A 56,897-nucleotide genomic window follows, 5' to 3' on the forward strand; every position below is an offset into this window, starting at 1 on the left:
GGACGATTCACGCGGGGTTCGACGGCACCCATGGCGGCCCGCACGTCACCGCTGAGCTGCGCCACGGCGGTGTGTGCATCAATTCAAGCGGCACTTCATCGCACCCGGGCCGAACCGGCGCTACGTCGGCATGCCTCGCCTGACCTTGGCCGCGTCCTGATGTGACAGGGAATGCGAGTTGGGTGACGTATTCGCAGTTCAGGAGTGTGACGGCGGGGCGGCGTCGATTCCCGCCCTCCTCGTTCGACGCGTCAGCGAGGCCGGGTGAGACCGGCGGACCGAGTACGGCGACGGAGCCCCGTCGCAGCAGAGAGGAAGCAATCATGACCGCCGTCCAGTCCGGCACCGTCACCCCCGTCACCCCCGCGACGCGCACCCTGCTCGCCTGCTCCGTCGCCGCCGCGGCCCTCTTCACGGTCGTGTCGCTGGCCCAGGCCTTCACCCGCGAGGGCTTCGACCTGACGCGTCACCCCCTGAGCATGCTGAGCACCGGCGACCTGGGCTGGCTGCAGATCGCCAACTTCCTGGTCAGCGGCGCTCTGACGATCGCCGGCGCGATCGGCCTACGCCGCGTGCTGCACGGCACGCCCGGCGGCACCTGGGCGCCCAGGCTGATCCTGGTCAACGGCGTCGCGACGGCCGCCGCCGGGGTGTTCGTCATGGACCCGGGCGACGGCTTCCCGGCCGGCACCCCGCTGGGCCAGACGGGTACGTTGAGCGGGAGCGCCCTCATGCACCTGGTCGCCGGATCCATCGCGTTCACCGCGCTCATCGCCGCCTGCTTCGTGCTGGGCCGCCACTTCTCCCGCGCCGGCCGCCCCGGCTTCGCCGCCGCCTCGCGGCTCAGCGGTCTGGTCTTCGCCCTCGCCGACGTCTGGGCGATGTCGGGCGGGCAGGCAGGATCGCTGACCCTGGCCGTCGGTGCGATCACCGCGATGGTGTGGGCCGCCGTGGTGGCGGCGGACCAGCGGGCCGCGCTCCGGTAGGGACGCTCCACGGGCCGTGTCCCCTCGCGGTGCGAGGGGACACGGCCCGTTCTGTTCCGTGGGACCTGCCGATCGGGCCTCGGCGATCGCGGGGCGGCCGCGCGAAAGGGCGCGGAGGCCGACCGTCGTTTCACGGCGGACCGGTCTCGGGGCCGACGCCGGCCGCCGTCAGCCGTACGGGCCGAGCAGCCGGGCGCTCTCGCGTACTCCCTCGATCATCAGGTCGCGGTGCGCGCGGAAGTAGTCGAGCGGGGCCGAGGCGGCGACGGCGCCGACCACGCTCGCCGAGGCGTCGAGGACGGGAACGGCGACGCAGGCGAGGTCGGGACGAAACTCCTCGACCTCCTGGGCCACCCCCGTCGCCCTGACCCGGTCCAGCTCCTCCTCGAAGTCCTCCAGCCGGGTGATCGTGCTGTCGGTGAGGCGGCGCAGCCCGAACTCGGCGAGGTAGGTCCGGCGGGCGGGCAGGTGCGCGAGCAGCACCTTTCCGAACGCCGTCGCGTGCGCCGCCTCGTGGAAGCCCACGTCCAGCGGCTGCACGCGTGGTGTCTCGGGCGAGTCGACCACCTCCGCGACCACGAGGTGGGCGTCCCGCAGCACGCTGTAGTAGACGGCGGTGCCGCTGATCCGGTGGGCGTGCTGGAGCGCCTCCGACACCAGCGGCGTGCTGCCGAGCTGGTCACGGAGGCGCTGGTTCAGCGACGTGAGCTTGTAGCCCAGGCCGTAGCCCCGGGAGTTGGGCAGCCGGACCAGGTAGCCCTCGTGAATGAGCGTGTTCAGCAGGTGGTACGTCGTGGACAGCTTGAAACCGCAGCGTCGTGCCACGGCCTTGGCGGTGACGCCGTCACCGGCCGACGCCACCACCTCCAGCACGTGCAGCGCGCGCTGGACGGACGAGAGAAGTCCCTGGCTCTCAGCCGGTTGCGACACGGAGGACCTTCATGAACTCGCGCATCCACGCCGGGTGGTCGGGCCAGGCCCGCCCGGTCACCAGGTTTCCGTCCACATGGGCCTCGCTGTCGACCCAGGTCGCGCCCGCCACCTCGACGTCCGGGGCGCAGGCCGGGTAGGCGCTGCTCTCCCGGCCCTTCAGCACGCCCGCCGCCGCCAGCAGGATCGGCCCGTGGCACAGCGCCGCGATCGGCTTGCCGGCCCCGGCGAAGTGCCTGACGATCTCCAGGCAGTCGCGGTCGTTGCGGATGTACTCCGGCGCCCGGCCGCCGGGAATGACCAGCGCCGCGTACCGCTCCGGGACGACGTCGGCGAACGCGAGGTCGGAGGGCCAGGTGTGCCCGGGCTTCTCGGTGTAGGTGTCGAAGCCGTCGACGAAGTCGTGCACCACGAACTGGAGCTTCTTGGCGCTCGGCGCGGCGATGTCCACCTCGTACCCCTCCTCGAGCAGCCGCTGGTAGGGATACATCACCTCCAGGTCCTCCGCCGCGTCACCTGTGACGATCAGCACCTTGGCCATCGCGTAACACCTCCGTAATCAGTCTCCCCCGATCCTCACCATGCGCGGGTGCAGGGTCAACGGCGGAGATTCCACGGGTCGGAAAAACGGACATTACCTGGTCCACTCGCCCCGCGAGGGCGGCGCGGACATCGGGTCAGACCTTGATCTGGCGAGTGATGGACGGGTCGGTGATCGCGGTGTCGTCGGCCAGCAGGAACGCCTTGGAGATGATGACCGAGAGCATGCCGCCCTCCTCCTCGAACGGCAGGAAGACCTGGTCGGACCCGACGCGGGGGACGATGCAGAGATAGGCGTCGTTGGGCTCCATCAGGATGTTGCCCGATCCCAGGTGGATCCGGTAGGTGCGCAGGTCACCGCGGACCCGCAGGAAGCGGTCGGTGAGTTCGGCCCGGTCGGCGATGCGCAGGCGGGGGAGCAGCCGGGTCAGGGCGTCGCGGCGGATCTCGGCGGTCTCGGTGAGGTCGCCGAAGTTGTAGGAGTGCCAGTAGTCGCCCTGCCCTTCGGGGTCAAGACCGACGGAGGAGACGCCGACGGCGAGGTCGGCGTCACGCATGACCTCCGACAGCACCAGCGACGGCACCTCGGTCAGCGGTGCCGGTCCGTGGAACTCCTCCTGCGACGACTCCTCGTCGGTGCGGTGGAACCGGATCGGGCCGCTGAGGCAGAACGCGGCGGTGCCGCCGCCGTCGGTCTCCCAGGACTCCCAGGGCAGGTGCATGTCCCAGCGAGCCTGCCAGCCGAGGATGTCCTTGACGGCCTCGCCCTGCTCCGAGCCGCCCGCCGCGTCCCAGTGACCGAGCGAGAGACCGGTCCAGCCACGTTCGGACAGTAACGCCTTGGCCTGGCCGTATCGCAGTCGATGTCCGGCGAAGCGGTTGGAGAGCGTCCCGGACCGCTCCTCGGCCGGGGTGAGCAGGTAGACCTCGCGAAAGGCCTGCTTGAACGGCTGCCGTGACCCGATCTCCAACAGGTGGTCGCGCCAGGCACGGACCTCCTCGACGGTCTCCCTGATGGGATGCCAGAGCTGCATCGGGGTGTCGGCGCGGGGCTGGATCCGGCGACCGAGCGGGTCGGTGAGCTCCCAGCCGTCGCCGGCCCTGACCGGTGTCCCGGCGGGGCCCTGCAGGATCTGCCAGATCAGCCGCCTGCCGTGGACGCCGGTGACGGGGTGGTCGAGGAAGAACTCCTCGACCTGACCCCAGCGCCAGACCCGGTCTTCGGCCAGCGCTCGCTCGACGCGGAACCGCTCGGCGGGCAGGGTCCCGCGGATCTCCTTGAGCGTGTTCCTGAACTCGGAGAGCAGCCCGCCGTGGCTCTCCCTGACCGCTTTCGGCGCTGATTTAACTGGTTTGCCCGCCGGGTTGAGGAAGGTCAGCAGTGGTGTGCCCGCCTCGTCCAGCGCCAGCCGGATGACGTGCTCGCCCGCCATCTCCTCCCGTACGCCGTCGGGGCCGAGTCCGAACGTCGGCGCGGTCCGGTCGAGTAACTGCTCGCGGCTGAGCCCGGCGTGGGCGGCCACCGTGTCCAGCAGCTGCGCGACCTTCGTCAGAATCGACTTCTTCCTGACCTTGGCCTGTATCCGGGCCAGCGGAGCCACCACCTCCAGACCGCCGTGCCGGCCCAGTACGAGCAGGGCGGCGTTGACCAGCATCTCGCAGCGCGAGTTGGGCCCGGACCCGCCGATTCCGGTGCCCGCCGCCAGCGCCACCTCTCCGAGCAGCGGGACCGTCCACGGCTCGTCGATCAGCTCGCAGGTCCACACCATGCCGCGCAGCAGCGTGGCGGTGCGCCCGTGGAGGTACGTGGTCGTGGTCCACGTGTGATCGCCGTTCTGGTGCCGGACGGTCGACTCCCGGTGGGCGGGCACCCGATCCAGGATCTCCCGGATGAGCACGACGGCGTCCGGCGTGAGCAGGTCGGCGGCCTGTCCGAGCCAGGCGGGGTTGGGACGCGCCGAGGTGGCGGTCATCCAGTGGCGCATCAGGGGGGATGTTCGCGGGTCGCCGAGGCGCGAGCCGTACTCGGTGGCCATCAGGACGGCGAAGCCGTCACCGCGGCCGGCCAGGCAGGTGGTGACCGTTACGGGGTCGTTCTCGGCGTGCCCGGCCAGGAAGACGTCCATGTCGCGCTTGAGCCGCGAGGAGGAGTGCCATGGGTGGGCGGTCATGATCTCCTGGATCCGGCGCATCGTGGGAAGATGGCGGCGTTGTTCCTCATGGGTGAGCTTCCTGGTGACCGCCCACGGGATGAGCAGTGGGGCCTCGTGGGCGTAACCGTGCAGGATCGGCTCGACCGCTGCCCGCCAGAGCAGCTCGATCTCGTCGCCGGTCCAGGCGAGTCTCCGTTCGGCGGCCCGCAAGGCCAGCAGCGCGGGGTCGGGGCGGTAATCGCCGTGCTCGCGGTCGCGGGGCACGCTCATCCGCAACTGCGCCCACACTCCCACCGTGCGCCACTGCGCGTCGCTGAGATCGGGCCCGAGCGCGGCGGTGACCTTCTCGGTGAACGTCGGCGCGGGCCACCGTTGCTCCGGCACGTAGAGCTCGTCGAGCCGGGCGAACATGTCAGCGCGGGTCCGGTCGAGGTCGCCGAGCCAGCCGAGCTGCTCGGCGGAGAGTTCGGTGAGCAGGCCCATGTCAGAAGTCAACGGTCGTCTCCAGCAGTAGGGGGCACCGCCATGACTACCAACCGGCTCTGACAAATCCCGGTCACGGAACAGCCGTGTCAGGGCCGCGCGTGGCCTGGATCCCGTCGGGTGAGTGGCTCAGGCCGGGTGGGGCGGGGGCCGGCGGGCCAGGGCGGCGGCCGTGCCGTCGATCAGGGCTCGGAGGCCGTGTTCGAAAGCGTCCTCGCCGGGCGAACCACCGCTCTCGCGGAGCGCCACGAGCAGGGTGGCCCCCATACCCCCGTCGAGCAGTCCGGCCAGCGCCGCGAGCCGGTCCGCGGGCGTGCCCGCGTGCTCCTGGCGTTCGGTCTGCTCCTGAAGGACGCATCCGTTGACGTAACGGGTGAGGGCCGTGATCGTGCGCAGTGCCAGGACCGGGGTGAAGCCGCGGCCGACCATGGCGGTCATCTCCTCGTCGAACATCCTGATCGTCGCCGGGCTCAGGGCGGCGGCGCCGGAGACGATGCGGGCGCCGTCGCGGTGGGCGAGCAGGGAGTCGCGGTACGCGCGGGCACGGCGGGTGAGCCAGTCCTGCCAGGACTCGCCGTCGCGGGGCGGGCCCATCCCGGCGGCCAGGACGATCGCGTCGGCCATCCCGTCGAGCAACTCCTGCTTGTTGCGCAGGTGCCAGTAGAGCGCGGGCGACTGGACGCCCAGCTCCGAGGCGAGCCGGCGCACCGTCAGCCCGTCCAGGCCGACCTCGTCGAGCAGTCGCAGTGCTGTATCGATCATCGTCTGCCGGGTCAGGCCGGCTCCCCGCTTGTTCTCGCCCATCGGTTGACACCTTAGCAGCGCTAAGGGAGCATGACGGCGACGTGACTTAGCACTGCTAAGGAACGCTCGCGCGCCGGACACCGCGCGGAGTCAGGGCCGGACCGCGAAGGCCGGTCACAGAGGGGAGAGCCATGTCCAACGTGCGAGAAAAGCGGCTGACCAGGGCGCTGCTGACCTGTGGTGCGGTAGCCGGACCGCTGTTCATCCTCGCGGTCGTGATCCAGGACTACACGCGCGTGGGTTTCGACCCCAGGCGGCAGCCGCTCAGCATGCTGAGCCTGGGCGACCTGGGATGGATCCAGATCGCCAACTTCGTCATCACCGGGCTGCTGAACATCGCGTTCGCGGTCGGGCTGTGGCGGGCGTTGCGTCCAGGCCATGGCGGGACCTGGGGGCCGCTACTCATCGGCGCGTACGGGGCCGGCCTGGTCGGCGCCGGTGTCTTCCGCTTCGAACCGGCGTGGGGCTACCCGCCCGGTGCGCCGCAGGGTCCTCCCGACGCCCCCGGCCTGAGCTACATCCTGCACGGTGCCGCCTTCGGCGCGGTGTTCGTCTCGCTGGTCGCGGCATGCTTCGTCTTCACCCGTCATTTCGCCGTACGGGGAGAGCGCGGATGGGCGCTCTACTGCGCGGCCACGGGCGTGGCGCTTCCCGCTCTCTACCTGCTGGCGGGGCTGCTGTCGGACGACGGCGAGAACTCCCGGCCCCTGAGCCTGCTCCTCCGCGCCATCGCGCTCCTGGGCTGGGGGTGGGCCGCGGTGCTCGCGGTACGGGTACGCGCATCCCACACGCCGGCCGGGCCCGGCGTCGGGTCTGGAGCCGTACGACAACAGCATCATGGTCCGTGAGTTCCACGACCACCTCAACCACGCCCTCGCCGCCTGACCGCTCACCGCCGTCGTCGGCACCCGCCGGGGTGAGCGAGGGGCTGCGGATCGCCTCAGCGGTGGCGAGGGAGCCGGCTCTGAACGGTGTGGCCTGGGTCGGCGGACTCGCCAGGGGCGCCGATCGCCTGGTCGCCTGGTGTGGCGCGTACTGGATCACACTGTGCTCTCGGGTGCGAGGAAGCAGGCTTCCAACTCCCCGCTATGGCTTATTGCACTTGCCCGATCACTTTTGGTGAGGCAGACTGGGGGTGCCGCGCCCCCGGTGGGTGTTGGAAGTGAGGCCGGGACTACCGATGGAATCGGGTGCCCGGCCTTCGCGTTTTCCTCCCTCAGTCAAGACAGATCAGGCGGATTCGGTCAGCCAGTAGTTTGAAGCCGCCGGTCTGCCCGTCCAGCCACCATGTTGTCGCTCCGGCAACGGCATCGGCGCCCCAGAGGAGCGGCTCCTGTCCTGGTTGCTCCCATGTGATCTTGATATTTCCCGAGAGGGTGCGGCCCCTGCGGATCCCCATGACCAGTAAGAGGTCAAGGTGGTCCAGCTTGGGTGAGCGACTCTCGATGGTCGCTGTGATCACCCCTTCTTGATCAAGCTCGTAGAGCAGTCTTTCAAGACAGATGCGCCGTGCTCTTTCGTAGGGAAGGCCTCTGTTGAAGATGTGGATGGTGGCGATGTTCTTCATCGGCATGGTGGCGATTGAGCCGGCGATGGCGAGTTGTCGTGCGGCAGACTCCTCTCGCCAGTGCAGACGAGGACTCTTGCCCAGTCGAAGAGATTCCAGTGTCGCGCGGATGTCGTCGTGGTCGGCGGAATCCATGATGACCGCCGCCATCGCGTAGACGCTGCAGTCGCCAGGGCGGCGACGGAGACTCTCGTCGATGTAGGCCGTAAGCACTCGGTAAAGATATCGTCACGCAAGGCGAACGTCGTGGTTTTCGTGTGGCGCCCAAAGGGAATAGATGGTTATAAGCGGCAAAATTTGTTGTATTAATCAAATGTGATATTTGTGAGACATGTCTGCCGGGTATCGGCAATGTGCCCTCCATGCCGGGCTGACAGTCTGTTCTCCTGATGTCACCATGCGCAGATGGGCATCTTCCCCACTTCACCTCCCGTTCCGCCGAAAGTACTTACCCCCAGGCAGAGGCGCGGGTTGGAGATCGCCGAACGCGAGGACGAGCTGCGCGACCAGTGGAAGAAGTTCGATCGTGAGCGCACCCGTATTCTCCAGGAGACCGGCCAAAAAGTCAGCGGCAAGGAGTCCAAGGTAAGCAAGAAAGAGAAAGCGGTACGGGCCGAGTTGCGTGCGCTGGAGGCAGAGCGGGCCGCTCTCCTCAAGCAGATCACCGATCGCGAGGTCAAGCTCCGGCCCAAGCAGGCCGAGTACGACCGGGCCCGCTCTGCGGCCAAGCAGGCGGGCAAGCGCAGGAAGGTTCCGGTCGCCGAGGCCGAGCGGAAGGTGCGGGCCGATCTCGCCAGGTTGCAGAGCGAGCGCGCCTACGTGGACGGCACCGTACACCGGGACCGCATAGAGGGCCAGAGCACCGAGGCCATCTGGAACACCTGCCATGACCCGGAGACTTTCGGTTCCGAGGATTGGTGACCCGTATACCGCGCTCTCGGGCTGGCAGCCTGGCCCCTGGTCTACGTCGTCCCGACGTCGACCGCCACCACGCTCAAGACCGAATACTGTGTCAAGCTCGCTCAGGGAGTCGGCAACCTGCCGAGCAAATGCTGGACAAGAACGGTCTGTGCACAGTCCTTCCTCAAGGAGGGGTTTGGTGACTACCGCCGGCTCAGGGCGTCTTGCCGATCGGGGAGAACCTGTTCGCCTACCTGGGACTCGCCGACTAGGAACGCAGGGGTGACCTCATGACGTCGCCTGCCCGTGTGCCCCGACGATGCGCAGGGCGAGTTCGCAGTAGTGGTCGGCGATGTCCTCGTCGCTCCACTCGCCCTCCTCGCGGTACCACCGGGAGACGTCGACGCCGAGCGACAGCAGTGCGAGCGCGCTCATCCGCGGGTTGGAGGTGTGGAACACGCCGCGGGTGACGCCGGCCTCCACGATCTGACGTATCTCCTGCCCGATGGCGCGCCGGATGGCGCTGATCTCCCGGTAGTGCTCCGGGTTGAGCTCGGCGAGCTCGTAGTTGACGACGCGTGCGCTCGTGTGGCTGCGGGCGTGGTGCATGGTGAACTCGCGGACGACCGCCAGGAGTTGCTCCACCGGGTCGTCCGAGCTCGCCGCGCCCTCTCGCACGAGCCGCAGCGTGACGTCGTGTCCCGACCGTGAGATCAGGTAGAGCAGTTCCTCCTTGGACTTGTAGTGCACGTAGAGGGCCGCGGGGCTCATCCCGGCCGCCGACGCGATGTCGCGGGTGGTCGTGCCGTGGAATCCCTTGGCGGCGAAGGACTCCACAGCGGCGGCGATCAGCCGGTCGCGGGCGCTCGTAGGGCGGGTTTCCCCCGTCGTCGGGTGGTCGTCCGGCACGTCACCACTTTCTGTGATCTGGCTCACCGGCTCCCCTCGCGGTCGGGGCGTTGACAAGGATGTCGCAATTGAGGAACGCTAAGCAAGCGCTTAGCGATAAGCAAGCGCTTAGTCAGTCTGCTCGTGCGAGGTTCTCTTGAGACGCGGTATCCACAACTCCGACCACGAGGCGTTCCGCTTGCCCGGTGGCCACGGCTACATGAACGAGTACCGCGTGGCCCGTGCCTGGCGCGATGCCCGCGTGACCAGGATCTGGGCCGGCTCCAACGAGATCATGAAGGAGCTCATCGGCCGGGACCTCGGTCTCTGACCGGCGGCAGAACGTGGAAAACAGAGGAAGATCGATGCCCGAAGCGGTCGGGGAAGCGCGGAGATGACGAAGAGGTTCGAGGGAAAGACGGCGATCGTGACCGGTGCCAGCCGCGGCATCGGTTTCGCCATCGCGGAACGGCTGGTGGCCGAGGGCGCGCGGGTCTGCGTCACCGCCCGCAAGCGGGAGGCGCTCGAGGAGGCGGTGCGGGCTCTCGGCGGCCCCGGCCACGCGATCGCGTCCGCCGGCGGGAGCGACGACGTCGAGCACCAGTCGGACACGGTCCGGCGCACCCTGGAGGCGTTCGGCAGCGTCGACATGCTGGTGAACAACACCGGCATCAACCCGGCCTACGGGCCCATGCTCGACCTCGACGTCGACGTGGCACGCAAGATCTTCGAGGTCAACTGTCTCGCCGCGCTGTCCTGGGTGCAGCAGGCGCACCGCGCCTGGATGGGCGAGCACGGCGGCTCGGTGGTCAACGTGTCCTCGGTGGCCGGTGTCAGGCCGGCGCCGGGCATCGGCTTCTACGGCGCGAGCAAGGCGATGCTGACCTACATCACCCAGGAGCTCGCGGTCGAGCTCGGTCCGGGTGTCCGCGTCAACGCGGTCGCCCCGGCGGTGGTGAAGACGAGGTTCGCGACCGCGCTGTACGAGGGCAGGGAGGAGCAGGTCGCGTCGGCCTACCCGCTCAAGCGGCTCGGCGTGCCGGAGGACATCGGCGGCGTGGTGGCCTTCCTGCTCTCGGAGGACGCGGGATGGCTCACCGGGCAGCTCATCGCGGTCGACGGAGGGTTGACCCTCACCGGAGGCGTGTGACACGGCCGCCGGAGGCCGGTCCGGCCGACCAGGCAGGTAGCCACCGGCCCCCACGGCCGTCGCGGGATCGCCGGGCGATCCACTCTCAGTGCGTCAAGACTCGGACATACCAATCAGAGGAGACCAAGTGAACGAGCAGCAGAACCGGCGGCCGGGTCGTGTCGCGATGGTCACCGGGGCCGCACGTGGCATCGGCGCCGCGGTCGCGAAACGGCTCGGCGAGGACGGATTCGCCGTGGCGGTCCTGGACCTGGACGAGGCGGCGTGCAAGCCGGTGGTGGACGAGATCGAGGCCGCCGGTGGCAGGGCGCTGGCGGTCGGTGTGGACGTGGCCGACGAGCAGGCGGTGGAGGCCGCGGTGGCCAGGGTCGCCGGGGAGCTCGGCGCTCCGACGGTGCTGGTGAACAACGCCGGCATCATCCGCGACAACCTGCTGTTCAAGATGACCGCGACCGACTGGGACGCGGTGATGGGCGTGCACCTGCGCGGGGCGTTCCTGATGAGCAGGGCCGCACAGAGGCACATGACCGAGGCGGGATGGGGGCGCGTCGTGAACCTGTCCAGCACCTCCGCGCTCGGCAACCGGGGGCAGGCCAACTACGCCGCGGCCAAGGCCGGCCTGCAGGGTTTCACCAAGACGCTGGCGATCGAGCTGGGCAGGTTCGGGGTCACCGTGAACGCGATCGCGCCGGGGTTCATCGAGACCGAGATGACCGCCGCCACCGCCGAGCGGGTCGGGGTGCCGTTCGAGCACTTCAAGGCGGCGGCGGCCAAGGAGATCCCGGTCGGCCGGGTCGGCCGGCCCGAGGACATCGCCGCGACCGTGTCGTTCTTCGTACGGGAGGAGGCCTCGTTCGTGTCCGGTCAGGTGATCTATGTCGCCGGCGGGCCCCGCGCCTGACGGCGGAGACGACGAGGAGACGCGAATGAGGACGTTCAACGGTGTCGGCACCCACCTGGGCCACCGCGACCGGCACACGATCACCGGCGTCACCCGCGGCCGGGCGACCGTCGAGCGGGAGGGCGGTGACAGGCCCGCCCGCGTCGCCGGCACCGTCCCGACGGTGGTGGCCTGACATGTCCGACCAGGAGGTGCGCGACGCCGCCCCGGGCCATGACGACCCTCCCGGGGTGGATCTGGCCCGGGTCTCGGCCTACCTTGCCGATGCCGCGCCCGGGCTGGTCGGCGGTCCGCTCCGAGCGGAGGTGATCGCCGGCGGCAAGTCGAACCTCACCTACCTGGTGAGTGACGGCACCGGTGAGTGGGTCCTGCGCCGGCCCCCGCTGGGGCACGTGCTCGCCACGGCGCACGACATGGCCCGGGAGCATCGCGTGATCACCGCGCTCGGCCCCACCGACGTCCCGGTTCCCCGGACGTACGCGCTCTGCGAGGACCCCGGCGTGATCGGTGCGCCGTTCTACCTGATGGAGAAGGTCGAGGGGACGCCGTACCGGACGGTCTCCCAGGTCGAGCCGCTGGGCCGGGACCGGACCCGGGCGATCTGTGAGCGGATGGTCGACACCCTCGCCGTTCTGCACGCCGTGGATCCGGCGGACGTCGCGCTGTCCGACTTCGGGCGGCCGGACGGGTTTCTGCAGCGGCAGGTGCGGCGCTGGAAGAGGCAGCTCGACGCGTCGTACAGCCGGGACCTCACCGGTGCGGAGGAGCTGCACCGCCGGCTCCGGCTGAGCGTGCCCGAATCGCCGGCCCCCGCGATCGTGCACGGGGACTTCCGGCTCGACAACCTGCTCGTCGACGGCTCGGGCGACGTCGTCGCGGTGCTGGACTGGGAGATGGCGACACTCGGGGACCCGTTGACCGACCTCGCCCTGCTGCTGGTCTACCAGCGTCTGGCGACGTTCGGGATCGATCACACCCTGCCCGACGTCTCGACCGCACCCGGCTACCTCGCCGACGGCGAGATCCTGGACCGCTACTCCGTCGCGAGTGGCCGGAACCTGTCGGATATGGGCTTCTACCTCGGGCTGGCCTACTTCAAGCTGGCCGTGATCCTCGAAGGCATTCACTGCCGCCACACCCGGGGGCAGACCGTCGGAGCCGGATTCGACACGGTCGGCGCCGCGGTGGAGCCCCTGATCAAGGCAGGACTCGACGCACTGAAGGAGCATCGCTGATGGATTTCACCTTCGACGCAAGGACCGAGGAACTGCGTGAACGGCTGCTCGTCTTCATGGACGAGAGCGTCCACCCCGCCGAGGCGGTGTTCGACGAGCAGCTCGCCGCGCTTGAGAACCCCTGGGCCTGGTCCACCGTCCCGGTGCTGCGGGAGCTGCGCGCAGAGGCACGGCAACGTGGACTGTGGAACCTCTTCCTCCCGGGAGAGTTCGGTGCCGGACTGACGAACCTGCAGTACGCGCCGCTGGCCGAGATCACCGGACGTAGCCTCCGGATCGCTCCCGCGGCACTCAACTGCGCCGCGCCGGACACCGGCAACATGGAGGTGCTGGCCATGTTCGGCACCGAGGAGCAGCAGAGGCGGTGGCTGCACCCGCTGCTGGCCGGTGAGATCCGGTCCTCCTTCGCGATGACCGAGCCCGACGTCGCCTCCTCCGACGCGACCAACATCAGCGCCCGCATCGAGCGGGACGGCGATTCCTACGTCGTCAACGGACACAAGTGGTGGATCACCGGCGCCATGAACCCCAATGCCGAGATCTTCATCGTGATGGGGAAAACGGACCCGGCGGCGGACCGGCACAGGCAGCAGTCGATGATCCTGGTTCCGCGCGACACCCCCGGAGTGACGGTCAGGCGCGGTATGCACGTACTGGGGTACGACGACCACGACCACGGCGGGCATGCGGAGATCACGTTCGACGACGTCCGCGTGCCCGCCGAGAACCTGATCGGCGGAGAGGGCGACGGGTTCGCGATCGCGCAGGCGCGCCTCGGGGGCGGCCGGATCCATCACTGCATGCGGTCGATCGGTGTCGCGGAGCGGGCGATCGAGCTGATGTGCCGGCGCGCCTCCGAGCGGGTCGCCTTCGGTAAGCCGCTCTCCGAGCAGGGAGTCGTCCGCGACTGGATCGCCGAGTCCCGGGTCCGGGTCGAGCAGCTGCGGCTGCTGGTGCTCAAGACCGCCTGGTTGATGGACGGCGTCGGCGCCAAGGGCGCCCACACCGAGATCCAGGCCATCAAGATCGCCACACCCAAGACCGTGGAATGGATCCTGGACAAGGCGATCCAGGTGCACGGGGCCGGCGGCCTCAGCCAGGACTTCCCCCTCGCCGCCGCGTTCGCCATGATCCGCACGCTCCGCTTCGCCGACGGCCCGGACGAGGTGCACAAGAACTCCCTGGCCCGCAACGAACTCAGGCGGCAGACGGGAACCGCGTGACGAGCCGCCCGGTTCGGCGTTCAGCCCAACCGGGCGGGTTCGCGGACGGACGGCGACATGCTCCGGATGATGATGGTCGCTCCGACGGGTCGCCAGGAGGTGGGTGAGCAACCGGAGTCCCGGCCGGCATCGGCGTCAGGCGCCGGGATACTTCCTGAGCCAGGCGCCGGTGATCTCGTGATCTCCGGTGGACCAGGCAGCGAAGTCGTCCGCCAGCTCGGTGATGGCGTCGCGGCCCTCCAGGTGGGCGAGCCAGCCGGCGGGAAGCGCGGCCTCGCCGTGCCGGGCTCCCAGCAGGTTGCCGCAGACGGCCCCGGTGGAGTCGCTGTCGCCGGAGTGGTTGACCGCGAGCAGCAGCGCCCGCCCGACGTCGCCGGGCGCGGGGTGCGCCAGGGCGCAGTAGACCGCGATGGCCAGCGCCTCCTCGGCGACCCACGCCCCGCCGAGTGACTCGACCCGCTCCGGGCTCGGATCCCCCTTCGCCGCCAGGGACACGGCGGTGCGCAGCGCCCGGCTGGTCTCCTCGTGCGAGGGGTACGTCTCCAGCAGGTCCGTCGCCTGCCGTACGGCCCGCGCGAGCGGCTCGTCCTCCGCCGTGTCCGGCGAGGTCTGCTCGGCGGGAGTAACCAGGAAGTGCACGATGGCCGCGAAGGCGCCGGCGGCGAGGTAGCCGGTGGGGTGGCCATGGGTGAGCTGGGCGCACTCGGCGGCCAGGTCGAAGGCGTGCCGTGGACTCCGGGGGCTCCGTGCGCGCAGGCCGAACGGGGCCGAACGCATCACCGTTCCGCAGCCCTTGGAATCGGGGTTGACCGGCCCCGGCTCGCCGAACGGCGCGGGGGCGACCGCGCCCCGGTGTCGCAGGCCCGACAGGCAGGCGTTCCCGGGGGCCCGCCGGGAGTAGAGCCACTTCTGCTCGCGGAGCAGGCCGGTGCGGATCGGGTCGTTCCCCGAAGGGCCGGGGGAGCGGTACTGCTGGGTGTCCAGCCAGCGCAGGTAGGCGTGGTGGACCGCGCCGACGTCGCCGCCGCGGATCAACCCCTCCACGGTGAACAGCGTCATCTGCGTGTCATCGGTGATCAGGCCCACCGCGCCGCGCCAGTCGGGGACCAGCCCGGTCACTCCCGCGGGCCCGTGCTGCCTGTGGATCCTCCCGATCGACTCGAACTCGATGGGCGCCCCCAGCGCGTCGCCGAGCGCACCGCCCAGCAGGCAACCTCTCACCCGGTCGCGGTAGCCCTGCAGGTCATGGTCGGGAGGGTGCACGGGCATGATCCTTTCGTTGTCGCTTGACGTCAACAAAACTTGAGATTTGAGACTGTGCGCGAAGGCATCGAGGGAGAGCGATCGATATGCGCATTGTCCAGGTAACCGGGTTCGGGGGACCAGAGGTACCGGTGGTGGACCGGGTGCCGGAGCCGATCTCCGGAGGGGCTCCTTCTTCCCGGTGGAGTATCACGGAGTCCGGGGTGGCGCTGTGCTCGTTTGGTAACGGTGACGTAACAGGTCTTTACTGATGATTCCGCCCGGTGGTTGACTCCGATCATTCACTGTAAGCGCTTCCACCTTCTGCCGCCGTCGAGTGTAAGCGCTTCCACTCGCTGGGAGATCGGACGACAGGTGTCAAACAGTTACGAAGGTCAGGGGGCGACCATCTACGAGGTCGCGCAGCGGGCGGGCGTCTCCATCGCCACCGTCTCCCGGGCTCTGCGCAACACCGGCCCCGTCGCGGCCGGAACGCGCGAGAAGGTGCTGAGGGCGGTCGAGGAGCTCGGCTTCACCCCGAGCCGTCTCGGCGTCTCTCTCGCCCAGGGCCGCCACGCGGCCAACGGGATCGTCTTCCCTGACCTGTCGGGCCCCTATTTCGCCGAGGTCCTCCTCGGGTACGAGGAGGTGGCCTCCGAGCTCGGCCGCTCCGTGCTCATCCTGTCCACGCGCGGGCGGGCCGCCGTGCAGGACCTGGTCAGGGACCTTGTCGGCCGGGTGGACGGCATGGTGATCTTCGGCAGGACCGTCGAGGACGCCGTGGTGGACGAGATCATCAGGAGCAGGACGCCGCTGGTCCTGCTCGCGCGCGATCCCGTCGAGCGGGCGGACGCGGTCTGCAGCGAGAACACCGCGTCGGCCGAGGCGCTCACCACCCACCTGCTCGGACACGGTTACTCCACCTTCGCCCTGGCCGGGGACGACGACCGGGGCGACGTCACCCAGCGCTGGACGGGAGTCAGGCGGGTCCTGTCCGGCCACGGGATCCGGCCCCCCGAGCCATTGTCCTGCGAGCTCACCGTGGAGGGCGGGTACGCGGCGGGGCGGACGCTGCTCGGCGGGAAACCCGGTGGAGCGCGCCGGCCGGAGGCGGTGATCTGCGCCGACGACCAGGTGGCCCTCGGCGTCATCCTGGCGGCCGAGGAACTCGGCCTCGACGTGCCGGGCGACGTGGCGGTCACCGGCTGGGACGACATCATGGCCGCCCGCCACGCCAGGCCCGCCCTCACCACGGTGCGCCAGCCCATGCGCCTGCTCGGCGCCCGCGCCGCTCGCGCGCTGGACGAGCTCATCAAGGGTGCTCGTACCGTCCCGAACTCCGAGATTCTCCCCACCCAGCTGATCGTTCGATCCAGCTGCGGTCCTCACCCCCTGGAGGAAAAGTGAAGAAGTACGCCGTCGGGATCCTCGCGTTGGGACTGGTGCTCGCCGGGTGCGGCCGGAGTGGTGGAGGGGCCGCGGAACAGGCGAGGGACGTCGACACCGGCAAGGCCACCGGCGAGGTCACGGTCTGGGCGATCGGGGCCGAGGGGGAGGCGCTGGGCGCCTTCGCCAAGGACTTCGAGACGGCCAACCCCGGCATCACGATCAAGGTGACCCCACTCGGCTGGGACGTGGCCCACGACAAGATCACCGCGGCCATCGCGGGGAACGCCACCCCCGACATCACCATGCTGGGCAGCACCTGGATGGGCGAGATGGCCAAGACCGGCGCCCTCGACCCCACCCCGGCCGGCCTGATCGACAAGTCGACGTTCTTCCCCGGCGCGTGGGGCACGGTCGAGGTGGACGGGACCGCGTACGGAGTGCCCTGGTACGTCGAGACCCGCGCCCTGTACTACCGCAAGGACCTCGCTTCGAGGGCGGCGGTGAAGCCGCCCGTCACCTGGGAGGAGACCACCGCCTTCGTCGGGGCGCTCAAGGAGAAGGGGGGCGCCTCGCTCGGCGTCGAGCAGAACTTCCGGCAGGGCTCCTGGCAGGAGGTGCTGCCGCTGGTGTGGCAGGCGGGGGGTGAGATCGTCTCGGGCGGGAAGTGGACGCTGGACACGCCCCAGATGGTCCAGGCGCTCAAGCAGTACGGCTCGTTCTTCGAGGGCGGGCTCTCCAGCACCGACCAGCCCACCGGCGCCTTCCCGCAGACGTTCGTCAAGGGGAAGGTCGGCGCCTTCTACTCGGGGCCGTGGATGATCGCGGGCCTGGAGAAGGAGGGCGGCGACGGTTTCGGTGAGAAGTTCGCCGTCGCGCCCTACCCGAAGGGGAGCGCGGGAGGCACCAGCCTGGTCGGCGGTAGCGACATGGTGGTCTTCAAGGACGCGAAGAACCGCGACGCCGCCTGGAAGTTCCTGCGCTGGCTCGTCGACCCCAAGGTCCAGGCCGCCTGGTACACCAAGGTCAACGCGCTGCCCAGCGTCGAGGCCGCCTGGCAGGACCCGGCGCTGACCGCCGACGAACGCGTCACCGTCTTCGGCGAGCAGCTCAAGGACGCCAAGGCCGTCCCCGCCGTCCCGACATGGGAGCAGGTGGCCAAGGTGATGGAGACCGAGATCGAGAAGATGGCCCTGGGCAAGCAGACGGCCGAGGAGACGGCCAAGACCGTCCAGGAGCAGGCCGAGACCATCGGGACCGGGGTCTGACCATGGTGGTCAGCGAGCGGGTGGGCTCGCGCGAGTCCACCGGACCCGCCCCCGTCAAGGAGCGGCGATCCGGGGGAGGGTTCCGCCGTACCGGTCTGGCCTGGGTCTTCGTGACGCCCTTCGTCGTGATGTTCGCGGTGTTCTGGGCGGGACCGCTCCTCGTCGAACTCGGCATGAGCTTCACCGACATGCGCAGTACCGACGTGCGCGATCCCCTCGGGGTGAACCTCGTTGGGCTCGACAACTACCTGCGGTTGTTCGACGACGAGCTCATGCGTAAGGCGGCGGTCAACACGCTGATCTTCGTGGTGACCGCGCTCCCGCTCACCATCGCCCTCGGCCTGGGCGCGGCCGTGGCGCTGAACTCGGGGATCGCCCGGCTGCCCGCCGCGTTCTTCAGGCTCGGTTACTACCTGCCGTACGTCACCAGCATCATCGGCGTCGCGGTGGCCTGGAGGTTCCTGCTCGAACCCGACGCGGGACTGGTCAACCAGGTGCTCGCGGCGGTGGGCGTGGACGGCCCCCGCTGGCTCGCCGACGAGAACCTGGCGCTTCCCGTGATCATCGTCATGACCGCCTGGCGGAGCTTCGGCTTCGACATGGTCGTCCTGTTGGCCGCCCTGCAGGGCATCCCCAGGGAGCTGTACGAGGCGGCGGAGGTCGACGGCGCCGGACGCTGGGAGCGTTTCCGCTCCGTCACGCTGCCGATGCTCCGCCCGGCGCTGCTGTTCTGCACCGTCTACAGCTCCATCGGGTTCGCCCAGTTCATGGAGGAGCCGCTGGTGATGACCAGGGGAGGTCCGGCGGGAGCGACCACCTCGGCGTCGCTCGCCATCTACAACCAGTTCGGCTCCGGCAACTACGGCTACGCCGCAGCCGCCGCGAGCGTCCTGTTCACCGTGATCGTGGCCCTGGCGGTCCTGCAGTTCCGGGTCGGGAGGTCCAGGTGAAACGCCGCTTCTCCACGTACGCGCTGCTCAGCGCCGGGCTCGCGCTCGTCGTGCTCCCGTTCGTCTGGACGCTGCTCACCTCGTTCAAGCCGGAGACCGAGATCAGGCGGGACCCGCCGGACCTGCTGCCGGTGCGGTGGACGCTCGGCAACTACGGCGAGCTGCTGGAGAAGATGAACATCACGCAGGTGTTCGCCAACAGCGCGGTGGTGGCCCTCGCCACCGTCGCGGGCAACCTGCTGTTCTGCTCGATGGTCGGGTACGCCTTCGCCAAGCTGGCCTTCCGCGGCAAGAACGTGCTCTTCGCGCTGGTCCTGACACAGATGGCGCTGCCCGCCATCGTGGTGATGATCCCGCAGTTCGTGCTCATCGCGAAGCTCGGCCTGGTCAACACCTTCCTCGGGATCATCCTGCCCGGCCTGGTCACCCCGCTGGGCATCTTCCTGATGCGTCAGTTCATCGCGGACATCCCCGACGAGCTGATCCACGCCGCACGGGTCGACGGCGCCAGGGAGTTCCGGATCTTCTTCCAGATCGTCATGCCGCTCTGCAAGCCCGCCCTGGCCACGCTCGGCCTGATCACGTTCCTCGGCTCGTGGAACAACTTCCTCTGGCCCGCGGTGGTGGCCCAGAGCGAGGACAGGTACACGCTGCCCGTCGCGTTGGCGATCTTCAACGGCTACCAGGGAACCCAGTACGGCCTGCTCATCGCCGGGGCGGTGGTCGTCGTGCTGCCGGTCCTGGTCCTCTTCGTCTTCCTGCAGCGCTTCTTCACCCAGGGCATCGCCTCCACCGGACTCAAGTAACCCACGTAAGGAGCCCCCGTGCGTCGTCGTCACGCGGCCGCCCTGGCGGCCTGTCTCGCCCTGATCACGGCCGCCCCCTCTCCCGCCTCGGCCGCCCCTTCCCCCGCCCCCTCGCTCCCCCCTTCCGCGTCTCCCCTCGTCTCCCCCTCTGTCCCCTTGACAGCGGCCTCCTTGACAGCGGCCCCCCTGACAGCGGCGCGGCAGCGGGAACTGCTGCGCCGCTACGCCGCGGACACCTGGAAATCCATGGACGCGATGGCCGACCCGGCGACCGGGCTGCCCTCCGACAAGATCGACGGCTCGCTCGACCCCGGCACCCGCGCCAAGGTGACCTCGCCGACCAACATCGCCACCTACCTGTGGAGTACGGTGGCCGCCCGCGACACCCACCTCATCTCCCGGGGTGAGGCCCAGCGGCGCGTCGCCAGAACGCTCGGCTCGACGGCCAAGCTGGAGCGTCACGCCCCGACCGGCCAGTTCTACAACTGGTACGACCCGCACACGCTGCGGATCGTGCGCACCTGGCCGGAGAACGGCTCCGCCGTCCAGCCGTTCCTGTCCAGCGTCGACAACGGCTGGCTCGCGGCCGCCCTCATGATGATCCGCAGTGCCGTGCCCGAGGTCTCCAAGCAGGCCGGGGCGCTGCTGAGCGGCATGGACTTCGAGTCCTACTACGACCCGCAGGCGCGGCCCGACGCGGGCACCGGCCTGCTGCGCGGCGGGTTCTGGCCGGAGAAGCCCACCGGCTGCTCGGTCGAGAGCGACTACAACGGCTCGGGAACCACGGTTTACTCCACCTGCCACCACTACGGCGCGCTCACCGAGGCCAGGATCGCCAGCTACGTCGGCATCGTCCTCGGCCAGCTCCCGCCCGAGCACTACTACGGCATGTGGCGGACCTTCCCCGACACCTGCGACTGGTCGTGGGCCGAGCAGAAGCCGGTCGGCGCCTGGCGCACGTACATGGGCGTCAACGTCTTCGAGGGCACGTACGGCTACCGCGGCATGCGCCTGGTGCCCACCTGGGGCGGCAGCATGTTCGAGGAGCTGATGGTGACCCAGCTCGTGCCGGAGGACGTCTGGGGCGCCAGGAGCTGGGGCCGCAACCAGCCGGTCTACGTGGCCGCCCAGATCGAGCACGGCATGAACGACGCGAAGTACGGATACTGGGGCTTCTCCCCGTCCAACGACCCCGCCGGGGGCTACCGCGAGTACGGCGTGGACGCGATCGGCATGGACACCCCCGGCTACACCTCCGACCAGGAGCGCACCTCCGTCGACTACGGGTTCGAGGGATGCCGCGAGGGCCGGCCGGAACCCGAGTCCTACGGGGACGGCGTGGTCACCCCGCACGCGTCGTTCCTCGCGCTGCGCCACGCGCCGGACGCGGCCCTCGGCAACCTCGCCAGGCTCAGGGCGAACTTCGACTCCTACGGACCCGGCGGTTTCTACGACGCGGTGGCCGTGCGCAGCGGCAAGGTCGCCAAGCAGTATCTCGCCCTCGACCAGGGAATGATCATGATCGCACTCGGCAACGCGCTCGCGGGCGACAGCCTGCGCCGCCACTTCGCGACCCGCGACGTCACGGCCAAACTCGCCCCCGTGCTGCGCCAGGAGGAGTGGGCCGTCGTGCCCCCCAGGTGAGCCGTACTCCAACGTGCACATCCACCAACCGACCATCGGGGAGACGTATCCATGAGCACGGCCGATGCCGCACGCCGAGACTGGCAGGCCCGCATCCACAAGGCGTCGGGGGAGGTGACCGCGGCCGGACGGGTCGAGGTCGCCGCCCCTCGCGATCTGCGCGCCGACAGCGGAGGCGGGCACGTCACGCTGACCTGGGAACCGGTGGCCGGGGCCATCGGCTACATCGTCCACCGCGCGCCCGCCGAGGAGGGGCCGTACACCTCGACCAAGCAGCGCGACGTCGACGTACCGGCCGTGCCGGATCCGCGCTACGTCGACACGCTCGGGGAACCCGCCTGGTACCGGGTCGCCGCCATCACCACCGTGGAGCGGACCGGCCCCTTCGCCGGACCGGTGTTCGCCGCGCCGCTCGCCGAGCCGGGCGCGGCGGCCCTGCGGGTCGACGCCTCGGCGAGCACGCGGCCCCTGCCCAGGCCGTGGAAGTACATGATCGGCTCCGAGCACCTGTCGTACATGCTGTCCGCCGACACCGTGGGCGGGCGCCCGATCGGCCCCGAGCTGACCGAGGCCCTGCGGACGATGCGGGAGGAGCTCGGCGTCGAGACCGTGCGCGCCCACGCGATCCTCTGCGACGACCTCGGCGTCTACCGGGAGGACGGCGGGAAGCCCGTGCACGACTTCACCCGGGTGGACGAGGTCTACGACACGATCACCGCGTTCGGCATGCGGCCGATCGTGGAGCTGTCGTTCATGCCGCGCGACCTGGCCTCCGACCCGTCGAAGACGGTCTTCGGCTACGGGGCGATCATCTCACCGCCCAGGGACTACGACCGGTGGGGCGACCTGGTCCGCGACCTCACCCGGCACCTCGTCGACCGGTACGGCCTGCGGGAGGTGGTCGACAACTGGGCCTTCGAGGTATGGAACGAGGCCAACCTGGAGGTCTTCTGGAGCGGTACGCCACAGGAGTTCTTCCGGCTGTACGACGTGTCGGCGGCGGCGGTCAAGGACGTCCACCCGGACATCCGCGTCGGCGGCCCGTCGTCGGCGGCCAACGGCTGGGTCCAGGAGCTGATCGACCACGTGGACGCCTCGGGCGCGGCGCTCGACTTCATCTCCACCCACACCTACGGCAACGCCCCGCTCGACTGGCGGCCCGTCCTGGAACAGCACGGCCGCGAGGGCACGCCGATCTGGTGGACGGAGTGGGGTCCGACCCCCACCCACTTCCACGGCATCGGCGACGGGCCGTTCGGGGCGGCGTTCCTGCTGCACGGGATGAGGTCGGCGGCCGGACGGGTGGACGCGCTGGCCCACTGGGTGGCCTCGGACCACTTCGAGGAGCTGGGCCGCCCACCGGCACTCTTCCACGGCGGGTTCGGCCTGCTCACGGTCGGCAACCTGCGCAAGCCCCGTTATCTCGCGCTCACCCTGGCCGACCGGCTGGGCGCGGACGAGCTCGCCTGCTCGGCCACCGGCGACGTCGCGGGAGTCGAGGCGTGGGCGGCGCGCTCGGCCACCGGCGTCGTCGGGGTGCTGGTGTGGAACGGCACCCTCGACCAGGACAGAGCCGACGGCGAGGAGATCCTGTCGCGCGAGGTCACCCTCACCGTCGAGGGACTGGCCACGGGGGAGTACGCGGTCAGCCACCACCGGATCGACGAGAGGCACTCCAACATACGGGCGGTCTGGGCGGAGATCGGCGGGGGCGCGGACTGGCCCGAGGGCGAGCAGTGGGAACGGCTCCACACCGCGAACAGCCTGGACGAGCTGGAACCCGCCCGTACCGTCCACGCGGAGGATGGGACCTTGCGGCTGGAGTTCACACTGCCCATGCCCGCCGTCTCCTACCTGGAGTTCACCCCGGCGTGACGGGGGCGCGAGTACATCCGGCCGCCGGTGAGGTTCCGCGCGTTCCGAGGGGTGTGTGCCGGGGCAGGGCCCGGTCATCTCACTCCCGGCGGGATCGCCGTGCCGCTTTCGGGAACCGCGAGCGCCCGGGGAGGCAACAACGGGTGTCCTGACCGAGAGCCGAGAGGCCGGATATGAGCGAGACGAGCCGGACCGGGACGGAGGTCGGCGCGGTCCTTTTCCCCGACGAGGGGGCGGGGGTCGACGACGCCTCCCTCATCGAGCGGTCCCGGCGGGAGCCCGAGGCGTTCGCCGAGGTCTTCCACCGGCACGCGCCGGAGATCAAGCGCTACGTCACCCGGCGGCTGGGGGTCGACGCGGCGGAGGACGTGGTGGCGGACACCTTTCTGGTGGCGTTCCGCGGGCGGGAGGGCTACGACCCGTCCCAGCCCAGCGCGCGCCCGTGGTTGTACGGCATCGCGACCAACCTGATCAGGCGGCACCGGCGCGTCGAGGTGCGGCAACTGCGCGTTCTCGAACGGACCGGCGTCGATCCGGTGACCGTCCCGTTCACCGAGCGCAGCGACGAGCGGCTGAGCGCCGGTGCGGTACGGCGGAGCCTGGCGGCCGCCCTGGCGAGGTTGCCCTCGGGCCACCGGGACGTGTTGCTGCTGGTGACGTGGGGTGGCCTGACCTACTCGGAGGCCGCCCGGTCGCTGGGCATCCCGGTGGGCACGGTCCGCTCGCGCGTCAACCGCGCCCGGAGCAAGGTACGCAGGCAACTCGGCGGAGTCGATCCCACGTCTGTCAGCGAGGAATCCGTCCATGAATGAGATGACCCAGTTGAACCGGCTGCGCTCGGAAGTGCCCCGGCCGGGAGCGCCGGAGCTGCGCGCCGAGGAGCGGCGGCTGCTGTCGGAGATCGCCGCTCCCGGCACGGCGCCGCCCGCCCGTTCCGGTCGCCGGACGGGCCGCCTGCCGGGCCGTCCGGTGAGCCTTCGGGCGAACCTCCGTACCAGCCTCGCACTGGGAGCCGCGGCCATGGCGGTCACCGGGGTCGCGTTTGTCGGCGCCCGTTCGCTCCCCTCGTCGGAATCGGCGGTCCGGGTGGCGCCCGTGGCGGTGGTGGAGGTCCTCCGGCGCGCCGCCGACACCGCGAGCCGGCAGGACGAGCTGCACCCGAGGCCCGGCCAGTTCCTCGTCTACGAGTCGCAGGCCATGTTTCCGGTCAAGCTGGAGGAGGGCCGCTACCTCGACCGCAGCATGATCAAGCTCTGGCTGCCGGTCGAGGGTTCTCCCCTGGACGAGGGGGTCATGTCGGTCAGGCACCTGGAACCGGAGCCCTACCCGGGAGAGCCGCTGCCCGCCGAGGCCAGGCGACGGGCGGGAGGCGGGGGCGAGCCGTCGAGACTTGACGGCATCGACATCCGTCCCGACCACCTGCGCACCGACTACGCCCACCTGAGCCGGTTGCCCACCGACCCCGCGGGGATGCGCGAGCACCTCTACACCGGTCTGTCCGGGGGACCCCTCGATCACTACGAGGCCTGGGGGCGGGTCGGTTCGATGATCACGCAGGCGTACCTGCCGGCCGCCCAGCGGGCCGCGCTCTTCGCGGCGACCGGCACGATCCCCGGGGTCGAGACCGTCGACGGGGTCAAGGACGCGGCGGGACGCACGGGGGTCGCGGCGGCCATGGCCAACCGGGAGGGCGGGGTGCGGCACGAGTACATCTTCGACCCCGTCACCTACCTGTACCTGGGCGAGCGCGTCGTCGTGGTGGACGCGGTCAGGGCCGGGGCCCCGGTGGGCAGCGTGCTGACCTCGACGGCGCTGCTGAAGGTCGAGGTGGCCGACCACGCGCCCAAGGTCGCCCGATAGCCGGGGCCGTGCCGCCCTCTCCGGCGGCCCCGCGCTTCCGGCAGCCGAGAGTGCGGGGCTCCGGAGACCATGACGGCAGGCACAGGCACTCGCGCTCCCGCGGGTGTCCCGTACGCGAGCACCGAGGGCATCCGGGGCCCCGCGGGTGAGCGGCACCGGAACACGGTCGTGACGCGCCCACCGAGTGGTACAAATCCACACTTTTACTACGAATCGGGGGTATGGCGAAGGCACTGGTTTCTGTCACCATTACCCCATGCACGCCTTCCGCCTCCTGCGCGCCGCGGTGTTCGCGGTCGTGTGCGTGACGGCGTCGCTGGCCATGCACGTGCTGGCCGGAGGCAGCCCGGTCGGGCCGGGCGTGCTGGTCTGGGCGGTGCCGCCGACCGCGGCGGGCGCCTTCCTCCTCGCCCGGCGGCAGCGTGGCTTCGGCATGCTGCTCGGGGCGAGCTTCGCCGCGCAGTACGGCATGCACCTGTGGTTCACCTCCGGTGAGGTCACACCGGTGACCGGGCACGAGCACGGTACCGGTGGCCTGTACGCGGGTGTGTTCATGCTGCTGGTGCACGCCGTGATGGCGCTGCTGTCCGCCCACTGGCTGGAGCGGGGGGAGTGCGGCCTGGCCATGCTCCTGTTCCTGCTCTTCGCCTCGGTCCTCACCCTGCTGGTGTGGCGCGCGCCCGTCGCCTGCCGCGTCGCCCCGCCCGCCGCGCCCGACGACCGGGTGCCGCTCCGCACCCGGCTGCTCGCCGCCGCGGTGTCACGTCGCGGGCCGCCCGCGCTTCCGCTCGCCATCTGACATCGGGCCCGCGCGCCCGGACGCCGTCGTGCCCGCCGGGCACGCGACTCCGGACACCGCGTGTTCCCGGACCGTGAGCCGTCGCGCCTTTCCCGGACGGTGAACCCGGGTCCCGCCATGGCCGATCGGCCCGAACTCCCTCGCGCCCTTCCCGGGCGGTGAGCCGGCGTCCCGCCACCCCGCCCGGGGCGGCGAGCCCGGCTCTCGCAGTGCCCTCCCGGCCTGCTGCCCCGATGCCGTCACGCTCTCGCGGCGGCCGTCCCGGCGAACCGGATCCGCACCGTCGAACCGAACCCCACACCGCGGTGACGCGTACCTGTCGGTGCGCGCGTTCCCTGCGAACGGAGAACCTCCATGACGTCGAACGTCGAGCTCCAGCCCGAGGCTGGGCCGTCCACACCGTCCACACCGTCCACCCCCCGCACGCCCTCCACCTGGGCGACGCTGCGCTCGCTCCTGCTTCGCCTGCACTTCTACGCCGGCCTCCTCGTCGCGCCCTTCCTGCTGGTGGCGGCGGTGACCGGCCTGCTGTACGCGGCCTCCTTCCAGCTGGAGCAGGTGGTCCACGCCCACGAGCTGACCGTCCCCGTCCCGGAGGGGCAGCAGAAGGTGCCGCTGGCACAACAGATCACCGCCGCCACCGCCGCGCACCCCGAGGGAACCCTCGGAGCCGTACGGACCTTTGACGAGCCGGGCCAGACGACCCGGGTACTGCTCGACGTGCCCGGCCTCGCGGAGAGCACCCGCCTGGCGGTCTTCGTCGACCCGTACACCGGTCAGGTCCGGGGCGCCCTGGAGAGCTACGGCAGCTCGGGCGCCCTGCCCGTGCGGACCTGGATCTCCCAGCTCCACCGTCACCTGCACCTGGGCGAGCCGGGACGCGTCTACAGCGAGATGGCCGCCAGCTGGCTCTGGCTGGTCGGACTCGGCGGGCTGGTGCTCTGGCTGACCCGTCGCCGCCGGGCAGGGCAGCGGCTGCGCCGCGTCGTCGCGCCCGAGCGCGGCGCCCGCGGCCTGCGCAGGACCCTCTCCTGGCACGGCTCGGTCGGCCTGTGGGCGCTGATCGGCCTGCTCGCCCTGTCGGCCACCGGCCTGACCTGGTCGAAGTACGCCGGAGCCAACGTCGACGTGCTGCAGACCTCGTTCGGCTGGTCCACCCCGTCGATGCCCTCCTCCGGCGGCCACGGTGACCACGCCGCCGGGGGGCACGGGGGAGGCGGCACCCAGGGCGTCGACGCCGACCAGGTGGTCCGGGCGGCGGCGGGCAGCGGCCTGTCCGGGCCCCTGGAGGTCGTCTGGCCGTCGTCCGAGCCGGGGAGCTCGTACGTGGTCAAGGAGATGGACCGCCTCTGGCCGCAGCGCAACGACCAGGTGGCGGTTGATCCCACCACCGGCCAGGTGACCGCCGAGCTGCGCTTCGACGACTTCCCCGTGGTGGCCAAGCTGATCCGGTGGGGCATCGACGGGCACATGGGCGTGCTGTTCGGCCTGGCCAACCAGATCCTGCTGGCCGTGCTGGCAGTGGCACTGATCTCGGTCATCGTGTGGGGCTACCGCATGTGGTGGCTGCGCCGCCCGACCCGGGGCTTCGGCGCCCCCTACCGGCGCGGCGGCCTGCGGAGGCTGCCCCTGGTCGTGATCCTTCCCCTGGCGGCCGTGGTGATCGCCGTGGGCGTGTTCCTCCCGTTGCTGGGCATCTCGCTGCTGGCCTTCCTCGTGATCGACGTCGTCCTCGCCAGGATCGCGGCGTCGCGCGCGGGGAGGTCGGGCGCCGACGAGCCCGGCGCCGATGAGTCCGGTGCCGATGAGTCCGGTGCCGATGAGTCCGGTGCCGACAGGTCCGGAGCCGGGGTCTCCGGCTGAGGTCGCGGGGGTGCGGTGCGGGCGCGTGCCGCACCCCCGCGTACGCCTTCCACCACCCGGGTCAGTCCGGGTGGTGCTGGTGTTGCAGGTAGGCGGCGGTCTCGGGGTTGGCGGGGAAGTACGCCTCGATGGCCAGCTCGGCGACGGTGATGTCCAGCGGGGTGCCGAAGGTGGCCATGGTGCTGAAGAAGGCCAGCTCCCGGTAGCCTCGGCGGAGCCTGAGGGGGATCACGATGTGACCGGGGCCGGGCCGGTCTATCTCGGGTTCCGGCTGGTCGCAGGGGTAGTCGTCGAGTTCCCGCCAGAGCGCGGCCAGGTCGGGGTCGGCGGTGAGGCTCATCTGGCGGCGGAGCCGGTGCAGGAGGTGGGCCCGCCACTCGCCCAGGTTGATGATCCGCTGCGCCATGCCCTTGGGGTGCAGGCTCAGCCGGAGCACGTTGACCGGGGGGACCAGCAGCTCGGGCGCGACCCCGCGCAGCAGCAGCCCGGTGGCGGGGTTGCGGTCGATGAGGTTCCAGCGCTGGTCGACGACCACCGCCGGGTACGGCTCGTGCCCGCTGAGCACCTGCCCCAGCGCCTCGCGTACGGACGCCATGTGCGGGGAGTTGAGCGGTGTCTCCGAGTAGAGCGGTGCGAAGCCGCCGGAGAGCAGCAGGTGGTTGCGCTCGCGGAGGGGGAGTTCCAGCTCTTCGGCGAGGTGCAGGATCATCTGCCTGCTCGGTTTGGACCTTCCGGTCTCCACGAAGCTCAGATGCCGGGTGGAGATGTCCGCCTGGATCGCCAGGTCCATCTGGCTCATTCGCCGGCGCTCCCGCCACTGGCGCAGAAGCTCACCTACCGGCCGGGACGTGCTGGTGGTGGTCATGCAGCTCACGATAACCGGTGATGATCAGCAAAAGCATTACTGTGTACGTAACGCTTTTCATGATGCGGAGGCGGAAGCCGCGTTCCTCGTCGCTCGGTGTTCCGGCCCTCGGCGACCCGAGGATGCGCGTCGAGATCCGCGTCACCGCCGTCATCGGCCACGGTGACTGACCGAAACACCACATGAGCCGCGCCGGTTTCCGGTCCGGCGATCGACGTCCACACCTGGGGCTCCGCCCCGGGGGCCTCGGCCGGGGCGGAGCAGGCATCTTTCAGAGCATCAGCCGGACCGGTTTCTCGATGCTCTCCCGCAGAGCGGCGAACCACCGTGCCGCCAGCACGCCGTCCACGGGCCGGTGGTCTGCGGAGAGAGTCAGCGTCATCACCTCCGCTGCCTCCAGGCCGCCGTCCTCGGCGACAACCGGTGTCCGGGTCGTCGTGCCGACGGCCAGGATGGCAGCCTGTGGCGGATTGATGATCGCGCTGAACTCCTCGACCCCGTACATGCCGAGGTTGCTGATGGTGATCGAACCTCCCTCCAGGTCGCTCTGGCGCAACGTGCCGTTGCGGGCCTGCTCACTGAAGGCGCGGACCTGGGCGGAGACAGCCGACAGGGACAGTGACTCGACACCCCGCAGCACGGGGGTGACCAGCCCGCCGTCCGTGGCGACGGCGACCGCTACGTCAACGGTGTGGAAACGGCGCACCGCGTCAGTCGTCCAGACGGTGTTCATCTCGGGCACCTGGGCGTGAGCCGCGGCGATGGCCTTGATGAGCAGGTCGTTGACGGAGATCTTCACCCCGCCGTCCGTGTTGATCCGCTGCCGTAGGGCGAGGAGCTCACCGACGCGGACCTGTCCCTTGACGTAGAAGTGGGGGGCGCTCTGCTTGCTCTGCGTCAGTCTGCCGGCGATGGCCTGCCGGATCCGTGAGTGCGGAATCACGTCGTACGCCGCGTCGGTGCCGGACGCGGCGGCTCGGGGCGCGCCGGGGGACTCGGAGGCCGGAGCCGGAGCGGGGCCGGCGGGCCGCGGTGTCCGGGCGGCGATCGCGGCGTTGACATCGTCCCGCGTGACTCGCCCTCCCGGCCCTGTTCCGGTGATGGTGCCGATGGCGATACCCGCGTCGCGGGCCAGCCGGCGGGCCAACGGGCTGGAGAAGGTCCGCCTGTCCTCAGGCCGGGCGGTGAGGTTCGGCGACGCGGTCTGCTCCGTCCCGGGAACCTCCCGCCGGACGACCGGCTTGGCCTGAACCGGTTCCGTGACACCGAGCTTGGCGAGAAGGCGGTCGAGGTCACCCACGTCTTCGCCCGGCGCGGCGATGACCGCGATCGGGCTGCCTACCTCGACCTCGGTACCGCTGGGAACGAGCGCCTTGATCAGGGTTCCGTCCGCGTGGGCCGGAACGTCCACCTCGGCCTTGTCGGTCTCGACGGTCGCGACCGCGTCGCCCGCGCGGAACGAGGTGCTCTCGGGGACGGGCCAGCCGGACAGGACCGCTGTTGTCGAACCGGCCGCGACCTCCGGCATGCGGAGTAGCTCAGCCATGGTTTCCTCCGTGGTGCGTAGATGTCGGCGGTTCAGCGACCGGTGATCTTCTTGAGCTGTGCGGCGACCTCGTCGGCCTGGGCGATGGCGGCCCGCTCCAGCACCTTGCTGATGCTCGGGGACGCTTCACCTCCGGTGACCCGCTGGACGGGCTGGTCCAGCCAGTCGAAGAAGCGACGCTGGATCTCGTCCGCCAGCCAGCCGCCGTAGGAGGTGCCGACGGCTCCCTGCTCGGCGATCAGGACGTTGTTGGTCTTGCGGATACTCATGCCGATGGTGTCCCAGTCGATGCTCGCCCGGTCCAGCCAGCGCAGATCGATCACCTCAACGTCGATGTCGCTGCTCTCCACGGCCTCCAGGACGTAGTTCGTCATGGCGAGGTAGGTCAGCACGGTGAGGTCCGAACCTGTCCGCCTGACGGCGGCCTTCCCCACCGGCAGGCAGAAGTCCAAGTCCTCCGCCGGGGTCTGTCCCGTGGTCGGGTAGAGGTCCACATGCTCCAGGACGACGACGGGGTCGTTGCAGCGCAGCGCACTGTTCATCAGGCCTATGTAGTCGAAGGGCGTGGAAGGCGCGACGATGCGCCAGCCCGGAGCGGTGGCGAAGATCCCGGCCGGATCCATGGAGTGCTGGGAGCCGTATCCGGTGCCCATGGCGACCTTGCTGCGCAGGACGAGGGGAACGTCGCTGCCGCCTCCGAACATGTGCCGGGCCTTGCCGATCTGGTTGAACAGCTGGTCGGCGGCGACCCACATGAAGTCCGCGTACATGAACTCCACGACCGGCCGGTAGCGCCCCTCGAGCGCGATGCCGCCGGCCAGACCGGCGAAGGCGTTCTCACTGATGGGCGTGCCGAGAACGCGTTCGGGGAACGCCTCGGCGAGGCCGCGGGTGGCGCCGTTCGTACCGCCCTTGAGACGGTGGACGTCCTCCCCGAGCACGACGATCCGTTCGTCCTCGGCCATGCGCCGGCCCATGACCTCGGCCACCGCGTCGATGAACCTGCGCTCCTTCAGCTTCCCCCGGAAGGAGGTGAGATCGGCGGTCCGTACCCCCTCGAACTCGCTGAGGTCTCCGCGAACACCCACATCCCGGAAATCGGGGTCCGGCCACAGGTGCGGCTTGATCTGCCGCCGGCCGGGCTTTCCCCCGGGCACCGGCTCGAGGAGTTCACCTGCGACAGCCTCCATCTCGGCCTTGGCACGTTCCGTGCACCGGGCCGCCTCCGTCTCGGTGAGGATGCCGCGGCGCAGCAGATGGGACGTGATGAGCGCCAGCGGGTCCCGCTCCCGCCACTCCTGCTCTTCTTCCTTGCTGCGGTAGCCGAAGGCGCTGCCCGGGAAGGGGCCGTTCTGGTGGAAGAAGCGGTAGACGTCGGCCTCCACGACCGTGGGGCCCCCGCCCGCCCGCATGTGGGCGACCGCTTCGCCGGTCGCCAGGTACACGGCGAGGGGATCCATGCCGTCGACGCGCCAGCTGGGGATGTTGAAGGCCGGCCCGCGTGCGGACAGCCGCGGTTCGGCGGTGACCTCGTTGACGTGTGTGGAGACGGCGTACTGGTTGTTCTCGATGAAGAAGCACACCGGGAGATGCCAGGCCCCGGCGAGGTTGAGGGTCTCCAGGACGGAGCCGATGTTGACCGCACCGTCACCGAAGTAGGAGACGGAGACCGCGTCCGTGGCGGCATGCCGGGCCGACCAGGCGAATCCGGCGGCCTGGGGGACACCGCCGCCCACGATGGCGTTGGTGCCCATGGCGCCGGCCTCGCGCCACTGCAGGTGCATGGATCCGCCGCGCCCGCGGCAGAACCCGTCAGCGAGGCCGCAGATCTCCGACAGGCTGCGGGAGAGCACCGTGCGGACCGCGTCCGGCAGAGGGGCCCTGAGGTCGATGCCGTCGGCGGCCACGTAGCCGAGTGCCTTGGCGAGGAACTGGTGGTGTCCACGGTGTGAGCCGTTGACGTAGTCGCTGCCGGTGAGCGTGAGCACCGAGCCGACAGCGCCGCCCTCCTGGCCGATGCTGGAGTGGGCGGGCCCGTGTACCAGGCCCTGGGACGCGAGGGAGAGGACGTATTCCTCGAAGGTCCTGATGAGGAGCGTTTGGGTGAACATCGAGATGAGCAGCGCTGGATCGGCAGCGTCCCAGTCCTTCTTCGTCGCGACGACCTCGACCCAGGGGGCAGCTGGGCTGAGCTTCTTGTGTGTGGGCACGGACGCCTCCAAGACATGAGCACATGGCTCGGCCGGGCTCGAACACCCAGCTCTTGCGGTTGTCCCACAGTCCCGTCGAATGGATCCACATGCAAGGCTACGTTATCAATATGTTACATAAGCATTACAGGCATGGGCATTGACTGGCCTCGTTTGGAGCGTGAAGGTCTACGTTTAAGAAACATGGATCCAATGGAGGATGGTCATGGTGAAGACACCGAGCGGCCCCGGTGACCTCAAGGAGTTCGAGCAGGAGTCCTGGTGGGAGGCGGTTCGAACCGAACTCAACGCGGACTCCCAGTGGGCGGAGGCGGCCAGGTACTTCCCCGCCCGCATCGAGTTCCGCAGTGACCACAGCTCCTGGACGGTGGACACCCGCGACGGGCGGGTCGTCTCTGTGCGGCAGGGACCTCACCCGCAGGGAGCCGACATCACCATCGTCGCCCCGGACGCGGAGTGGCGCCGCGTGATCGACGGGCGGACCGACTGGTTCGAGGGCACCTCGCCGGGGCTGGGCCGCATCACCGTGGAGGGCGACGGGATCGCCGCCATGCGCAACGTCAAGGCCATGTGGCGTCTGCTCGGCGCGCTGTCCAAGGCCGGCAGGCCCGCAGCCGAGCCCGGGCCTTACTCTCCCGACCCCGAGACGGGCCGCCACACCGCCCTCACCGGGCGCTATATCGAGGTCAACGGTCTGCGGACGTACTACGAGGAGGCCGGTGAGGGCATCCCGATCGTCTGCATTCATGCGGCGGGCCAGGACACCCTGATGTACCGCCACGTCGTGGAGGGACTGTCCGACGAGTTCCGCGTCATCTCCATCGACGCTCCCGGCCACGGCAAGACCCTCGAACCGGCCGGCGGTGCCTTCCGTGACATCAGCGACCACGCCGACTTCAACGAGGCGTTCATCGAAGCTCTCGGCCTGCGGAACCCGGTCATCGTAGGGTGCTCGATGGGCGGCAACATGGTTCTCGAACTGGCCTCCCGGCGGCCGGACTTCTACCGCGCCGTCATCTCGGCCGAGGGCTCCGACTACACCCCGACCGTCAGCGACACGCTGCTGGAGATGCTGCTGCTGAACGGTCCGCAGATCCTGGAAGGCTGGTCCCGCTCCATGACCGGCCACCGCACCCCGCCCGACCGCGCCCGCGAGGTCGTGTGGCAACTGCGCAGGGTCTGCCCGGAGGTGATCGCCGCAGATCTCACCGGCTACGCCGGCTTCGACCGCCGCGATCAGGTCGGTCGGATCGAGAGCCCGGTGCTGCTGCTGCGCGGCGACGCGGACTGGCTGGTCCCGCAGGAAATGGTCGAGCAGGTCGCCGACCGTATCCCCGGCAGTCAGATCGCGGTCCTTGAGGGGACCGGCCACTACCCGATGATCGAGAACCCCGTCGAGTTCAACCAGACGGTGCGCGACTTCGTGCGGGAGACCCTGCGATGAGCGGTCCCTCGGCCGGCCTCCCGGATCCCGCTGTGCTGCCGGCGCCCCTGGCGGGGCTGCCGGTGGCCCAGGTCGGCATCCTCGTACCCGACCTGGCGGCAGGCGTCGCCACCTGGTCGGCGCTGCTGGGAAAGGACGACTGGCTCATCTACACCTACGGGCCCGACACCGTTCCCCACCTGGCCTACCGTGGCGAGCCGGGCAGGTTCCGGATGCGGGTCGCTCTCGCCGGAAGCGCCCCGCAGGTCGAACTGATCGAGTCGCTCGAAGGGCCGAGCATCTACACGGAGTGGATCAGTGAGCACGGCTACGGCCTTCACCACCTGGGCTTCCGGGTTCCGTCCGCGGAGAAGACCATCCGCGAGGTGACGGCGAGTGGTGTCGCTCTGCTGCAGTCCGGCAGCGGGTACGGGCAGGGCGGCGACGGGGGGTTCGCCTACTTCGACACCCAGGACAGCGTTGGCCTGATCGTCGAGGCCATCGAGGTCCCCAAGCGCCGCAGGCCGTCCGAGCCGCTGCCCCGGGGGCGGCGGTGAGTCCGGTCGGCAGCCGCGGCCTGCCGGGATTGGCAGGGGTCGAGCACGTCGGTTTCACAGTGCCCGACCTGGACGCGGCCACCCGGTTCTTCACCGAGGTCATCGGATGCGAACTGGTCTACACCCTGGGCCCTTTCCGGTCCGACGGCACGTGGATGGCCGACAATCTCAACGTCCATCCACGAGCGGTGATGCACCGCCTGGGCTTCTTCCGCTGCGCCAACGGTCCCAACTTCGAGGTGTTCCAGTACGAGTCTCCGGACCAGCACCCGATCCCGCCCCGCAACAGCGACATAGGCGGCCATCACCTGGCCTTCTACGTCCAGGACCTGGACGCGGCCGTGGCGCACCTGCAGGCGTACGACGTGACCGTCCTGGGGGAGCCGACCGACAGCACCGGCCCGAGCGAGGGGCAGCGCTGGGTGTACTTCCTCACCCCCTGGGGCATGCAGCTGGAGCTCGTCTCCTTCCCCCACGGCAAGGCGTACGAGAAGGCGCTTGATCGGAGCGGGGGCCAGGGAGTGAGGTTGTGGCAACCTGAGATGCCGGATCACCTGTCACGTTAGGAAGACAATGCCGCCAGGCCTCGACGGACCGTCCTCTGTCGCCAGCCAGAGGGTCGCCGACACACTGCGCAAGCAGATCCTCTCCGGGGACCTCGCCCCGGGCGCGAGGATCATGCAAGAAGAGGTCGCCGCGTCCTTCGGCTCCAGCCGGCTGCCGGTCCGCGAGGCCCTGCGGATTCTGGAGGCCGAAGGCCTGGTCGTCCTCAAACCGAACAGCGGGGCCTGGGTCTCCAAGATGGACCTGGCCGAGTGCCAGGCGACCTACAAGCTGAGAGAGCGGGTAGAACCTCTCGCCCTCAGCGAGTCAATGCCGAATCTCACTTCAGACGACTTCGCGCGGCTGGATGAAATTCAGCATGAGATCGAGGCGAACCATGACGTCGACCATTTCCTCATCCTCGACAGAGAATTCCATCTGATTACCTACTCGGGCTGCCGCATTGATCATCTGCTCACGATGGTCCGGCGCTTTTGGAACACGACTCAGCATTACCGGCGGGCCTACGCCCACCTCATCGATCCGGCCGGGCACGAACTGATCAACTTCGAGCACCGGCTGATCATAGAGGCGATCAAGCGAGGCGATCCCATCGACGCCGAGCGCTTCCTGGCAGGGCATATCCGCCGGACACGGCTGGCGCTGTCGCTGCACCCCGAACTGTTCGCCGGGTGAAGACGCCGATCGGCTGACATATCTTCCGTTCACTTCCGGGCGGGCCGCACCAGGGGCGGTCCCCCTCTTCGGGATGCCCGGATGCACCTCGCCGGTCCCATTTTGTGGATCCATAAACTGAATCACGTTATCTAATCGCAATATGCTCAATCCCTGTCCATGGGTTGACGTGGTCAGATTCCAGAGGGAATCTTAGAGCCATTAAAGGATCCTCGTATATGGATCCATTCATGGTGATCTCGATAAGCAGCGGATCTCCTCCGCCGGCGTTGTCGCTCCTGGCCCACCCAGCCCACGGACGAGAACGCGCCCCCCGGGCTCCCCCCTCGGAAAACTCACACCAGCAGGCCGCAGAGTCCCGCCCTCGCCGTCGCGCACACCGACTCCGCGCCTTCACGAAGGAGCGCGCCGTGAAACGCCGCACAACCGTCATACGTCCCCTCGCCGCCTCCGTCGGCCTGACCGCCGTCCTTGCCGGCTGCGCCGCCGGAACGGCCGACGCCGGTGGGGCGGATGCCAAAACCGTGGGACTGATCCGTTTCTCCGGATCGGATGTCTACGCCAACAGCGCTCTCGACGCCATTGCCGCCTATGGAAAGAGCAAGGGCTGGGAGATCACCGAGGTGGACGCCAACGGCAGCGTCGACTCCGCCAACACGGCGTTGACCAACCTGGCCACCAAGGGGGTCGACGCGATCGCCATCTCCGTGTTCCCCACCGACGCACTCGCCTCGGGAGTCGCCTCGGCGCAGTCCGCAGGAATTCCCGTGGCCAACTGGGGAGGCGGCCTCGGGCCGGGCGTGCCCATCGCCGCAGACGTGTCGATCGGTCAGCCGATGGCCGAGCGGGTGGTGAACGACCTGGAGGGCAAGGGGGCATTGCTGGCCCTCGGTTATCGCCCAGGACTGCCCTGCCAGCGCCGTGAGAAGGCGCTCGATGAGGCCGTGGCGAAGACGGACATCAAGGTGGACGCCCGGCAGATCACCATCCCCGGGCAGGTCGAATCGGCGGACAAGGCGACGCAGGCTTGGGCGCAGGCACACCCCAAGGGCGACAGGCTCGCCGTGTGGGCCTGTTTCGACGACCCGGCCACCGGCGCCGTCGCGGCCCTGCAGCAGCTCGGCCGCACCGATGTCAACAGCTACGGTCTCAACGGCACCGCCGAGGCGCTGTCCCTGGTCAAGGCGGGGAAGCTGACCGCGACCCAGTGGATCGACGGACCGTCCCAGGGACGTGAGATCGCCCGGCTGCTGGAGAAGTACTGGGCGGCTCCCAACGACTTCGAGCCGGTCGAGATCGACGGCGACTACAAGATCATTGACAGGTCCAACGTCGAGGGCTTCCTGGCAGACCATCCCGAACTGAGGAAGTAGTCATGGCGACAGCAGCGACGGTGCCCGGCACCGGGGAGCCGGCGCCGCTCGGCCAGGCGGCACCCCTGGTCCAGGTGCGGGGACTGGCGAAGGCATACGGAGCCATCCGCGCGCTCCGCGGCGTCGACGTCTCCTTCCGGCGCGGTGAGATCCACGGGCTCGTCGGAGCGAACGGCGCCGGCAAGTCCACGCTGATCCGCTGTCTGGCCGGTCTGGAGCAGCCCGACGCGGGCGACATCCTGGTCGACGGTGAGATCACCCACGTCCACGGCCCCGTCGACGCGGTCGGCCTCGGACTCGCTTTCATCCACCAGGAACTGAACCTGGTGAACTCCTTCACCGGAGCGCAGAACATCATGCTCGGCAGCCACCAGGGCTCGATGGTGGCACTGCGCCGGTTCGGTGGCGTGCCCGGCGCGGTGCTTCGCGCTGCCCGTCGAGTCGGGATCGACTTCCCGCTCGACATCCCCGTCTCCGAACTGACCGTTCACCAGCAATGGCTCGTCACCATCGCGCGGGCGCTGGTGGAGGACCGTGCCCTCATCGCCATGGATGAGCCGACCGCGTCCCTGGACGCCCAGGAGGCGGCCAAGCTGTTGGAGGTCGCGCGCGAGCTGGCCGCCTCCGGCGTGGCCGTGGTGTTCATCAGCCACCGGCTCGACGAGGTGACGGCCGTCTGTGACCGGGTCACCGCCTTCAAGGACGGATCGGTATCCCTGGCGCTGCCCCGAGCGGAGATCACCCGCGAAGCCGTCGTACGTGCCATCGTCGGCCACGACATCACGCCCGGCGCCGGGGCCACGGCCTTCGAGGCGACCGAGCACTCTCGCCTCGCCCTGCACCTCCAGGGCGTGAGCCGCGGCCGGAGCGTGCGCGACGTATCCCTCACGCTTCACGAGGGCGAGATGGTCGGCATCGCCGGCCTGGTCGGCTCCGGGCGTACGGAACTGGCACGGCTGATCTTCGGTGCCGATCGCTCCGACAGCGGCACGATGACCCTGGACGGCAAGCCGTACCGGCCCCGCTCCATTCCCCACGCCATCACCCGGGGCGTCGCCTATGTCCCCGAGGAGCGGCGCTCCGAGGCGCTGTTCCTCACGCATTCGGTGGAGGACAACCTCCACATCACGGTGTGGGACCGGTGGCGCATCGGCAAGTGGCTGCCGCTCATCCGGCCCCGCTCGTCCCGGGCCGCGGCGAACCACACCTGCCGCACCCTCGGGATCAAGACGGCGGATGCCCGCCGGCCGGTCGTGGGCCTCAGCGGTGGAAATCAGCAGAAGGTCGTCATGGGCCGCTGGTTGGCCACCGACCCGAAGATCCTCATCCTGGACGAACCCACCCGCGGCGTGGACGTGGGTTCGCGCGCCGACATCTACCACCGGATCCGCGAGGCCAACGAGTCCGGATCCGCCGTTCTCGTCATCTCCTCGGAGTTCGAAGAACTCCTTGAGTGCAACCGCGTGCTCGTCATGGCCGAAGGCCGCATCGTCGGCGAGCTGACAGCCGGTGAGATCACCGTCCCCAACATGCTGCACCTCTGCTACGCGTAATCCACGTCGCGCGATCAAGAAACTGGAGAACCCGCCATGGAAGGCACCATCGAACAAGCCGCGAAGCCGTCGGCTGAGCCGGGGGCCGCACCGGGCACAGCACAGCGCGCGCTGGTTCTGACAGGCAGGTATGGAACCCCCGCCGTCCTCGTCCTGCTCCTGGTCGGCTTCACCGCGGCCAGCCCGCAGACGTTCTTGACCGGCCAGAATCTGCTGAACATTCTCAACCAGAGCGCCACACTGGCCATCGTCGCCGGCGGCCTCACCCTGCCGTTGGTGGCGGGCAAGTTCGACCTCAGCTTCGCCTCCGTGGTGAGCCTGTCCGGCATCCTCGCGGTCGGCTTCCTGGAGCGCAGCGGTCTTCCGTGGTTCGCCGCCATGCTGCTCGCCCTGGTGGCCGCCGGAACCATCGGGCTGGTCAACGGGCTGCTCGTCGCGCACCTGCGCATCAACCCGATCGTCGCCACCCTGGGCACCAGCACCATGCTGCTGGGCATCAACTACGCCTACTCCAACGGCACACCCATCACGCTCGAGCCCGGCCCCTTCACTGACATCGCGCGTGCCTCGGTGCTGGGCATCCCCACCCCCATCATCCTTACGGCTTTGGTACTGGGCGGCCTGTGGGTCGCGCTGAACTTCACGCTGCTGGGGCATCACATGCAGGCGGTGGGCGCCAATCAGGTGGCAGCCCGGATGGCCGGCGTACGGGTTGCCCGCATCACCGTGATCGCCTTTGTGATCTGCGGGCTGTGCGCGGGCCTGGCAGGCATCGTGCTGTCGGCGCGCATCGGCAGCGGACAGGTCACGGCCGGTGACGGCTACCTGCTGAACGCGTTCGCCGCGGTCTTCCTCGGCGCGTCCGTGCTCAGGGACGGCGACTTTCACATCCTGGGCACGCTCGTGGGCGTCCTCATCGTCACCGTCACCTTCAACGGGCTGTCCCTGCTGGGCGCCCAGTCCTATGTCCAGTTCCTCTTCCAGGGCGGAATCCTGGTGGCCGCCACCGCCTTGAGCAGCACCAGCCGCCGCATCCTGCTCGCTTCGGTACGACACTGACGCGCCCCGCTCGTCTGTGCGAAAGCCGATGTCATGCCGCGATCCGCGCGGCGCTTACCCGCCTCCCGGATCTCGAACCCCTGGTGCGGCCCTTGAGTCCGCTGCCGCCTTCCTTGACGCCTGCCTGCCCCGGGCATGAGTACCCGCTTCCATTCCCAAGTTGCGAGAGGCACCACCATGAGCAGCACTGAAACCGAGAAGAGGATCAAGGTCAACGGAACGGAGCTCTTCGTCCGCGACACCGGAGAGGAGAATCTTCCCGTTGTCCTGGCCCTCCACTCGTTGTTCCTCGACGGCCGCATGTTCGAGGGCTTCAAGGACGCGGCCGCCGGCAAGTACCGGGTCATCCGCCCCGACTTCCGTGGTCAGGGCAAGAGCGCGGCGGCGGAGGGCGACTTCGTTCATCTGGACACGGTCACCGCCGATGTCATCGCACTGGCCGAAGCCCTGAACCTGGAGCAGGTGCACCTGCTCGTGCAGTCCATGGGCGGTGACGTGGGCTTCCGGCTCGCGGTGGCCCGGCCTGGGCTGGTCAAGTCGATGGTCACCCTCGGCTCGTCCGCCTGCTCCGAGCCCGCCGATCAGCTGGTGGTCTTCCGCGAGTGGGTGGACAACGTCGGCCGCCAGGGCTTCGTCGGTGACGTGCTCCAGGAGACCATGGAGATCATGTTCGGCGTCACCACCCGCAACGACCCCGCCAAGCGGGACGTCGTCGAGCTGTGGAAGTCACGGATCGCCGAGGTTCCCAAGACCCTGCGCCCCGCGATGGCGGGTGTCATCGAACGCGGCACCGCCGTGCACCTGCTTCCGCAGATCAGTGTGCCCGTCTTCATCGTCTCCGGCGAGGAGGACAAGCCGCGTCCCGTTCCGTGGCAGGACGAAATGGTCGAGCACCTGCCGAACGCCACCCTGTGGCGCCTGGAGAAGATCGGTCACAGCCCCATCCTGGAAGCGCCGGACGTGGTCTTGCCCCGCGTTCTCGACTTCCTCGACCAGGTGGAGAAGTCCGGCTAGGAGTTTCCCTCAACGGTGGAGCAGGTGGCGCAGGACGTAGGGCAGGACGCGCCTCGGCCGAAACGATGACGGCCGTCCGCGAAGGGCTCGCCGACCTGGCGTCGGGACGCACCTTCTCCAAGGAGGAGGTGGAGGCCGGGCTTCGTCGGACCGGCCTCCTGGAACGGCCGGCCCGAGATGCGTCACATGGATGAGCTCGGCCGGGTGGTCAGCGGTGGCGGACCTTGGTGGTGAGGCGGTTGAGGATGCGGTCCCACTCGGTGCCGAAGGGGTTGTCCTGGACGAGGTAGGTCCAGGTGGCGGTGGGGCGCTTGAGGCCCGCGCCGTCGAGGTCGAGGCCGTCCGCGGTCACCGTGGCGGTCTCGAAGGTCTCGACCGAGCGTGACTCGATCTCGGCCAGCAGGCGCTGGTAGGCCGGGACCGCGTCCTTGTGGAACTCGTCGATCGGGTTGAGCCGCCCGAGAACCCGCAGGTGGATGCCCTCGCGCAGTTCCCCCAGGTAGGCCAGGTGGTCGGCCCAGCCGCGGTCGAGGTGGAACAGCACGATCTGGCGGGCGGCCTCGTGGAGCACCTCCTCGCCGACGCTCTCCTGTAGCTCCGACCATCGCTCGGGAGCGGCCGAGGCCAGGGCCTCGCCGGCCACCCGCTCGCGCAGGACCCGGTCGCGGCGCTCCAGCAACTGGCCGCGCTGGCGTTCGAGCAGCCGGGTGTAGCGCCAGGTGTTGCGGTGGATCTCCATGTTGACGCCCTCGGCGACCCGCTGGGCGTGGCCCACCAGGGAGTGCTCGGGCACGCCCTTGGCGTACTCGTCGGCGACGTAGTGGGCGATCAGCTCGTCCTCGCCGCTGACGTAGAAGACCGAGCCGCCGGGGTCGCCCTGACGGCCCGCGCGCCCGCGGAGCTGGTCGTCCAGGCGGCTGCTGGTGTGCCGGCCCGAGCCGATGACGTACAGGCCGCCGAGCTCGTCGACGCCCTCGCCGAGGCGGATGTCGGTGCCGCGCCCGGCCATCTGGGTGGAGACGGTGAGCGCGCCGCGCTCCCCGGCCCGGGAGATGATGGCCGCCTCCTCGGCGTCGTTCTTGGCGTTGAGGACCACGCACTCCAGCCCTCGGCCGCTCAGGGTCAGCGCCAGGCGCTCGGACTCGGCCACGTCCATGGTGCCGATCAGGATCGGCCGGCCGGTGGCGTGCACCTCGGCGATCTCCTCGACCAGCGCGAGGTCCTTCTCCATCCGGTACTCGAAGAGCCGGTCGGGCTCGTCGGTCCGCACGCACGGCCGGTTGGAGGAGACCACGGCCACCTTGAGGTCGTAGAACTCCCGCAGCTGGTCGCCGACCGCGACCGCGGTGCCGGTCATGCCGCACTTCTCCGGGTAGCGGGTGATCAGCGCCTGGACGGTGATCGAGTCGAGGATCTCGCCGGTCTCCGAGGGCGACAGCGCCTCCTTGGCCTCCACCGCCGCCTGCAGGCCGTCCGGCCAGCGCTGCAGCAGCGCCACCCGGCCCCGCGACGGGTTGATCAGGTGCACCTTGCCGTCCCGGACGATGTAGTCGACGTCCTTGGTCAGCAGGGCGTGCGCGTGCAGGGCGAGATTGACCTCCGTCAGCGTGGCGGGGGTGTCGTAGAGGTCGAGGTCGAGCGCCTGCTCGACGGTGTCGATGCCCTTGGTCGTCAGGTGGACGTTGCGCGCCTGATCGTCGAGCTCGTAGTGGTAGCCCTTGACCAGCTGCCTGACCAGCGCCGCCATCTCCGGCACCGCGTCACCGGGGTCGGCGGCCCCGGCCAGCACCAGCGGCACCCTGGCCTCGTCGACCAGCACGGAGTCGGCCTCGTCGACCACCGCCACGGCCGGCGCGGGAACGATCAGGTCCTCCACCCGGGTGCTCAGCCGGTCGCGCAGCACGTCGAAGCCGATCTCGCTGACCGAGCCGTACGTCACGTCCGCCGCGTACGCCGCCCTGCGCTCCTCGGGCGTGGAGCTCTGCCCGATCCAGCCGCAGGAGACGCCGAGCGCCTCGTACAGCGGGCCCATCCACTCGGCGTCACGCCGGGCCAGGTAGTCGTTGACCGAGATGACGTGGACCCGCTTGCCCTGCAGGGCGTATCCGGCGGCGGCCATCGCACCGGACAGGGTCTTGCCCTCGCCGGTCGCCATCTCCGCGACGTTTCCCGACAGCATCGCCAGCATGCCGACCAGCTGCACGTCGTACGGCCGCAGGTCGAGCGTGCGGCGCGCTGCCTCCCTGAGGATCGCGCAGAACTCCGCCAGGTCGTCGACCGAGGGCGTGGGCACCTCGTCGAGCGCGCGGATCCGCTCCTCGCGGGTCCCGGCATCCGCCACGACCCGCTCGAACTTCGACAGGTCGATGGTGCCGGGGCGTTCGAGGAAGCGCCTGAAGAGCTGAGTTATCGAGGCCACGTCTCCTCCAACGCCCGTTTACGGGCTCGCGTTCCGTCTCTTCGCACATTGTGGTGCAAAGATCGATTGTTCATGGATCGGAGCGGGTTCGCGAGGCCTCGGAAGCGGCAGGCGGCTCGCCGCGGACATCGGGCCGGTGGGACGCCGAGGCGCCAGGTCACCGGCCCAGCGGATGACGCAAGATACAGATTTATCGGCGGTTTGTTATGTCATAGCGTAATAAATCGGACTTATTCTCTGCCGGGGAGGCGTGGACATCCCCGATGATCGGCACGAAGGTTGTGAGACCGCCGAACGTACGACGACCACCGAACATACGATGACCGCCCTGGAGGCGCGATGAGCCTGTCCGACCTGCAGCCCGTTCCCACAGACCAGCTCGCCTTCCGGCTGCCGCAGAAGTTCGAGACCGTCGCCGAGGAGCGCCGCCACCGCCAGGAGCGGCTGACCGCCGCGCTGCGGCTGTTCGGCAGGTTCGGCTTCGAGGAGGGGGTGGCCGGACACATCACGGTCCGCGACCCCGAGCACCCGGACCACTTCTGGGTGAACCCGTTCGGCATGTCGTTCAAGCACATCAAGGTCAGCGATCTGATCCTGGTCAACCACGACGGCCAGGTGGTCGAGGGCCGCTACCACGTCAACCAGGCCGCGTTCGCGATCCACTCGATGGTCCACCAGGCCAGGCCGGACGTGGTCGCCGCCGCGCACAGCCACTCGGTGTACGGCAAGGCGCTGTCCTCGCTCGGCACGCTCGTGGAACCGCTCACCCAGGACGCCTGCGCGTTCTACGAGGACCACGGCCTGTTCGACGACTACACCGGCGTGGTGGTGGAGACCGAGGAGGGCCGCCGCATCGCGCAGGCCCTCGGCTCGCACAAGGCGGTCATCCTGCGCAACCACGGCCTGCTCACGGTCGGCGACAGCGTGGACGCCGCCGCCTGGTGGTTCATCACGATGGAGCGCTCGTGCCAGGCGCAGCTGCTGGCCAAGGCCGCGGGGCCCACCGTCCAGATCAGCCACGAGAACGCCAAGCTCACCCACGGCCAGATCGGCAACGACACGGTCGGCTGGATCAACTTCCAGCCGCTGCACGACCAGATCGTCGCCGCCGAACCCGACCTGTTCGACTGACGGCCCGCGAGCCGCACGCCCTCCTTCGTGGGGACGGTCGTGCGGCTCGCGGGGACCCCGTACGGCTCAGGTCGTGCCCCTCTCGCCTTCCCTCTCGCCCGCGGCGAGCAGGGCGACCGCGCCGAGCAGCAGGACACCGCCGCACGCCGCCGGCACGGTGAGCCGCTCGCCGAGCAGCAGGACGCCGAGGAGCGCCGCGCCGACCGGCTCCACCAGGGAGATCACCGAGGCCGTCGTGGCACGCACCGCGGCGAGACCGGTGAAGAAGAGGCCGTAGGCCAGCGCCGTCGGAACCGTGCCGAGAAAGGCGATGATCGCCCAGGAGGCGAGCGGGTCGCCGGAGGGCAGCAGGCCCTGGGCCAGCGCGACGGGCAGCAGGCAGAGCCCGCCGACGACGAAGCCGCCCATGGCGGTGCGGTACGGCTCGCCGGAGGAGGCCCGGTTGAGCAGGGTCACGCCCGCGTACCCGGCCGCCGACAGCAGCGCCCACCCGATGCCGGCCGCGGAGAAGGTCGCGGAGCCGTCGTCGAGGGTCAGCATCGCCAGACCGGTCAGGGCGATCGTGACCGCGCCCAGCCCGGCCGCGCCCAGCCGTTCCCCCAGGAGCAGCCGCCCGCCCGCGGCGACGAGGACGGGAGTGGCGCCTATGGTGACCACCGTCGCCACGGCCAGTCCCGATCCGGCGATCGCCGCGAAGTAGGCGGTCTGGTAGACGGCCATCGCCACGCCCGTGACCAGGATCCGCCCGAGGGTGGCCCCGCGCCGGGGCCTTCGGATGGTGAGTGGTCCGGCGGACCGGGTTCCGCCGAGGGCCGGGTCGTCTCCGGCGGGCCGGGTTTCCCCGAGGCCGAGGAGACGGCCGGCCAGCAGGAGCATGGCGGCTCCGGCGGCGAACCGCCAGAAGGAGACGGCGACGGGGCCGAGCCCGCCCGCCTGGTAGAGCAGCGCGCCCGCGGCACCGCCGGTGCCCCAGGCGGTCGCCGCGATGGACACGTACAGCAGGCCCCGCCGCACGGAGACATGCGTCATGAAGGTCTCTCCAGATGAGGTGATCGTCGTCAGGTCGCACGTATGCGGACGGCAAGCACCCACCGGACCGCTCGGGTCCGGTCGTCAGGAGAGAGGCCGCCCGCTAGCGGGCGGTCGGCGGGGCGGTGATCAGAAACACGGGCCCACCCTAGCCAGGCGTTCTGTAGATTCTCAATGCAGATTCTCAATGCGCATGCCCCGGCAGCCGGATGACCTGCCGCATGGGCGGCCGTTTCGCCGATGGGCATGGGCCCCTCTCACGACAACAAGCCGGTCGCACCGGCGGAGGATCACATGACGCAGAGACCGGTCCGGGGTCTGGGGATTCCCGTGACACGACGTGATCCGGACAGTGGCCACACGCTGCACGGCAGGTGGTTCGACGATCCCTACGCCTGGCTGGAGCGGCTCGACGACGCGGAGACCCAGGCGTGGATCGCGGCGCAGGAGGCCGTCACGCACTCCGTGCTGCGCGCGGAGCCCGGACGCGACTGGCTGCGGGCGGCGGTCTCCCGATCGGCGCGTCACGCGCGGCTGTCGCCGCCGACTCCCGCCGGGCCGCACGGACGCGAGTTCGTCTGGCGGGCGGACGCCGGCGACGAGAAGCTCTCCCTCATGCTTCGGCGCCGCGGGGGCGCACCGCTGGAGGCGGTGCTCGACCCCAACACCTGGCCGAGCGACGAGGCGCTGGTGTTCGCCGTGCCGTCGCCCGACGGCGCGCTGGTCGCGTTCGGGAAGGCCGTCGGCGGCACCCACGACGCGGTGATCCAGGTGCTCGACGTCGAGACGGGGCGGCTCCTTCCCGACCGGCCCCGCGGCACGGGCCACACGGCACCGGCCTGGCGGCCCGACGGGTCGGGGTTCTTCTACGCGGCCTGTCCCGAGCCGGGTGAGGTACCCGCGGGCGACGAGGCGCACTGGAACGCCGTCTACGAGCACCGGCTCGGGTCGGACGAGCCGGCCCGCCGGATCTTCGGCGACGACCAGGAGAAGGAGTACTGGTGCTCCGTCAAGGTCAGTGAGTGCGGGCGCTTCGCCGTGCTCCACAAGTGGGACTACGTACACGCCAACGTCGTCTACCTGCTGCGCCTCGCCGACGACGCGTTCCTGCCGGTCGCTCCCGTCATGCGCGCTCTCAACCAGGTGCAGGTGATCGGCGACTCCCTGCTCGTCCACACCGACCTTGACGCGCCGCGTGGCCGCCTCTGCGTCGCGTCGCTCACCGCCCCGACGGAGTGGCGGACGCTCATCCCGGAGAACTCGGACACGCTGCAGACGGTCGCGGGCGTCGGTGGCCGGCTCTACGCCGTCTACTCGCACGCGGCGTCGCACCGCGTGCGCATCCACGCCGAAGACGGCGCCTATCTGCGCGACCTGGTGCTGCCGGGGCTCGGCTCGGTGAATCGCAACGAGGGTGAGGGCATCGTCAGCGGTGTCGGCGGCTCCTGGAGCGGCGACGAGGTGTGGGTGAACTTCACCTCGTACGTGCAGCCGCCATCGGTCTACCGGTACGACTACGCGGCCGACCGCCTGTCGCCGTACCACGTGCCCGACGTCGGGCTGGACGCCTCCGAGTACGTGACGGACCAGGACTGGTACGAGTCGCCGGACGGTACCCGGGTGTCGATGTTCATCGTTCATCACCGGGATCTGCCTCGCGACGGTCACCGGCCCGTGCGGCTGAGCGGCTACGGCGGCTTCAACATCCCGCTGGAGCCGCGCTTCTCCGCGCTGAACGCCGCCTGGCTGAGACTGGGCGGCGTGCTCGCCTTCGCCAACGTGCGAGGCGGCGGCGAGTACGGCCGCGCCTGGCACGAGGGGGCGGTCAAGACGCGGCGGCAGAACGCCTTTGACGACTACATCGCGGCGGCGCGCCGGCTGGAGTCGGCGGGCTACACCACACCCTCCAGGCTCCTCTCGCGAGGCAACAGCAACGGCGGTCTGCTCGTCGCCGTCACCGCCATGCAGGCACCCGAGGCGTTCGGAGCCGTCTACTGCCGCGCGCCCGTCCTCGACATGCTGAACTTTCCGAGATTCGGCCACCTGAGCTCGGCGACCGTCGAGTACGGCTCGCCCGACGATCCCGTCGAGGGTGCCTATCTCGCCGGGTACTCGCCGTATCACAACGTCCGAGCCGATCGCCGCTATCCCGTGATGGCGTTCGTGTCGGCGTTGAACGATCGGGTCGCACCGCCGCACGATCCGCTCAAGATGGTCGCCATGCTCCAGTCCGAGGGCAAGGAAGGCGGCCCCTATCTCCTGCTGCCGCTCCGGGCCTCGGGACACGGCGGCGGCACCACGCTGACGGCGCTCGTCGAACAGGACGTCGACGAGCTGAGCTTCTGCTGCTGGGCGCTCGACGTCGCGGTGCCCGGTGCGACCTCGCGGGACGCGCGGTGAGTCGGAGCCGGACCGGGGACGCTCACTGTGGGGCGCGGAGAACGAGGGCCCGCGGGTTTTCGCCGGGAATCGATCGGTAAACCTGACAGCAGCTGACAGGTACGGGCGGGACGATCGTGCCATGACCATGACAGCGAAATTCCTCGCCGTGAACATAGACTGCGCCGAGCCCAGGCGACTGGCCGAGTTCTACGCGGCCGTCTTCGGCTACCAGGTGCAGTACGCGGAGGACACCTACGCCGGTATCGGCGACGGCACGATGACCGTCTACTTTCAGCAGAACCTCGACCGCAAGCCCGCCGCCTGGCCCGGCCCCGACAAGCAGTTCCACCTGGACGTCCGCGTCGCCGACGTGGAGACGGCGGTCCGGGACTACCTGGAGCTCGGGGCCACCAGGCCCGCCTTCCAGCCGGGCGAGGGAAAGTGGGTGGTGCTCGCCGACCCCGAGGGCCACCTGTTCTGTGTCTGCCCGATGGGCGACCAGTAGGTCGTCCCTGAAGCCCTCCGCTGTCGAACCCGGCGAGCGTGGGCGGTCATCGCACCGGGCGGCCCGTCGCCGGGTGGGATGAGAGGCGGCGCAAGTCTCTACCCGTTCGTCTCGCGCTCTAAGCTTGCGGGGTGACCCAAGAAGCGCTTCCTCCCAGATGCCCTGTTCGCTCCGCGGGGTGGCGATGACCTGGGTCGGGATATCGATCGCGTTGGTCGGCGCGCTGGGCTACGCCCTGGGGGCCGCGCTCCAGCAGTTCGAGGCGGTCTCCGAGGGCGCCTCGCTGAAGCTGATGAGGCGGCCCCGCTGGTGGATCGGCGGTGTCATCGGGTTCACCGGGGCGTCCCTGCACGCCGTCGCCCTCAGCTTCGCGCCGCTGATAGCTGTGCAGCCGATCAGCGTGGCGACACTGGTGTTCGCGGTGCCGCTGGCGGCGATACTGCACGGCAGACGCCCGCACCGGGCGGAGATCAGTGGTTCGATCGCGGTGGCCGTCGGGCTGCTCGGCCTGCTGCTGCTGGTTCCCGTGCACCCGGTGAAACCGCACATGACGAACCAGGAGGCGTTGGGCTTCCTCGGCTGCGTCGGGCTGGTCATCCTGGCGACCCATCTGCTGGGGCGGAAGATGGGCGGCTCGGCCAAGGCGCTCATGCTGTCGGTCGCCGCCGGAGCGATGACCGCCAGCGTCTCCACCTTCGTCCGGGTGGTGGGCGGCAACTTCGGCGGCGACTTCGGCACGCTGCTCAGCTGGTTCACGGTCGCCATCCCGGTGCTGCTCGTCTGCGCGGTCGTGTTGCTGCAGAAGACCTACGAGGTGGGTTACTTCGGCATCTCCTACGCGGCGGTGCAGGTGGTCGACCCGATCACCTCGATCCTCGCCGGTGTGCTCCTGCTCGACGAGGCGGTGCCCACCGGCTGGCTGAACGTGGTTCCCGCGCTCTTCGCGGGTGCGCTGGTCGTCTGGGGGACGATCGTCCTGGGGAAACTCTCCCCGGACCAAGGGGTTCCGGCCTCGGTGCGCGAGCAGGCGACGGTCTCGCCGTAGCCGTCCCGCGCCGGGTCACCGGGAGGGCGGTGTCCAGCCGAGCACCTCGTCCATCGCGCCGTTCACGCGCGAGGGGGCGAGCCGCCAGCTGAGCGCCGTCATCGTGTCGCGCAGCCGCACGGCCAGCGGGTTGCGCATCCGGGTGACGCGGCAGATCGCGGCGGACCGGGCCACGATCCCGGAGGTGCGCTCCAGCCGGGCGGCGGTGTAGCCGGCCAGCACGTCGTCCCCGTCAAAGGACACGGCGCCCGTGCCGTCGCCGACCACGTGGGCCAGCACCACCGCGTCCTCGATCGCCTGGCAGGCACCCTGGCCCAGGTTGGGGGTCATGGCGTGCGCGGCGTCGCCCAACAGTGCGACCCTGCCGCGGTGCATGGCGGGCAGCGGGGTGGTGAGGTGGTGGACGTCGTTCCGCAGCACCCGCTCCGGCGTGGCGGCGGCGAGCAGCTCCGGGATCGGGGAGTGCCAGTCTCCGAACAACCGGCGCAGCTCGGCCGGCTGGTCCCCGCCGCCACCGCCCGCGGGGACGGTGTCGGTGGCGTAGCAGTAGGTCGTGTCCCCGGCCAGCGGCATGACCCCGAAGACCTTTCCGCGCCCCCAGCTCTCGTAGGCCTGGCCGGGTACGCCCGCGGCGGGGACGAGCAGCCGCCAGGCGGTGACGCCCGAGTAGCTCGGGGCGGGGTGGGCCGGAAACAGCGTGGACCTGACGGGGGAGTGGATGCCGTCGGCTCCGACCACCAGGTCCGCCTCCGTCCGCCCGCCGGCGAAGGTCACCAGGCCGCTGTCCGGGTCGATCCGGGTGACCTCGGTGTTCAGCCGGACCGTACCGGTTTCGAGGCGCGAGGAGAGCGCGTCGACCAGATCCGCGCGGCGCAGCAGCACCACGGAGTCGCCGCCGTTGCGCGCGGAGGCGGCCTCCGCGCTGGTCCTCACCATCCACCTGCCGTCGGAGCGCCGGAGGCCGCCCGTGCCCTGGATCGCCGACAGCCGGCGAATCTCGTCGCCGGCCCCGATCGTGTCGAGCGCCCTGAGCGCGTTGGCGGCCACGGCCAGGCCGGAGCCGACCGGCTCCAGGGACGCGGCCCGCTCGAAGACCGTGACCTGCCAGCCCCGCCGCTGTAACGCCACCGCCGCCGTCAGCCCGCCGATGCCCGCTCCGATGACCGCCGCGTGTGCCATGACCCTCTCCTTTACTACGGATGTAGTGGAACTTACTACGCCCGTAGTTAAACTACAAATGTAGTATTCGAGGGTGAAGTCCCAGCGAGCCGAGCTCATCGCCGACACCGCCATCGACCTGCTCGTGGAGCGGGGGATGCGCGGCCTGACCCACCGGGCCGTGGACGAGGCGGCGGGGCTACCGCCGGGGTCCACCTCCAACCTGGCCCGCACCCGGTCCGCGCTGCTGGAGCTGGCCCTCGACCGGCTCACCCGGCTGGAGTCCGCCATGTTCGCGCCGATCCTCGGCGAACCGGGGCTGGACGCGGTCGACGTGCTCACCGAGATGACGGCACAGCTGCTCTGGTCGCAGTTGACCGTCGGCCGCCGCCGGACGGTCGCCCGCTACGAGCTGGCCCTTGAGGCCACCCGCCGTCCCGAGCTGCGCACCATCTATGACAGGGCGGGCGAGCGCTTCCGTGACCCCGCCGTCGCGATCCTCGCCGCCGCGGGGTCGCCCGACCCGGTACGGCACGGGCGCCAGCTCGTCGCCTTCGGCGAGGGCGTCATGTTCGACGCCATCGTCGGCGCCGGAGCCGAACCGACCCTGGACGACCTCCGCCTGGGGGTCGGGGAACTCCTGCGCGGCATGCTCGGACGGGAAGGCCCGTAGGGCTCGGCCGAAGCGTCGCGGAAACCGGAGAGGTCCGGGGTCCGAAAGGTTCGAGGGTCAGGGGAAGTTCGGAAGACCGGATGGGCCGGTTCGAGAGGCGTTCAGCGGGCCGGGCCGGTGAGGCGGGCGCGGTGGGCGGGCCACTCGTCGTCCAGGATGCTGAAATAGACGGTGTCGCGCCAGGTGCCGTCGGCGCGGCGGCGCTGGCGGCGCAGGGTGCCCTCATGAACGCCGCCGATGCGCCTGATCGCGTTCTGCGAGCGGATGTTCAGGTTGTCGGTCTTGAGCTGCACCCGGTTCACGCCCAGCTTGTCGAAGGCGTGGTCGATCAGCAGGATCTTGCACGCGGTGTTCACCGCGGAGCGCCACACGGTTCTGCCGTACCAGGTCCAGCCGATCTCGATGCTGTCGGCGTACCCGGGCGTGTCGATGTAGGTGGTCCAGCCGACCGCCCGGCCGGTCTCCCTCGGCACCACCGCGAACGGCACGTAGTTCGGTGCCCCGACCAGCCGCGCCGCGATCCGGGCCAGCTCGGCCTCGGTGCGCGGGGTGGGGGCGGGCATCCAGCGCCACACCTCGTCGTCGCCGCCACCGGCCAGGAACAGGTCGGGGATGTGGTCGCCGGTCAGCGGTTCCAGCCGTACGGTGTCGTCTTCGAGGGTGAGGGGAGCGGGCATCTGCGCGGTCATGGAAGGGACTTTAAGGCTCCGGGTGGACCTGTCCGAAGGTCCACTCGGCGGCTCTTCCCGGGGACCACTCGGGGGTCCCGTCACGTCCCGCCACCTCCCGTCGCGGAACGGGGATCCCGTGAATTTCGGCATTGCCGGGTGTGTCGACAGGCGTACCGTCTGGTCGGTACACTCTCGAAAGACCGTGAGGAGATCCCATGGATTTCGCGTTCCACGCCGGGACCGAGCAGTCGCGGGGGCGGCCGCTCGACGTCATGGACGAGTTCGCCCATCCGGTGCTCGCGGCCCGGGTCGCCGGGCGCTGAGGATCTTTTGAGAAGCACATGACCTGACCTCGCCGTTCTCCCTCCCGCGTGCCGGGACTGCGGGCGGTGCCAGGGGGCCCGGGGTCACCGGGCACCCGAATCGATGAAGATCGACGAAGGGAGCGTTCGTGGCGCTGGACGAAGAGGCGGTCAGGGAGCGCGCTGTCGCGTTCCTGGCCGCGCACGACCCCGCGGGGGATCGGCTGGAGTTCCTGCGGGCCAGGTTCGACGCCGGGCTGGCCTGGGTGCACTTCCCCGAGGGGCTCGGCGGGCTCGGGGCCGCCCGCGAACTGCAGCACGTGGTGGAGCACGAGCTCGCGGGGACGCCGCAGATCAACCCCGGGCTGCAGACGATCGGGCTGGGGATGGCCGCGCCCACGATCCTGGCGTTCGGCACCGACGAGCAGCGCAGCCGGTTCCTGCGCCCGCTGTGGACGGGCGAGGAGATCTGGTGCCAGCTCTTCAGCGAGCCCGGCGCCGGCTCCGACCTGGCCACGCTCGGCACCCGCGCGGTCAGGGACGGGGACGAGTGGGTCGTCGACGGGCAGAAGGTGTGGACCTCCGGTGCCCACCACTCCCGGTGGGCGATCCTGGTCGCCAGGACCGACGTGGACCTGCCCAAGCACCGGGGGCTCACCTACTTCGTGTGCGACATGCACGCCCCCGGGGTCGAAGTCAGGCCGCTGCGGCAGATCACCGGCGAGGCCGAGTTCAACGAGGTCTTCCTCACCGGGGTACGGCTCGGCGACGACCTGCGGCTGGGAGAGATCGGCGACGGCTGGCGGGTCGCGCAGACCACGCTCATGAACGAGCGGGTCGCCATCGGCGGCGCGCCGGTCAAACGGGGCGGCGGCATGGTCGGCCTGGTCGCCGAAGCCTGGCGCACCCGGCCCGAGCTGCGCACCCACGACCTGCACCAGCGGCTGCTGCGCCTGTGGGTGGAGGCGGAGGTGACCCGCCTGGCCGGGACGCGGCTGCGCGAGCAGCTGTCCGCCGGGCAGCCGGGCCCCGAGGGTTCCGGTATGAAGCTCGCCTTCGCCTCGCTCAACCAGGCCCTGTCCGGGCTGGAGGTCGAGCTGCGCGGCGAGGAGGGCCTGGCCTACGACGACTGGACCTTCCGCCGCTCCGAAGGCGTCGACTTCGTCGGCCGGGGTTCCGGATACCGCTACCTGCGCGCCAAGGGAAACTCCATCGAGGGCGGCACCTCGGAGATCCTGCGCAACATCGTCGCCGAGCGCGTGCTCGGCCTGCCCTCGGAACCCCGCGTCGACAAGGACGTGCCCTGGAAGGACCTGCCCCGATGACGTACGACGCGAAAGTGGTGAGCGACCGGTGACACTGCTCTACACCGAGGTCGAGGAGGAGCTCCGCGCCTCCGTACGGGGCCTCCTCGCGGACCGCTGCCCGGCCGACGCCGTGCTGAAGCGGGTCGAGTCCGAGGCGCCGTACGACATGGACCTGTGGAAGACGCTGTCGCGGGAGATCGGGGTGGCGGGCCTGCTCGTGCCGGAGAACTACGGCGGGGCGGGGGCGTCGGCGCGCGAGGTCGCGGTGGTGCTGGAGGAGCTGGGGCGGGCGGTGGCGCCGCTGCCGTTCTTCACCAGCTCGGTGCTCGCCACGAAGGCCCTGCTGAACGTCGGCGAGGAGGACCTGATCCAGGAGCTCGCCTCGGGCGAGACGACGGCGGCACTGGCGGTGTCGCTGGCGGCCTCGCCGTACCGGCCGCTGCCGGAGACCGTCACCGTCACGGACGAGGGGCTCCTGAACGGGGAGGTCAGGGCGGTGGCCGGCGCGGACGTGGCGGACGTGCTGCTGGTGCCCGTCGGAACGGCGCTCTACCAGGTGGAGGCGGAGAACGTCAGGGTCGACGTGCTGCCCTCGCTGGACCTGACCCGGCCGATCGCCACCGTCACGTTCTCGGACACCCCCGGGCTGGCGCTCGGCAGGCTCGACGTGCGGAGCGTGCTGAGCTTCGGCGCGGGGCTGCTCGCCTCCGAGCAGCTGGGTGTCGCCGAGTGGTGCCTGGGCACGACGCTCGCCTACATCAAGGAGCGTCACCAGTTCGCCCGCCCGGTGGGGTCCTTCCAGGCGATCAAGCACCGGATGGCCGATCTGTGGCTGGACGTGGTGCGTGCCCGCGCCGCCGCGAGGAACGCCGCGGACCTGCTGGCCACGGCCTCGCACCCGCTCTCGCCTCTCGACGGTGTGGAGGCGGCCGGTGAGCGCGAGCTGGCGGCGGCGGTGGCCAAGTCGTGGTGTTCCGAGGTGGCGCTGCACGTCGCCGAGGAGAGCGTCCAGTTGCACGGCGGGATCGGGATGACCTGGGAGCACCCGGTGCACCTGTATCTCAAGCGCGCCAAGGCGACCGAGATCGCACTCGGCACCCCCGGCGCCCACCGGGAGGCCGTGGCGGCTCTCGCGGACCTGCCCGCCCCCGCCTGACCTTCTCCCCGCTCGCGGGCCTGCCCCGCCCGGCCCGCGAGCGGGTGTGAACTGGAAGGCTTACTTGGTAAAGGGGGCCTGCTCCGGGCGAAGCGAGGTGAGGAGCAGGTCGGCGAAGTGCGCCCCCAGTTCCGCGCCCGAGAGCGGGCCCTCCGCGTTGTACCAGGTGCCCAGGTGGTGCACGGAGCCGAAGAAGAAGTCGACGACGATGTCGGCGGGCACGTCCTTCCTGAAGGTGCCCTCCTGCTGGCCCTCGATGACCAGGTCGCGGAAGCGCTCGTGGTAGCGGCGCCGCTCGGCGCGGACGACCTTGCGGATGTCGGGCGTGAGCAGGTGCATCGACCGGAAGAAGATCTTGGAGTCGTCCAGGTTCTCCACGGTGGTCGCCACGACGTCCGCGGCGGCGGTGTGCAGGCGCTCGGCCACCGGCCCTGAGCTCTCGGCGAAGTGGGTCAGCCGCTCCATCTGCATGCGCAGCACCCGGCCGTAGATCTCGCGGAGCAGGTCGTCCTTGGAATCGAAGTAGTGGTACATGGCGCCCTTGGTGACACCGGCCGCCGAGACGATTCCCTGCACCGACGTGCCCTCGAAGCCCCGCTCGGCGAAGAGGCGGGTGGCCTCGCTGAGCAGGCGCTGCCGTACCGGCTCCTGGTCCTGAGTCATGCGCGTCCCCCATGGTGTGGTGAGGGAAAGCGTACCGACTGGTTGGTCAAGCAGGCGGCCGATTGACGGAGACGTGTTACTTGCGTCACCTTCGCGATTGGACGATAGCTGGAGCCCCAAATTGGGTATTTCATAGTCCAAGGATCTTCAGTGTGGCAGGTCCCCCCACTTTCTTTCACGACCGCATCGAGCCATGGGGGTTCGTCATGCCCGGCGGATCTATCTACGTGACGCCAGTCGACCAGGTTCACGGCCTGTCGCCCCAGGTCATGTACGAGCAGTTCTGGCTCAAGGAGGTCGCCCATCGCAGGAAGATGCGCGGGGTCAAGGCGGCGGTCGGCCTGGTGGTGGGCGTCGCGCTGGCCTACCGGTTCAACCTGTCCCCGCCGATCCTCGGGCTGCTGTGCGGCCTGCTCGTCGGTGCCGCGGACGCGTTCTGGACCTGGCGCGAGTACGACGCCACCGCCGTCTGGCGAGGCAAGCGCAGGGGCGAGACCATCACCGGCAGGCTGCTCCGCCGCAGGCTGCGCAGGGCCGGCTACCACGTCCTCGACGGCCGGGCCATCCCGGGCAAGGCCTCGATCGACCACCTCGTCATCGGTCCCGGCGGCATCTGGGTGGTCGACAACGAGGCCTGGCACCCGGAGACCGAGATCGCCCGGTACGGCGACCGGCTGTTCCTCGGCGAGAAGTACGGCACGAAAACGGCGAAGGCGCTCGTCGAGGTCTCCGAGTCACTGGCCGAGGTGCTCTCCCGCGAGACGGGCATCCCGGTCACCATCGAGCCGTTGCTCGCCGTGCACGGCGGGCAGCTCAGGCGGTCGGTCACCGCGGAGGGGCTCACCCTCCTCAAGCCCCGCCTGGTCGCGCGCTGGATCAAGAACGGTCCGCGGGCGGACTTCGACGACGCCCAGGTGGAGGTGCTCGCCAGGACCGCGGCCCGGGTGCTGCGCCGGATGAGCTGACCGTACGAGCCACCGCGCCCGGAGAACCGGTGAACGCGAACGCCGTCGCCGGGTGGAATCCGCTCAGGCGAGTTCCTCGATGAAGGCCGCCAGCTGCGCGACGTTCCGGCACTCGTACATGGGCACGATCCCCCCGTACGCCGTCGCCACCGAGTCGCCGGTGTCCCACTGGGCGGTCGGCTCCGGGTTGAGCCAGTAGCTGTGCCGGGCGTCCTTGGTCAGCCGCCTCAGCGTCTCCAGCGCGGGCGGCTGGTAGTTGGACCGGGCGTCGCCCAGGATCAGCAGTGACGTCTTCGGTCCGATGGCGTCGCCGTACCGCTCGGCGAACGTCTCCAGCGCGTGGCCGTAGTTGGTCCGGCCGAACCGCACCATGTCGGCCTCCCTCACCAGCCGGGTCATCGCCTCCGCCACGTCGGCGCCGGGCACGAAGAACCGGGTGATCTCGTCCACCGTGTCCACGAACCCGAACGCGCGGACCTTGGTGAACTGTTCGCGCAGCGCGTAGGTCAGCAGCAGGGTGAAGTGGGCGAAGGCGGCGACCGAGTCGCTGGTGTCGCAGAGCACGACCAGTTCGGGCTTGTGCGGGCGGCGCGGCCTGTTGAAGGTGGTCAGCGGCACCCCGCCGCTGGACAGCGAGGCCCGTACGGTCCTGCGGAAGTCGAGGCGGCCGCGGTGGCCGAGCCGGTGCTTGACGGTCAGCCTGGCGGCGAGGCGCCGGGCGAGCGGGTGCACCTCCCTGCGGAGCCTGGCCAGGTCGGCCTTGGTGATCCGCAGGAAGTCGAGCTGCTCCAGCGGCGGGCGTACCGAGGATCGGGCGATCCGCTCGATTCCGGAGTCCTCGGCGATCCGGCGGCGCACGTCGCGGGAGACGGCGTCCTCGAAGCGCCTGGTGTTCTCGCCGATCCGCTGCCGGGCGACCTTCTCGGCCAGCCCGCCGCGCTCCTGACCGGCGAGGACCTCGGCGAGCAGGCGCGCCATGAGCGTCTCAGGGGAGAGCGCCCGCATCACCGAGTAGGAGAACCAGTTCTGCCTGCCGGGACTCGCCACCTGGCGGCCGAAGCGCTCCACCATCGCCCGCGCGAACTCGTTCATCCCCTCGGCGCCCAGCAACAGCTCGGCCAGCCTGTCGCGCAGCTCGGGGAGTTCGGCGGTCTCCAGGTCCGGTTCGGCCTCGTGCGAGGGCCGCAGGCCGGTCGTGG

Annotated in this window: 51 protein-coding genes (1 of these 51 only partly in view); 35 read left to right on the forward strand and 16 right to left on the reverse strand. The window is 70.1% G+C overall.

All coding sequences use genetic code 11. The annotated features are described in order from the left end of the window. Positions 1 to 323: 323 nt before the first annotated feature. Positions 324 to 986, forward strand: a complete 663-nt coding sequence (locus tag ABT061_RS04370) for a DUF998 domain-containing protein (RefSeq protein WP_350912525.1) — start codon at positions 324 to 326, stop codon at positions 984 to 986. A gap of 168 nt (positions 987 to 1,154) precedes the next feature. Here ABT061_RS04370 and ABT061_RS04375 read toward each other — a convergent pair whose 3' ends face one another. The 4 genes from ABT061_RS04375 to ABT061_RS04390 form a co-directional block, all read right to left on the reverse strand. After that, positions 1,155 to 1,916 (reverse strand): IclR family transcriptional regulator, encoded by a 762-nt coding sequence (locus ABT061_RS04375; RefSeq protein WP_350912527.1) that lies wholly within the window; start codon positions 1,914 to 1,916, stop codon positions 1,155 to 1,157. Next, on the reverse strand, positions 1,900 to 2,457 hold the full coding sequence (locus tag ABT061_RS04380; protein WP_350912529.1) for a DJ-1/PfpI family protein: 558 nt from the start codon (positions 2,455 to 2,457) through the stop codon (positions 1,900 to 1,902). The genes ABT061_RS04375 and ABT061_RS04380 overlap by 17 nt, the downstream gene beginning before the upstream one ends. 136 nt (positions 2,458 to 2,593) lie before the next feature. After that, entirely contained in the window at positions 2,594 to 5,104 is a 2,511-nt protein-coding gene (locus ABT061_RS04385; protein ID WP_350912531.1) for a DUF4132 domain-containing protein, read from the reverse strand. A gap of 117 nt (positions 5,105 to 5,221) precedes the next feature. Next, on the reverse strand, positions 5,222 to 5,896 hold the full coding sequence (locus tag ABT061_RS04390; protein ID WP_350912532.1) for a TetR/AcrR family transcriptional regulator C-terminal domain-containing protein: 675 nt from the start codon (positions 5,894 to 5,896) through the stop codon (positions 5,222 to 5,224). A gap of 131 nt (positions 5,897 to 6,027) precedes the next feature. On the opposite strand from ABT061_RS04390, the gene ABT061_RS04395 reads away from it, so the two are divergent. After that, positions 6,028 to 6,744, forward strand: coding sequence for a DUF998 domain-containing protein (locus tag ABT061_RS04395; protein ID WP_350912534.1), 717 nt, complete (start codon positions 6,028 to 6,030; stop codon positions 6,742 to 6,744). Positions 6,745 to 7,112: 368 nt separating this feature from the next. Here ABT061_RS04395 and ABT061_RS04400 read toward each other — a convergent pair whose 3' ends face one another. Further along, positions 7,113 to 7,613, reverse strand: a complete 501-nt coding sequence (locus ABT061_RS04400) for a hypothetical protein (RefSeq protein ID WP_350912536.1) — start codon at positions 7,611 to 7,613, stop codon at positions 7,113 to 7,115. Positions 7,614 to 7,934: 321 nt separating this feature from the next. Between ABT061_RS04400 and ABT061_RS04405 the strand changes: the two genes are divergently transcribed. Beyond that, positions 7,935 to 8,384 carry a hypothetical protein gene (locus ABT061_RS04405; RefSeq protein WP_350912538.1) on the forward strand — a complete coding sequence of 150 codons (450 nt, stop codon included), beginning with the start codon at positions 7,935 to 7,937 and terminating at the stop codon, positions 8,382 to 8,384. 267 nt (positions 8,385 to 8,651) lie between these two features. On the opposite strand, the gene ABT061_RS04410 is transcribed toward ABT061_RS04405, so the two are convergent. After that, entirely contained in the window at positions 8,652 to 9,299 is a 648-nt protein-coding gene (locus tag ABT061_RS04410; RefSeq protein ID WP_350912540.1) for a TetR/AcrR family transcriptional regulator, read from the reverse strand. 109 nt (positions 9,300 to 9,408) lie between these two features. On the opposite strand from ABT061_RS04410, the gene ABT061_RS04415 reads away from it, so the two are divergent. The 6 genes from ABT061_RS04415 (at position 9,409) to ABT061_RS04440 (ending at position 13,760) form a co-directional block, all read left to right on the forward strand. Next, positions 9,409 to 9,582, forward strand: a complete 174-nt coding sequence (locus ABT061_RS04415; protein WP_502991346.1) for an acyl-CoA dehydrogenase family protein — start codon at positions 9,409 to 9,411, stop codon at positions 9,580 to 9,582. 63 nt (positions 9,583 to 9,645) lie between these two features. Continuing rightward, positions 9,646 to 10,401 carry an SDR family oxidoreductase gene (locus ABT061_RS04420; RefSeq protein WP_350912542.1) on the forward strand — a complete coding sequence of 252 codons (756 nt, stop codon included), beginning with the start codon at positions 9,646 to 9,648 and terminating at the stop codon, positions 10,399 to 10,401. 166 nt (positions 10,402 to 10,567) lie between these two features. Continuing rightward, on the forward strand, positions 10,568 to 11,302 hold the full coding sequence (gene fabG, locus ABT061_RS04425) for a 3-oxoacyl-ACP reductase FabG (protein WP_350912726.1): 735 nt from the start codon (positions 10,568 to 10,570) through the stop codon (positions 11,300 to 11,302). Positions 11,303 to 11,327: 25 nt separating this feature from the next. Beyond that, positions 11,328 to 11,477, forward strand: coding sequence for a hypothetical protein (locus ABT061_RS04430; RefSeq protein ID WP_350912544.1), 150 nt, complete (start codon positions 11,328 to 11,330; stop codon positions 11,475 to 11,477). Position 11,478: 1 nt separating this feature from the next. Next, positions 11,479 to 12,537, forward strand: a complete 1,059-nt coding sequence (locus tag ABT061_RS04435) for a phosphotransferase family protein (RefSeq protein ID WP_350912546.1) — start codon at positions 11,479 to 11,481, stop codon at positions 12,535 to 12,537. Beyond that, complete coding sequence (locus tag ABT061_RS04440) at positions 12,537 to 13,760, forward strand: acyl-CoA dehydrogenase family protein (RefSeq protein ID WP_350912548.1); 1,224 nt, start codon at positions 12,537 to 12,539, stop codon at positions 13,758 to 13,760. The genes ABT061_RS04435 and ABT061_RS04440 overlap by 1 nt, the downstream gene beginning before the upstream one ends. Positions 13,761 to 13,895: 135 nt before the next feature. Here the strand turns inward: ABT061_RS04440 and ABT061_RS04445 are convergent, their stop codons facing one another. Further along, complete coding sequence (locus tag ABT061_RS04445) at positions 13,896 to 15,029, reverse strand: ADP-ribosylglycohydrolase family protein (protein WP_350912550.1); 1,134 nt, start codon at positions 15,027 to 15,029, stop codon at positions 13,896 to 13,898. A gap of 348 nt (positions 15,030 to 15,377) precedes the next feature. Here ABT061_RS04445 and ABT061_RS04450 point away from each other — a divergent pair, with 348 nt between their 5' ends. From ABT061_RS04450 to ABT061_RS04495, 10 genes are all read left to right on the forward strand, one after another. Further along, positions 15,378 to 16,409 (forward strand): LacI family DNA-binding transcriptional regulator, encoded by a 1,032-nt coding sequence (locus tag ABT061_RS04450; RefSeq protein WP_350912552.1) that lies wholly within the window; start codon positions 15,378 to 15,380, stop codon positions 16,407 to 16,409. Further along, a complete protein-coding gene (locus ABT061_RS04455; RefSeq protein ID WP_350912554.1) occupies positions 16,406 to 17,656 on the forward strand; it encodes a sugar ABC transporter substrate-binding protein in 1,251 nt (416 codons plus the stop codon). Before ABT061_RS04450 ends, ABT061_RS04455 begins: the two co-directional genes overlap by 4 nt. A 2-nt stretch (positions 17,657 to 17,658) precedes the next feature. Beyond that, the gene (locus ABT061_RS04460; RefSeq protein ID WP_350912556.1) at positions 17,659 to 18,606 is read left to right on the forward strand and encodes a carbohydrate ABC transporter permease; all 948 of its coding nucleotides are present in this window, start codon (positions 17,659 to 17,661) and stop codon (positions 18,604 to 18,606) included. Then, positions 18,603 to 19,412 carry a carbohydrate ABC transporter permease gene (locus tag ABT061_RS04465; RefSeq protein WP_350912559.1) on the forward strand — a complete coding sequence of 270 codons (810 nt, stop codon included), beginning with the start codon at positions 18,603 to 18,605 and terminating at the stop codon, positions 19,410 to 19,412. Before ABT061_RS04460 ends, ABT061_RS04465 begins: the two co-directional genes overlap by 4 nt. Before the next feature lie 18 nt (positions 19,413 to 19,430). After that, a complete protein-coding gene (locus tag ABT061_RS04470; RefSeq protein WP_350912561.1) occupies positions 19,431 to 21,056 on the forward strand; it encodes a glucoamylase family protein in 1,626 nt (541 codons plus the stop codon). A gap of 51 nt (positions 21,057 to 21,107) precedes the next feature. After that, positions 21,108 to 22,931, forward strand: a complete 1,824-nt coding sequence (locus ABT061_RS04475; protein ID WP_350912563.1) for a GH39 family glycosyl hydrolase — start codon at positions 21,108 to 21,110, stop codon at positions 22,929 to 22,931. Between the two features lie 173 nt (positions 22,932 to 23,104). After that, the gene (locus ABT061_RS04480) at positions 23,105 to 23,743 is read left to right on the forward strand and encodes an RNA polymerase sigma factor (RefSeq protein ID WP_350912565.1); all 639 of its coding nucleotides are present in this window, start codon (positions 23,105 to 23,107) and stop codon (positions 23,741 to 23,743) included. Next, positions 23,736 to 24,791: a CU044_5270 family protein gene (locus tag ABT061_RS04485; protein WP_350912567.1), complete on the forward strand. Its 1,056-nt coding sequence runs from the start codon at positions 23,736 to 23,738 to the stop codon at positions 24,789 to 24,791. The genes ABT061_RS04480 and ABT061_RS04485 overlap by 8 nt, the downstream gene beginning before the upstream one ends. 256 nt (positions 24,792 to 25,047) lie before the next feature. After that, a complete protein-coding gene (locus tag ABT061_RS04490) occupies positions 25,048 to 25,590 on the forward strand; it encodes a hypothetical protein (RefSeq protein WP_350912570.1) in 543 nt (180 codons plus the stop codon). A gap of 354 nt (positions 25,591 to 25,944) precedes the next feature. Continuing rightward, a complete protein-coding gene (locus tag ABT061_RS04495) occupies positions 25,945 to 27,453 on the forward strand; it encodes a PepSY-associated TM helix domain-containing protein (protein WP_350912572.1) in 1,509 nt (502 codons plus the stop codon). A 61-nt stretch (positions 27,454 to 27,514) separates the two neighbouring features. Here ABT061_RS04495 and ABT061_RS04500 read toward each other — a convergent pair whose 3' ends face one another. The 3 genes from ABT061_RS04500 to ABT061_RS04510 form a co-directional block, all read right to left on the reverse strand. After that, positions 27,515 to 28,318, reverse strand: coding sequence for a helix-turn-helix domain-containing protein (locus ABT061_RS04500; protein ID WP_350912574.1), 804 nt, complete (start codon positions 28,316 to 28,318; stop codon positions 27,515 to 27,517). 271 nt (positions 28,319 to 28,589) lie between these two features. After that, positions 28,590 to 29,864 (reverse strand): 2-oxo acid dehydrogenase subunit E2, encoded by a 1,275-nt coding sequence (locus ABT061_RS04505; protein WP_350912577.1) that lies wholly within the window; start codon positions 29,862 to 29,864, stop codon positions 28,590 to 28,592. Between the two features lie 32 nt (positions 29,865 to 29,896). After that, positions 29,897 to 32,074: an alpha-ketoacid dehydrogenase subunit alpha/beta gene (locus tag ABT061_RS04510; RefSeq protein ID WP_350912579.1), complete on the reverse strand. Its 2,178-nt coding sequence runs from the start codon at positions 32,072 to 32,074 to the stop codon at positions 29,897 to 29,899. A gap of 205 nt (positions 32,075 to 32,279) precedes the next feature. On the opposite strand from ABT061_RS04510, the gene ABT061_RS04515 reads away from it, so the two are divergent. The 8 genes from ABT061_RS04515 to ABT061_RS04550 all read left to right on the forward strand — a co-directional run bounded on the left by ABT061_RS04515 (position 32,280) and on the right by ABT061_RS04550 (position 40,292). Further along, on the forward strand, positions 32,280 to 33,518 hold the full coding sequence (locus ABT061_RS04515) for an alpha/beta fold hydrolase (RefSeq protein ID WP_350912581.1): 1,239 nt from the start codon (positions 32,280 to 32,282) through the stop codon (positions 33,516 to 33,518). After that, complete coding sequence (locus ABT061_RS04520; RefSeq protein ID WP_350912583.1) at positions 33,515 to 34,054, forward strand: VOC family protein; 540 nt, start codon at positions 33,515 to 33,517, stop codon at positions 34,052 to 34,054. Before ABT061_RS04515 ends, ABT061_RS04520 begins: the two co-directional genes overlap by 4 nt. Then, the gene (locus ABT061_RS04525; RefSeq protein WP_350912585.1) at positions 34,051 to 34,620 is read left to right on the forward strand and encodes a VOC family protein; all 570 of its coding nucleotides are present in this window, start codon (positions 34,051 to 34,053) and stop codon (positions 34,618 to 34,620) included. The genes ABT061_RS04520 and ABT061_RS04525 overlap by 4 nt, the downstream gene beginning before the upstream one ends. A 7-nt stretch (positions 34,621 to 34,627) precedes the next feature. Further along, positions 34,628 to 35,293: a GntR family transcriptional regulator gene (locus tag ABT061_RS04530; RefSeq protein ID WP_350912587.1), complete on the forward strand. Its 666-nt coding sequence runs from the start codon at positions 34,628 to 34,630 to the stop codon at positions 35,291 to 35,293. A gap of 410 nt (positions 35,294 to 35,703) precedes the next feature. Next, on the forward strand, positions 35,704 to 36,666 hold the full coding sequence (locus ABT061_RS04535; protein WP_350912589.1) for a sugar ABC transporter substrate-binding protein: 963 nt from the start codon (positions 35,704 to 35,706) through the stop codon (positions 36,664 to 36,666). A 2-nt stretch (positions 36,667 to 36,668) separates the two neighbouring features. Then, entirely contained in the window at positions 36,669 to 38,219 is a 1,551-nt protein-coding gene (locus tag ABT061_RS04540) for a sugar ABC transporter ATP-binding protein (RefSeq protein WP_350912591.1), read from the forward strand. Positions 38,220 to 38,255: 36 nt separating this feature from the next. After that, positions 38,256 to 39,278, forward strand: coding sequence for an ABC transporter permease (locus tag ABT061_RS04545; RefSeq protein ID WP_350912593.1), 1,023 nt, complete (start codon positions 38,256 to 38,258; stop codon positions 39,276 to 39,278). A gap of 177 nt (positions 39,279 to 39,455) precedes the next feature. Further along, positions 39,456 to 40,292: an alpha/beta fold hydrolase gene (locus ABT061_RS04550; RefSeq protein WP_350912595.1), complete on the forward strand. Its 837-nt coding sequence runs from the start codon at positions 39,456 to 39,458 to the stop codon at positions 40,290 to 40,292. Between the two features lie 208 nt (positions 40,293 to 40,500). On the opposite strand, the gene secA2 is transcribed toward ABT061_RS04550, so the two are convergent. Continuing rightward, the gene (gene secA2 / locus ABT061_RS04555) at positions 40,501 to 42,702 is read right to left on the reverse strand and encodes an accessory Sec system translocase SecA2 (protein ID WP_350912728.1); all 2,202 of its coding nucleotides are present in this window, start codon (positions 42,700 to 42,702) and stop codon (positions 40,501 to 40,503) included. A gap of 348 nt (positions 42,703 to 43,050) precedes the next feature. Between secA2 and ABT061_RS04560 the strand changes: the two genes are divergently transcribed. Then, on the forward strand, positions 43,051 to 43,842 hold the full coding sequence (locus ABT061_RS04560; RefSeq protein WP_350912597.1) for a class II aldolase/adducin family protein: 792 nt from the start codon (positions 43,051 to 43,053) through the stop codon (positions 43,840 to 43,842). Between the two features lie 66 nt (positions 43,843 to 43,908). On the opposite strand, the gene ABT061_RS04565 is transcribed toward ABT061_RS04560, so the two are convergent. After that, entirely contained in the window at positions 43,909 to 44,871 is a 963-nt protein-coding gene (locus ABT061_RS04565) for a DMT family transporter (protein ID WP_350912599.1), read from the reverse strand. Positions 44,872 to 45,201: 330 nt separating this feature from the next. On the opposite strand from ABT061_RS04565, the gene ABT061_RS04570 reads away from it, so the two are divergent. The 3 genes from ABT061_RS04570 to ABT061_RS04580 all read left to right on the forward strand — a co-directional run bounded on the left by ABT061_RS04570 (position 45,202) and on the right by ABT061_RS04580 (position 48,803). After that, the gene (locus tag ABT061_RS04570) at positions 45,202 to 47,271 is read left to right on the forward strand and encodes a prolyl oligopeptidase family serine peptidase (protein ID WP_350912601.1); all 2,070 of its coding nucleotides are present in this window, start codon (positions 45,202 to 45,204) and stop codon (positions 47,269 to 47,271) included. 121 nt (positions 47,272 to 47,392) lie between these two features. Next, positions 47,393 to 47,758, forward strand: a complete 366-nt coding sequence (locus ABT061_RS04575) for a VOC family protein (RefSeq protein WP_350912603.1) — start codon at positions 47,393 to 47,395, stop codon at positions 47,756 to 47,758. A 157-nt stretch (positions 47,759 to 47,915) separates the two neighbouring features. Continuing rightward, complete coding sequence (locus ABT061_RS04580) at positions 47,916 to 48,803, forward strand: DMT family transporter (RefSeq protein ID WP_350912605.1); 888 nt, start codon at positions 47,916 to 47,918, stop codon at positions 48,801 to 48,803. 15 nt (positions 48,804 to 48,818) lie between these two features. On the opposite strand, the gene ABT061_RS04585 is transcribed toward ABT061_RS04580, so the two are convergent. Beyond that, positions 48,819 to 49,982, reverse strand: a complete 1,164-nt coding sequence (locus ABT061_RS04585) for an FAD-dependent oxidoreductase (RefSeq protein WP_350912607.1) — start codon at positions 49,980 to 49,982, stop codon at positions 48,819 to 48,821. A 73-nt stretch (positions 49,983 to 50,055) separates the two neighbouring features. Between ABT061_RS04585 and ABT061_RS04590 the strand changes: the two genes are divergently transcribed. Continuing rightward, complete coding sequence (locus ABT061_RS04590) at positions 50,056 to 50,634, forward strand: TetR/AcrR family transcriptional regulator (RefSeq protein ID WP_350912609.1); 579 nt, start codon at positions 50,056 to 50,058, stop codon at positions 50,632 to 50,634. A gap of 101 nt (positions 50,635 to 50,735) precedes the next feature. Here ABT061_RS04590 and ABT061_RS04595 read toward each other — a convergent pair whose 3' ends face one another. Beyond that, the gene (locus tag ABT061_RS04595) at positions 50,736 to 51,323 is read right to left on the reverse strand and encodes a GNAT family N-acetyltransferase (protein ID WP_350912612.1); all 588 of its coding nucleotides are present in this window, start codon (positions 51,321 to 51,323) and stop codon (positions 50,736 to 50,738) included. Positions 51,324 to 51,756: 433 nt separating this feature from the next. Between ABT061_RS04595 and ABT061_RS04600 the strand changes: the two genes are divergently transcribed. Both ABT061_RS04600 and ABT061_RS04605 read left to right on the forward strand, forming a co-directional pair. After that, positions 51,757 to 52,932: an acyl-CoA dehydrogenase family protein gene (locus tag ABT061_RS04600; protein ID WP_502991349.1), complete on the forward strand. Its 1,176-nt coding sequence runs from the start codon at positions 51,757 to 51,759 to the stop codon at positions 52,930 to 52,932. Between the two features lie 28 nt (positions 52,933 to 52,960). Then, positions 52,961 to 54,070 carry an acyl-CoA dehydrogenase family protein gene (locus ABT061_RS04605; RefSeq protein WP_350912614.1) on the forward strand — a complete coding sequence of 370 codons (1,110 nt, stop codon included), beginning with the start codon at positions 52,961 to 52,963 and terminating at the stop codon, positions 54,068 to 54,070. Positions 54,071 to 54,130: 60 nt separating this feature from the next. On the opposite strand, the gene ABT061_RS04610 is transcribed toward ABT061_RS04605, so the two are convergent. Then, positions 54,131 to 54,733: a TetR/AcrR family transcriptional regulator gene (locus ABT061_RS04610; protein WP_350912616.1), complete on the reverse strand. Its 603-nt coding sequence runs from the start codon at positions 54,731 to 54,733 to the stop codon at positions 54,131 to 54,133. Between the two features lie 152 nt (positions 54,734 to 54,885). Between ABT061_RS04610 and ABT061_RS04615 the strand changes: the two genes are divergently transcribed. Continuing rightward, entirely contained in the window at positions 54,886 to 55,698 is an 813-nt protein-coding gene (locus ABT061_RS04615; protein WP_350912618.1) for a nuclease-related domain-containing protein, read from the forward strand. Between the two features lie 63 nt (positions 55,699 to 55,761). On the opposite strand, the gene ABT061_RS04620 is transcribed toward ABT061_RS04615, so the two are convergent. Next, positions 55,762 to 56,897, reverse strand: partial view of a vWA domain-containing protein gene (locus ABT061_RS04620; RefSeq protein ID WP_350912620.1) — the 3' portion only. Its footprint extends 217 nt past the window's final position; 1,136 of the gene's 1,353 nt are visible here — the last part of the coding sequence; the start codon falls outside the window, past its right edge; its stop codon occupies positions 55,762 to 55,764.

This window comes from Streptosporangium sp. NPDC002544, assembly GCF_040295965.1.
GTDB lineage: Bacteria > Actinomycetota > Actinomycetes > Streptosporangiales > Streptosporangiaceae > Streptosporangium.

What these genes read in the sequence shown, in the direction of transcription:
- ABT061_RS04580 (WP_350912605.1), top strand. Translation starts at nt 47,916, where the DNA reads ATGCCCTGTTCGCTCCGCGGGGTGGCGATGACCTGGGTCGGGATATCG.
- ABT061_RS04540 (WP_350912591.1), top strand. Translation starts at nt 36,669, where the DNA reads ATGGCGACAGCAGCGACGGTGCCCGGCACCGGGGAGCCGGCGCCGCTC.
- ABT061_RS04575 (WP_350912603.1), top strand. Translation starts at nt 47,393, where the DNA reads ATGACCATGACAGCGAAATTCCTCGCCGTGAACATAGACTGCGCCGAG.
- ABT061_RS04495 (WP_350912572.1), top strand. Translation starts at nt 25,945, where the DNA reads ATGACGTCGAACGTCGAGCTCCAGCCCGAGGCTGGGCCGTCCACACCG.
- ABT061_RS04390 (WP_350912532.1), bottom strand. Translation starts at nt 5,896, where the DNA reads ATGGGCGAGAACAAGCGGGGAGCCGGCCTGACCCGGCAGACGATGATC.
- ABT061_RS04490 (WP_350912570.1), top strand. Translation starts at nt 25,048, where the DNA reads ATGCACGCCTTCCGCCTCCTGCGCGCCGCGGTGTTCGCGGTCGTGTGC.
- ABT061_RS04550 (WP_350912595.1), top strand. Translation starts at nt 39,456, where the DNA reads ATGAGCAGCACTGAAACCGAGAAGAGGATCAAGGTCAACGGAACGGAG.
- ABT061_RS04420 (WP_350912542.1), top strand. Translation starts at nt 9,646, where the DNA reads ATGACGAAGAGGTTCGAGGGAAAGACGGCGATCGTGACCGGTGCCAGC.
- ABT061_RS04380 (WP_350912529.1), bottom strand. Translation starts at nt 2,457, where the DNA reads ATGGCCAAGGTGCTGATCGTCACAGGTGACGCGGCGGAGGACCTGGAG.
- ABT061_RS04545 (WP_350912593.1), top strand. Translation starts at nt 38,256, where the DNA reads ATGGAAGGCACCATCGAACAAGCCGCGAAGCCGTCGGCTGAGCCGGGG.
- ABT061_RS04610 (WP_350912616.1), bottom strand. Translation starts at nt 54,733, where the DNA reads ATGACTCAGGACCAGGAGCCGGTACGGCAGCGCCTGCTCAGCGAGGCC.
- ABT061_RS04440 (WP_350912548.1), top strand. Translation starts at nt 12,537, where the DNA reads ATGGATTTCACCTTCGACGCAAGGACCGAGGAACTGCGTGAACGGCTG.
- ABT061_RS04460 (WP_350912556.1), top strand. Translation starts at nt 17,659, where the DNA reads ATGGTGGTCAGCGAGCGGGTGGGCTCGCGCGAGTCCACCGGACCCGCC.
- ABT061_RS04480 (WP_350912565.1), top strand. Translation starts at nt 23,105, where the DNA reads ATGAGCGAGACGAGCCGGACCGGGACGGAGGTCGGCGCGGTCCTTTTC.
- ABT061_RS04485 (WP_350912567.1), top strand. Translation starts at nt 23,736, where the DNA reads ATGAATGAGATGACCCAGTTGAACCGGCTGCGCTCGGAAGTGCCCCGG.
- ABT061_RS04520 (WP_350912583.1), top strand. Translation starts at nt 33,515, where the DNA reads ATGAGCGGTCCCTCGGCCGGCCTCCCGGATCCCGCTGTGCTGCCGGCG.
- ABT061_RS04585 (WP_350912607.1), bottom strand. Translation starts at nt 49,982, where the DNA reads ATGGCACACGCGGCGGTCATCGGAGCGGGCATCGGCGGGCTGACGGCG.
- ABT061_RS04430 (WP_350912544.1), top strand. Translation starts at nt 11,328, where the DNA reads ATGAGGACGTTCAACGGTGTCGGCACCCACCTGGGCCACCGCGACCGG.
- ABT061_RS04475 (WP_350912563.1), top strand. Translation starts at nt 21,108, where the DNA reads ATGAGCACGGCCGATGCCGCACGCCGAGACTGGCAGGCCCGCATCCAC.
- ABT061_RS04560 (WP_350912597.1), top strand. Translation starts at nt 43,051, where the DNA reads ATGAGCCTGTCCGACCTGCAGCCCGTTCCCACAGACCAGCTCGCCTTC.
- ABT061_RS04395 (WP_350912534.1), top strand. Translation starts at nt 6,028, where the DNA reads ATGTCCAACGTGCGAGAAAAGCGGCTGACCAGGGCGCTGCTGACCTGT.
- fabG (WP_350912726.1), top strand. Translation starts at nt 10,568, where the DNA reads ATGGTCACCGGGGCCGCACGTGGCATCGGCGCCGCGGTCGCGAAACGG.
- ABT061_RS04595 (WP_350912612.1), bottom strand. Translation starts at nt 51,323, where the DNA reads ATGACCGCGCAGATGCCCGCTCCCCTCACCCTCGAAGACGACACCGTA.
- ABT061_RS04500 (WP_350912574.1), bottom strand. Translation starts at nt 28,318, where the DNA reads ATGACCACCACCAGCACGTCCCGGCCGGTAGGTGAGCTTCTGCGCCAG.
- ABT061_RS04505 (WP_350912577.1), bottom strand. Translation starts at nt 29,864, where the DNA reads ATGGCTGAGCTACTCCGCATGCCGGAGGTCGCGGCCGGTTCGACAACA.
- ABT061_RS04565 (WP_350912599.1), bottom strand. Translation starts at nt 44,871, where the DNA reads ATGACGCATGTCTCCGTGCGGCGGGGCCTGCTGTACGTGTCCATCGCG.
- ABT061_RS04445 (WP_350912550.1), bottom strand. Translation starts at nt 15,029, where the DNA reads ATGCCCGTGCACCCTCCCGACCATGACCTGCAGGGCTACCGCGACCGG.
- ABT061_RS04435 (WP_350912546.1), top strand. Translation starts at nt 11,479, where the DNA reads ATGTCCGACCAGGAGGTGCGCGACGCCGCCCCGGGCCATGACGACCCT.
- ABT061_RS04400 (WP_350912536.1), bottom strand. Translation starts at nt 7,613, where the DNA reads ATGGCGGCGGTCATCATGGATTCCGCCGACCACGACGACATCCGCGCG.
- ABT061_RS04530 (WP_350912587.1), top strand. Translation starts at nt 34,628, where the DNA reads ATGCCGCCAGGCCTCGACGGACCGTCCTCTGTCGCCAGCCAGAGGGTC.
- ABT061_RS04515 (WP_350912581.1), top strand. Translation starts at nt 32,280, where the DNA reads ATGGTGAAGACACCGAGCGGCCCCGGTGACCTCAAGGAGTTCGAGCAG.
- ABT061_RS04370 (WP_350912525.1), top strand. Translation starts at nt 324, where the DNA reads ATGACCGCCGTCCAGTCCGGCACCGTCACCCCCGTCACCCCCGCGACG.